This is a genomic window from Silvanigrella sp., from assembly GCF_044369315.1.
Taxonomy (GTDB): Bacteria; Bdellovibrionota_B; Oligoflexia; order Silvanigrellales; family Silvanigrellaceae; genus Silvanigrella.
Genome location: NZ_JBIPMD010000002.1, coordinates 1 through 44,937, shown reverse-complemented (window position 1 = coordinate 44,937; position 44,937 = coordinate 1). Strand labels below are relative to the sequence as shown.

Annotated in this window: 42 protein-coding genes, 3 tRNA genes and 1 pseudogene; 22 read left to right on the top strand and 24 right to left on the bottom strand. The window is 30.2% G+C overall.

All coding sequences use genetic code 11. The features are described 5' to 3' along the window. Window positions 1-239 precede the first annotated feature (239 nt). The 6 genes from ACIQ56_RS00440 to ACIQ56_RS00415 are packed head-to-tail and all read right to left on the bottom strand — an operon-like array spanning window position 240 to window position 5,965. Entirely contained in the window at window positions 240-1,748 is a 1,509-nt protein-coding gene (locus ACIQ56_RS00440; protein WP_397599108.1) for a hypothetical protein, read from the bottom strand. Window positions 1,749-1,760: 12 nt separating this feature from the next. Next, window positions 1,761-2,978, bottom strand: a complete 1,218-nt coding sequence (locus ACIQ56_RS00435) for a TonB C-terminal domain-containing protein (protein WP_397599107.1) — start codon at window positions 2,976-2,978, stop codon at window positions 1,761-1,763. Next, window positions 2,975-3,412, bottom strand: a complete 438-nt coding sequence (locus tag ACIQ56_RS00430) for an ExbD/TolR family protein (RefSeq protein ID WP_397599106.1) — start codon at window positions 3,410-3,412, stop codon at window positions 2,975-2,977. Before ACIQ56_RS00430 ends, ACIQ56_RS00435 begins: the two co-directional genes overlap by 4 nt. Window positions 3,413-3,426: 14 nt before the next feature. Next, entirely contained in the window at window positions 3,427-4,140 is a 714-nt protein-coding gene (locus tag ACIQ56_RS00425) for a MotA/TolQ/ExbB proton channel family protein (protein ID WP_397599105.1), read from the bottom strand. 23 nt (window positions 4,141-4,163) lie between these two features. After that, window positions 4,164-4,886 carry a (d)CMP kinase gene (cmk, locus tag ACIQ56_RS00420; RefSeq protein WP_397599104.1) on the bottom strand — a complete coding sequence of 241 codons (723 nt, stop codon included), beginning with the start codon at window positions 4,884-4,886 and terminating at the stop codon, window positions 4,164-4,166. 8 nt (window positions 4,887-4,894) lie between these two features. Next, window positions 4,895-5,965, bottom strand: a complete 1,071-nt coding sequence (locus tag ACIQ56_RS00415; protein ID WP_397599103.1) for an acetyl-CoA carboxylase carboxyltransferase subunit alpha — start codon at window positions 5,963-5,965, stop codon at window positions 4,895-4,897. Between the two features lie 124 nt (window positions 5,966-6,089). On the opposite strand from ACIQ56_RS00415, the gene ACIQ56_RS00410 reads away from it, so the two are divergent. The 8 genes from ACIQ56_RS00410 (at window position 6,090) to ACIQ56_RS00375 (ending at window position 14,078) form a co-directional block, all read left to right on the top strand. After that, a complete protein-coding gene (locus ACIQ56_RS00410; RefSeq protein ID WP_397599102.1) occupies window positions 6,090-7,253 on the top strand; it encodes a citrate/2-methylcitrate synthase in 1,164 nt (387 codons plus the stop codon). A gap of 22 nt (window positions 7,254-7,275) precedes the next feature. Then, the gene (locus tag ACIQ56_RS00405; protein WP_397599101.1) at window positions 7,276-8,781 is read left to right on the top strand and encodes a 3-deoxy-D-manno-octulosonic acid transferase; all 1,506 of its coding nucleotides are present in this window, start codon (window positions 7,276-7,278) and stop codon (window positions 8,779-8,781) included. A gap of 54 nt (window positions 8,782-8,835) precedes the next feature. Next, a complete protein-coding gene (locus ACIQ56_RS00400; RefSeq protein ID WP_397599100.1) occupies window positions 8,836-10,386 on the top strand; it encodes a ribonuclease E/G in 1,551 nt (516 codons plus the stop codon). A 335-nt stretch (window positions 10,387-10,721) separates the two neighbouring features. Next, on the top strand, window positions 10,722-11,768 hold the full coding sequence (locus tag ACIQ56_RS00395) for an ABC-three component system protein (protein WP_397599099.1): 1,047 nt from the start codon (window positions 10,722-10,724) through the stop codon (window positions 11,766-11,768). Next, on the top strand, window positions 11,753-12,226 hold the full coding sequence (locus tag ACIQ56_RS00390; RefSeq protein WP_397599098.1) for an ABC-three component system middle component 2: 474 nt from the start codon (window positions 11,753-11,755) through the stop codon (window positions 12,224-12,226). Before ACIQ56_RS00395 ends, ACIQ56_RS00390 begins: the two co-directional genes overlap by 16 nt. Window positions 12,227-12,261: 35 nt before the next feature. Further along, a complete protein-coding gene (locus tag ACIQ56_RS00385) occupies window positions 12,262-13,368 on the top strand; it encodes an AAA family ATPase (RefSeq protein WP_397599097.1) in 1,107 nt (368 codons plus the stop codon). A gap of 142 nt (window positions 13,369-13,510) precedes the next feature. After that, window positions 13,511-13,852 (top strand): hypothetical protein, encoded by a 342-nt coding sequence (locus ACIQ56_RS00380; protein ID WP_397599096.1) that lies wholly within the window; start codon window positions 13,511-13,513, stop codon window positions 13,850-13,852. Then, on the top strand, window positions 13,845-14,078 hold the full coding sequence (locus ACIQ56_RS00375) for a hypothetical protein (protein ID WP_397599095.1): 234 nt from the start codon (window positions 13,845-13,847) through the stop codon (window positions 14,076-14,078). Before ACIQ56_RS00380 ends, ACIQ56_RS00375 begins: the two co-directional genes overlap by 8 nt. 8 nt (window positions 14,079-14,086) lie before the next feature. On the opposite strand, the gene ACIQ56_RS00370 is transcribed toward ACIQ56_RS00375, so the two are convergent. The 5 genes from ACIQ56_RS00370 to ACIQ56_RS00350 all read right to left on the bottom strand — a co-directional run bounded on the left by ACIQ56_RS00370 (window position 14,087) and on the right by ACIQ56_RS00350 (window position 17,256). After that, window positions 14,087-14,398, bottom strand: a complete 312-nt coding sequence (locus ACIQ56_RS00370) for a BolA family protein (RefSeq protein WP_397599094.1) — start codon at window positions 14,396-14,398, stop codon at window positions 14,087-14,089. Window positions 14,399-14,431: 33 nt separating this feature from the next. After that, window positions 14,432-14,515, bottom strand: a tRNA-Leu gene (locus tag ACIQ56_RS00365). A 73-nt stretch (window positions 14,516-14,588) separates the two neighbouring features. Further along, on the bottom strand, window positions 14,589-15,563 hold the full coding sequence (locus tag ACIQ56_RS00360) for a hypothetical protein (RefSeq protein ID WP_397599093.1): 975 nt from the start codon (window positions 15,561-15,563) through the stop codon (window positions 14,589-14,591). 13 nt (window positions 15,564-15,576) lie between these two features. Next, the gene (locus ACIQ56_RS00355) at window positions 15,577-16,029 is read right to left on the bottom strand and encodes a hypothetical protein (RefSeq protein ID WP_397599092.1); all 453 of its coding nucleotides are present in this window, start codon (window positions 16,027-16,029) and stop codon (window positions 15,577-15,579) included. Window positions 16,030-16,062: 33 nt separating this feature from the next. Beyond that, window positions 16,063-17,256, bottom strand: a complete 1,194-nt coding sequence (locus ACIQ56_RS00350) for a hypothetical protein (RefSeq protein WP_397599091.1) — start codon at window positions 17,254-17,256, stop codon at window positions 16,063-16,065. A gap of 89 nt (window positions 17,257-17,345) precedes the next feature. Between ACIQ56_RS00350 and ACIQ56_RS00345 the strand changes: the two genes are divergently transcribed. Continuing rightward, the gene (locus ACIQ56_RS00345) at window positions 17,346-17,927 is read left to right on the top strand and encodes a hypothetical protein (RefSeq protein ID WP_397599090.1); all 582 of its coding nucleotides are present in this window, start codon (window positions 17,346-17,348) and stop codon (window positions 17,925-17,927) included. A 5-nt stretch (window positions 17,928-17,932) separates the two neighbouring features. Here ACIQ56_RS00345 and ACIQ56_RS00340 read toward each other — a convergent pair whose 3' ends face one another. Next, entirely contained in the window at window positions 17,933-20,113 is a 2,181-nt protein-coding gene (locus ACIQ56_RS00340; RefSeq protein ID WP_397599089.1) for a DEAD/DEAH box helicase, read from the bottom strand. Between the two features lie 217 nt (window positions 20,114-20,330). On the opposite strand from ACIQ56_RS00340, the gene ACIQ56_RS00335 reads away from it, so the two are divergent. Continuing rightward, window positions 20,331-20,954 (top strand): fumarylacetoacetate hydrolase family protein, encoded by a 624-nt coding sequence (locus ACIQ56_RS00335; protein ID WP_397599088.1) that lies wholly within the window; start codon window positions 20,331-20,333, stop codon window positions 20,952-20,954. Window positions 20,955-21,167: 213 nt separating this feature from the next. Then, the gene (locus tag ACIQ56_RS00330) at window positions 21,168-21,425 is read left to right on the top strand and encodes a hypothetical protein (protein WP_397599087.1); all 258 of its coding nucleotides are present in this window, start codon (window positions 21,168-21,170) and stop codon (window positions 21,423-21,425) included. Here the strand turns inward: ACIQ56_RS00330 and ACIQ56_RS00325 are convergent. After that, window positions 21,417-22,334 carry an alpha/beta hydrolase gene (locus ACIQ56_RS00325; protein ID WP_397599086.1) on the bottom strand — a complete coding sequence of 306 codons (918 nt, stop codon included), beginning with the start codon at window positions 22,332-22,334 and terminating at the stop codon, window positions 21,417-21,419. The genes ACIQ56_RS00330 and ACIQ56_RS00325 overlap by 9 nt on opposite strands. Before the next feature lie 114 nt (window positions 22,335-22,448). On the opposite strand from ACIQ56_RS00325, the gene ACIQ56_RS00320 reads away from it, so the two are divergent. The 3 genes from ACIQ56_RS00320 to ACIQ56_RS00310 all read left to right on the top strand — a co-directional run bounded on the left by ACIQ56_RS00320 (window position 22,449) and on the right by ACIQ56_RS00310 (window position 25,451). Further along, on the top strand, window positions 22,449-22,937 hold the full coding sequence (locus ACIQ56_RS00320) for a DUF3015 family protein (protein WP_397599085.1): 489 nt from the start codon (window positions 22,449-22,451) through the stop codon (window positions 22,935-22,937). A 121-nt stretch (window positions 22,938-23,058) separates the two neighbouring features. Next, entirely contained in the window at window positions 23,059-23,499 is a 441-nt protein-coding gene (locus ACIQ56_RS00315) for a DUF3015 family protein (RefSeq protein WP_397599084.1), read from the top strand. Between the two features lie 2 nt (window positions 23,500-23,501). Then, on the top strand, window positions 23,502-25,451 hold the full coding sequence (locus tag ACIQ56_RS00310) for a DUF4105 domain-containing protein (protein ID WP_397599083.1): 1,950 nt from the start codon (window positions 23,502-23,504) through the stop codon (window positions 25,449-25,451). A 6-nt stretch (window positions 25,452-25,457) separates the two neighbouring features. Here ACIQ56_RS00310 and ACIQ56_RS00305 read toward each other — a convergent pair whose 3' ends face one another. Genes ACIQ56_RS00305 through ACIQ56_RS00275 form a run of 7 tightly spaced genes read right to left on the bottom strand, consistent with a single transcriptional unit; the run spans window position 25,458 to window position 32,882 of the window. Then, a complete protein-coding gene (locus tag ACIQ56_RS00305; protein ID WP_397599082.1) occupies window positions 25,458-26,063 on the bottom strand; it encodes a cob(I)yrinic acid a,c-diamide adenosyltransferase in 606 nt (201 codons plus the stop codon). 38 nt (window positions 26,064-26,101) lie between these two features. Continuing rightward, on the bottom strand, window positions 26,102-27,028 hold the full coding sequence (locus tag ACIQ56_RS00300; RefSeq protein ID WP_397599081.1) for an ABC transporter permease: 927 nt from the start codon (window positions 27,026-27,028) through the stop codon (window positions 26,102-26,104). 2 nt (window positions 27,029-27,030) lie between these two features. After that, complete coding sequence (locus tag ACIQ56_RS00295) at window positions 27,031-28,056, bottom strand: ABC transporter permease (RefSeq protein WP_397599080.1); 1,026 nt, start codon at window positions 28,054-28,056, stop codon at window positions 27,031-27,033. Then, window positions 28,056-29,684 (bottom strand): ABC transporter ATP-binding protein, encoded by a 1,629-nt coding sequence (locus tag ACIQ56_RS00290; protein WP_397599079.1) that lies wholly within the window; start codon window positions 29,682-29,684, stop codon window positions 28,056-28,058. The genes ACIQ56_RS00295 and ACIQ56_RS00290 overlap by 1 nt, the downstream gene beginning before the upstream one ends. 47 nt (window positions 29,685-29,731) lie before the next feature. Next, window positions 29,732-30,778, bottom strand: coding sequence for a BMP family protein (locus ACIQ56_RS00285; protein ID WP_397599078.1), 1,047 nt, complete (start codon window positions 30,776-30,778; stop codon window positions 29,732-29,734). Between the two features lies 1 nt (window position 30,779). Continuing rightward, a complete protein-coding gene (locus tag ACIQ56_RS00280) occupies window positions 30,780-31,784 on the bottom strand; it encodes a BMP family protein (RefSeq protein ID WP_397599077.1) in 1,005 nt (334 codons plus the stop codon). A 30-nt stretch (window positions 31,785-31,814) separates the two neighbouring features. Next, complete coding sequence (locus ACIQ56_RS00275) at window positions 31,815-32,882, bottom strand: BMP family protein (protein ID WP_397599076.1); 1,068 nt, start codon at window positions 32,880-32,882, stop codon at window positions 31,815-31,817. Window positions 32,883-33,147: 265 nt separating this feature from the next. Here ACIQ56_RS00275 and ACIQ56_RS00270 point away from each other — a divergent pair. From ACIQ56_RS00270 to glmS, 5 genes are all read left to right on the top strand, one after another. Next, window positions 33,148-33,224: transfer RNA gene (locus ACIQ56_RS00270), tRNA-Arg, on the top strand. A 17-nt stretch (window positions 33,225-33,241) separates the two neighbouring features. Then, window positions 33,242-33,332: transfer RNA gene (locus ACIQ56_RS00265), tRNA-Ser, on the top strand. 73 nt (window positions 33,333-33,405) lie between these two features. Beyond that, window positions 33,406-33,843, top strand: coding sequence for a tRNA adenosine(34) deaminase TadA (tadA, locus tag ACIQ56_RS00260; protein ID WP_397599110.1), 438 nt, complete (start codon window positions 33,406-33,408; stop codon window positions 33,841-33,843). 108 nt (window positions 33,844-33,951) lie between these two features. After that, a complete protein-coding gene (locus ACIQ56_RS00255) occupies window positions 33,952-34,770 on the top strand; it encodes an NTP transferase domain-containing protein (protein ID WP_397599075.1) in 819 nt (272 codons plus the stop codon). A 28-nt stretch (window positions 34,771-34,798) separates the two neighbouring features. Next, window positions 34,799-36,649, top strand: a complete 1,851-nt coding sequence (gene glmS, locus ACIQ56_RS00250; protein WP_397599074.1) for a glutamine--fructose-6-phosphate transaminase (isomerizing) — start codon at window positions 34,799-34,801, stop codon at window positions 36,647-36,649. A gap of 17 nt (window positions 36,650-36,666) precedes the next feature. Here glmS and ACIQ56_RS00245 read toward each other — a convergent pair. Continuing rightward, a pseudogene (locus ACIQ56_RS00245) lies at window positions 36,667-37,055 on the bottom strand (tautomerase family protein). Window positions 37,056-37,268: 213 nt separating this feature from the next. On the opposite strand from ACIQ56_RS00245, the gene ACIQ56_RS00240 reads away from it, so the two are divergent. Next, window positions 37,269-37,649 (top strand): methylglyoxal synthase, encoded by a 381-nt coding sequence (locus ACIQ56_RS00240; protein ID WP_397599109.1) that lies wholly within the window; start codon window positions 37,269-37,271, stop codon window positions 37,647-37,649. Between the two features lie 46 nt (window positions 37,650-37,695). Here the strand turns inward: ACIQ56_RS00240 and ACIQ56_RS00235 are convergent, their stop codons facing one another. From ACIQ56_RS00235 to ACIQ56_RS00225, 3 genes are all read right to left on the bottom strand, one after another. After that, entirely contained in the window at window positions 37,696-39,666 is a 1,971-nt protein-coding gene (locus ACIQ56_RS00235; protein ID WP_397599073.1) for a S41 family peptidase, read from the bottom strand. 156 nt (window positions 39,667-39,822) lie between these two features. Next, window positions 39,823-40,587 (bottom strand): substrate-binding periplasmic protein, encoded by a 765-nt coding sequence (locus ACIQ56_RS00230; protein WP_397599072.1) that lies wholly within the window; start codon window positions 40,585-40,587, stop codon window positions 39,823-39,825. A gap of 24 nt (window positions 40,588-40,611) precedes the next feature. Further along, complete coding sequence (locus ACIQ56_RS00225; RefSeq protein WP_397599071.1) at window positions 40,612-42,879, bottom strand: hypothetical protein; 2,268 nt, start codon at window positions 42,877-42,879, stop codon at window positions 40,612-40,614. 148 nt (window positions 42,880-43,027) lie between these two features. On the opposite strand from ACIQ56_RS00225, the gene ACIQ56_RS00220 reads away from it, so the two are divergent. Continuing rightward, complete coding sequence (locus ACIQ56_RS00220) at window positions 43,028-44,359, top strand: PhoH family protein (RefSeq protein WP_153420259.1); 1,332 nt, start codon at window positions 43,028-43,030, stop codon at window positions 44,357-44,359. Between the two features lie 20 nt (window positions 44,360-44,379). Next, entirely contained in the window at window positions 44,380-44,832 is a 453-nt protein-coding gene (locus ACIQ56_RS00215) for a hypothetical protein (RefSeq protein ID WP_397599070.1), read from the top strand. Window positions 44,833-44,937 lie beyond the last annotated feature (105 nt).

The window sequence follows — 44,937 nt, the reverse complement described above, 5'->3', positions numbered from 1 at the left end:
TGTCCTCCCAATAAGTGATTTTTACAAAGCATAAATCCAGAATTAAATCTCCTCCTCAAAAGGAGATTTAATTCTGGATTTATGCTTTGTAAAAATCACTTATTGGGAGGACACATGGTGTGGGCAATCTGTGTGGAAAATTAAAAAAATTATACCTGCAAAAAAATTTATTTTTAATATTATGACTGAATATCAAGAAGAGATTGAAAAAATAAAAAAAATATAAATTGTTCTGTTGCCTAGTCATCTTCAAAGTCAGAAATTTGAGGGCCCCAGGTGGCTTGTTTCACTTCTACAAGAGGAATATCAAGAGGTTTTTGATAGGAACCATCTTTTGTCATGACAAATAATCTTTTTGGTCCATGTCTTGTTCCTTTAGCAGTTCTGTCAGATTGAAACAAAATAAATCTTCCATCTGGAGACCAAGTGGGTTTTTCGTTGTCACCTTGATTTAAGGTTAAACGTTCTATATTAGAACCATCTGCATTTATTTTAAATAAATCCCAACGATCGATATCTCTATCGTAACTTGCAAAAGCAATTGTCTTACTATCTGGAGTCCAATTTGCAGAAGCATTGTACCAGCCCGCGTATGTTATTCTCGTGCTAGACTCAGTTGCTAAGTTTTTTATAAAAATCATTGGCTTACCAAACTTTGTACTTGTATAGGCAAGTAATTTTCCATTAGGTGAGTAAGCGGGTTCTACCTCAATAGCGCTCGTATCGAGTAAGGTTTTTTTATTGCCACCAAACTTATTCATAGAAAATATATGTGTGGAGCCTTCTTTTGTACTTGAGGAAAAAGCTATGGTGTTTCCATCTGGAGTCCAAGAAGCGCCTGAGCTATTTGGCATATTATTTACAATTTTTGTTTCTTGTTTTGTGATTAAGTCGTAATTATAAATTTCAGGTCTACCTGATTTAAAAGAAGTGTAAGATATTTTATTCCCATCTTTTGTCCAAGTAGGACTTAAATTAACAGCATTATTATTTGTAATTTGTTTTATATTACCCCCATCAAAATCTGCAATATATATTTGACCATTACCATTAATTTGTTTTTTACCAACAAAGACAATTTGAGACATAAATGGACCTGTAGTACCTGTTAATGCACCAACCGTTACATCTCCAAATCTTCTTAAAGCGATATCTGCTGTTTTTAAGCTTAAATTTGTATATAATTTACCAACAATTTGATTTTGTGATTTAACATCAAACAATCTGATTTCAAAGTTAAATTTATTAGAAATACTAACAGAAGTAAATTTTCCAAGAATAACATATTCTGCTTTTAATGGTTTCCATTGAGCTGATTGAAAGGGTTGAAGAGCAATATTTGCCACTTTAGGAAAAGAATCTTGAGGTATAAACTCAAACCAATTTGTAAATCCTAAAATTGAGCTCATTCTTTTTGTTAATAAGTTTAGATCTTGAGAGCTTAAAGTAACGCTTTTGTCATTAATGACAAAACTTGGAATTGCCATTCTTATTTTTTTTACGCCAGGAGCAGCAACATCTATCGTATTATCTAATTTTCCTTCTGGAATTAAATCTTCAGTAACGGCAGAAGGTTTTTTTTCAATTGATTTAGCTTTAATATTTGTTTTTGAATTAGAATCAAAAGAACTAGAGGCACCAGTAGAAGAAAATGAAGAATTATTTTGTGCATGACTAAACAAAGAAAAATTTGTAGAACCTAAAATTGTTAGTAAAAAATATTTTTTAAACTTATTCGGAAATATCATAAAAATTCCTTATTATTGTACATTTTTAGCAGAGTATGATGCTTCAAATCTTTTTGGAGGATTGATATCTTTAGGCGGTGGTTCAGAAACAGGGAAAGTACTTTCAAGAGAATTAATAACAAGAGAATCAAACTCACTATTACCGCTTGATTTAATAATTTTTGGTTTGCCAATTAAATGGCCAAATGGATTAATTATAAATTCGACTTTTGCTTTTAAATTAGAAGGAAAATTATTTCCCTCCGATGTTCCCCAATTTAACTTTAATTGTCTACCAATGTAGGCTTTATAGCTATTATAGCTTTTGCTACTTATTTTTCCTTCTAGGACACCAGAAGGAGCTTCTGCAAAAGGACTATCAGGAAGATCGCTAGGAGAAGCAAAAGGAGAAGTTGGAATTTTATTTGGATTTGCTTTGTTACCATCTGGTTTAGCAAGATTTTTTTCACGAATACCATCTGTTTTTTTTGTGGCTTCTTTTCTAGTATCAAGCTCTTTTCGTTTTAAAAAATCATCTAATTTAATTTTTTGTTTATCTTTATCTGGTTCCGGACCAATTGGCTTATTTTCAACTTTCTCTTTATTTTCTTTTTTTTCAATAGGCAGTAGTTTTATTTTTTTTTCTTGTTCTTTATATGTAAGAGTGCTGGTTGGATTGTCAATTAAAGGAGTTTTTTCTTGAACTTTTTGAACTGTATCTGGAGTTACATTTTTTGTTAATTGAGGTAATTCACGTATTGTTTTTGTTGCTTCACTTTCTCCAATTTCTTCAGTAGTTGTCTTTTGTATTGTTTGAGCTGCTGTGTCATTTAATCCAAATGTGACTTCAACAATTTCTGCTTTATCTTGCGTGATAGATGAAATATAAGAAGTAACAATAAAAAATGAAGCAATACTTAAATGAACGATTAAAGCCACTAAAAAATGAAATGGTTTTGTATTATAATATTCACTTACTTCAGCAGGTGATAAAAAAGGAATTTTAAAGCTATTGTGCTTTATATCTATTAAAGGTTGTTTTACTTTTTTATTTAAAGGTAATTCGGAAATTTTTATGTATCTAGGACCAGTTAGAATTTTATCATCATGAATAGGATTATCAAATGAGCTTGAAAAATAAATATTATTTTTTGTAGTATAAGTCGGCTTGTTAAATTTTAACATGTTTTTTTCGTCGACTTCAGGATATCTATAAGATTTTATTTCAATAGGTATTTCGTTTTTATTCATTTCTTATCACGTTTATTTTCGCCAACCATGCCGATTCTTTCGATTCCAGCTTTCTGAGCAGCTGTCATGGCGGCCATTACTTTACCATAGGGAACACCATCATCTGCTCTAATAAAAATAGATGGATGTTCGCGATCTTTTATTGAATTTTTAATTACAGTTACAAGATTAGTATCTTTTATAAATTCTTTACCAATATAGAATTCGCCTTTTTTATTAATGGATAATATCAAAGAATCATTAGATAAGGAAAGAGATTTAGATTGAGATGTTTTTGGTAATTGAACATTGACTCCAGAAATTGCAAAAGGCGCTGTTACCATAAAAATGATTAAAAGCACAAGGCAAACATCAACAAATGGAGTCATGTTGATTTCTGCTATAAAATTTGCTTTGCGATTGCTATCATTTTCATTATCAATTTGAAAAGACATTTTAAGATATCCTTTTAATTACCTTCTTGATCTGGCTTAATTGTGTAATGACGTTCTAATATATTAATGAAATCAGAGGAAAATCCGTCTAATAAAACAAGATGTTTTTTTATTCTGTTTATTAAAACATTATAAAAAATAACAGCAGGAATAGCTACAAATAAACCTAAAGCTGTGGCAATAAGTGCTTCTGAAATACCAGGAGCAACAGAAGCTAAACTAGAAGTACCGCTAGAGCCAATGTCATGAAATGCGCGAATAATACCAACAACAGTACCAAAAAGTCCAATAAAAGGGCCGGCAGAAGAACAAACAGCAAGAATACTTAAATTGTTACCTAAGTTGGCCTCTTCTAGCATTTTTTGTCTAGATAATGTTCGTTTAACGGTATCAAATGGAATAGGGCCAGAAGCTCCTCTTTTTTCACGAGTTTGTAATACTCGAATCATTTCATTAAAGCCAGAACGAAAAACCTCGCGCGCTGGGCTGTAATCCATGTCTTTTACTTTAAGATTTAATTCAGAAAGGCTTTTTGCTTCCCAAAAATTTGTGAGAAATTTTTCCGAGAGATTTTGCATCGTTTTTAGAGAACGCATTTTGCCAACAATAACAACCCATGCCCAAATACTCATAAATAATAATAATACCATGACTGCCATGCCAACAGGGCCGCCATTTAATAGGATGGAAAACCAATCTATTTTTGTTGATTCTAATGCAGTATCCATTAAAAAAGCCTTCCAAAATTAAATTAAAATTCGCTTTGTGAAATAACTAAATCTTTTTGTACAGCTAATTGCAAGATTTTTTTTGCAATTTCTTCTTGAGATGATTTAGTGGAATCTAGTGAAATAGCATCAAGAGCTGGTTTTAATGGAGAAAAAGTTCGATTTAAATCTCTTTCGTCTCTCTCATGTATTTCACGAAGTAATTCCTTTATATCTGTTTTTTGACCACTTTGATTTAATTCTTTTAGCCTTCTTTCAGCTCTTTCTTTAACTGAGGCTGTTAAGAATATTTTAAGTGGGGCGTCAGGAAAAACAACTGTTCCCATATCTCTGCCGTCAACAACAGCACCATTGTTATTTAAAACAACTTTTCTTTGGATAGGAAGGAGCCTTTTTCTTACAAAATCTTCTTGAGCAAGAATACTGGCTAATTCCGAAACAAATGGAGCTTTTATTTCAATTGTAATATCACGTTCGCCAATAAAAACTTTTCCCGAATTGGATTCTTGCCTATATCTTTCTGTAATAAATGAAATAAATCTTTCGGTATTTTCTAAATCTGTAACTTTAATATTAGATTCATGAAATAAAAGAGCTAGGGTTCTGTAAATGGCACCTGTAGTTACGTATATCCAACCCAGATTTTGAGCTACAATTTTCGCAACCGTACTTTTTCCAGATCCTGCAGGCCCATCTATGGTAATTACCTTTAATTTTTCTTGCAAATTTAAATCAGGGTTTATCATAAATTCCTCTATTGCAGACCCAAGAAGGATTCAACATCTTCCCATGCTTCATTCCAATCAGGAATGTGGGATTTTTCAGTATGCATTGGCGAAATTGCAGGCATATTTTCAAATGAACCAATTTTAAAATATTTTTTAATTCTATCTAGTTTTAGTTCTTCTTTACTTAATTTTGACAATTGATTTACATTTTTTTCAATAACATCACCTATGGATTCAATTGCTTCTTTACTTTTCCAGTGAGCGCCACCAAGAGGTTCTTTGATAATTCCATCAATGATTTTATTTTTTAAAGCAATATCTGCAGTTAAGCCAAGAATATTAGCAGCTTTATCTGCTTGAGTGCCATCTTTCCATAAAATAGAAGCACAGCCTTCTGGGGATATTACACTATATGTCGAGTATTCCATCATAAAAGTTTTATTAGCAACACCTATAGCAAGCGCTCCACCACTTCCTCCTTCTCCAACAACAATAGAGACAATAGGAACGGATAACCTACTCATGACCATAATATTTTTAGCAATTGCTTCGCTTTGTCCACGTTCTTCCGCATCCATTCCAGGGTAAGCACCAGGAGTATCAATAAAAGTTACTATTGGTAAATTGAAACGCTCTGCTAAATTCATTATTCTTAAAGCTTTTCTGTAACCTTCTGGCCTTGGCATACCAAAATTTCTTTTCATGTTTTCTTTGGTGCCGCGTCCTTTTTGATGACCTATAATAACAACTCTTTTTTTACGAATTATCCCAATTCCTGTTACAATTGCTTGATCGTCAGCAAAATTTCGATCTCCATGCAATTCGATAAAATCTGAGCACAACTGATTAATAATATCTAAAGTGTAAGGTCTGTTTGGATGACGAGAAAGCTGAGTGATTTGATAAGGTGTTAAGTTAGAAAAAATTTCTTTTGCTAAAAGTTCAAATTTATTTTCTAGTATAGAAATTTCTTCATTAAGGCCTTTAGTATCTTCAGTTTTTGATAGTGAAATAGAGGATTGTTGAGCAGCAATTCGAAGTTCAGATATTCTATTATAAAGTTCAAGAAGGGGTTTTTCAAGCTGTAGAATGTCCATTTTGTTTTAATCCTCTTAAAGTGCTGGTATGTCACAATGAGTACAGCTCAAAACTAACTTCGAGCATTGTTAAAGTTGGTAGCAAAATTGAGCGTAATGGTCAAAAAAACCGAGGAAGTTTGAAATGAGTCAACAAGACCCATCAAAGCAAAATGATGAATTAAAATATAATATGCAAGACATGGTTGCTGATACAACGGGAATAAGTTGGGTTGATGGACTAAATGGACGCTTATTTTATAGAGGAATTAATATTGCAGAACTTGCTGCTCATGCCTCATTTGAGGAAACGGCGTGGTTACTTTTAACTGGAAAACTTCCTTCTAAAAGTAGGCTCGAAGGATTTCAATGGGGATTAAGTAATATGTCCCATTCACAAGAAAAAGTAATACGAATTATTGAAGAGTTTCCTCAGCATTCTAACCCATTACTCGTTTTGCAAACAGGATTATCTTCTTTGGCGTGTATAGATAGAGAAGATGAATATTTAGAAGAAGAAAATCATATTGAAAAAGTTATGCGTGTTATTGCACAAACTCCTGTAATATTATCTGCAGCATATCGCCATTATTTAGGTGTTCCATTACTAGAACCAAGATCGGATTTAACTTTTGTTGAAAACTTTATTTATATGCTTTTTGGAAAAATACCTTCAAAAAATCAAAGTAGATGTATGGAAATTGCATTAATAATTCAGATGGATCATGGTTTTACACCATCAACATTTACAGCCCGAGCAGTTGCATCAACATTCTCAAATTTTTATTCAGCGACAAGTGCTGCTGTGGGAGCCTTAAGTGGCGCTTTGCATGGCGGTGCAAGTGAATTAACTATTGATATGTTAAAAAAAGCAAAATTAAGTGGAAATCCTGTAAAATATACAAGAGAAATATTAAATTCTGGTGGCAAAATTATGGGAATGGGACATCGTGTTTATAAAACATTAGATCCTAGAGCTGTTATTTTTAAAGATTTATTAACTCAATTAACCCAAAAAGATGAGAAAGATAGTGATTTAAAAATTTTATCTGAAATAGAAGAAGAAGCTAGAAAATATTTTAAAGAAAAAATGTTACCCGTTCATGTAAATGTAGATTTTTGGAGTGGCGCTGTTTATAAAAAATTAGGTATTCACCCAGTGCTTTATTCAGCAATATTTGCAGCTGCGAGAATGGTGGGTTGGTGTGCCCATATTTTAGAGCTCAGACAAAATAATAAAGTGTATAGTCCTAATTCAAAATATATTGGTGATATAAATATTCCTTATATTCCCATTGAACAGAGATAAAATATAGACAGGAGTTTTTTTAGTGTTTTTTATATATGAAATTTTTCAAAAAATTGCTTATTTTTTATTAATAATATTATCTAAAATTATTGTAAATAAAAAATTTATACGATTTTGTGAATTAAGAAATTCATCCTTTTTTTTGAGTGAAATAAAAAACACAAAAGAAAAAATTAATAATCTATCTCAAAATAGTGGAAATTATCCTATTATTTATTGGTTTCACGTTGCTAGTGCAGGAGAAATGGAACAAGCTATTCCTGTTGCAAGGAAGTTAAATGAAAAATTAGGAGCTCAATTTTTTGTTACATATTATTCTCCAAGTGCAGAACCATTTTTAAAGAATTTTCCTGCAAAAATAGGCTGTGTCGGTCTGCCTATAGATATAAGAAAATTATATCATATTCTTTTTAGTGAAATAAAAATTGAGAAAATGTTCTTTGTTAGATATGATATTTGGCCTGGATTATTTGAAACATGCTTACAAAAAAATATTGAATTAAACTTAATTTCAGCATCATCTGAGAAAACAAAAAAAGGATTATTAGGCTTTTTAAGCAAAATATGGAATAAAAAATATTATATGAATTTTAAAAATATTTTTGCTGTTTCTAATGAAGATGTTTCTTATTTTTCTGAATTTATGAACGGTTCAAAAATATATTTATCTGGCGATGCAAAATGGGCTAGAGCAAATGAAAGAGCACAAAATGGTTCTGAAAAAAAAGTGGAAAGAGATTTTTCTCTTTTTTATTCATACTGCATCGCTCAAAAAAAATCTTTACACAAAAAATGCGTAGTATTTGGTTCGCCTCATAATGACGAGCATAAAATAGCAATTCAGTGTGCATCTTTAAAAGAAAAAATATTAATTATTTACGTACCACATGATGTTAATCCAAAAGTTTGTCAAAATATATTAGAAGATTTTTATAAATTAGGAACAAAAGCTGTTTTGTTTTCCGATCTAATAAATAATATTAAATATGAGTTTTCTGAAAATATAAACGAAAATATAGATAAAATATTATATCAAAAACATGATGATCATCATAATGAATTAAGGTTGCCAAATAATATTTATAATTATAAAAATGAAATAAAATTTTCACCTAATTTAATGTCTTTAAGTGAAATAATTATAGTAGATAAAATTGGTTATTTAGCAGAAATATATGAGCTAGCAGATGCTGCCGTTATTGGTGGTGGATTTGATGGCCAAATTCATAATGTTCTAGAGCCCGCAGCCCATGGCGTTCCTGTTTTAATCGGAAAAATGTTTTTGCGAGCTAGAGAGGCAGCACAGTTGATAAACTCGGGAGGAGCAATTTCTTTTCAAAATTCAAATGAGTTGTTCCAATTTCTTGCCCAGTGGGTTAGTTTGGTAGAGAAGGGGGCTGACTCAACCCATCCAGCGATTCAATTAGGCCAAGCAAGGTCAAAAGCGATAGAGCTGTTTAAAAGTATTCCTGATACAAGTGAAATTATCTTGCAAGCCTTTTTAGAAGGTAAAAATAGTAAAGACTAGGTAACTCCATTTGTGTTTGGATTTTTGAACCTTTTTAAAAAAAGAATATGAGTCATGGTCGCTAAGCAATTAGTTATAAACAGCACTTCTTATGAGACGCGTGTTGCTCTTATAGAAGGTGGTCAGGTTTCAGAGTATTACATTGAAAGAAGTCGAGATAGAGGAATCGTTGGTGGTATTTATAAAGGCAAAGTAATTCGTGTTCTTCCTGGAATGCAAAGTTGTTTTGTTGATATAGGTCTGGAACGAGCTGCTTTTCTATATGGGGGAGATATAAAACCTGAAGGTTCTTACGAACTACCCGAAGGTTTTGATGAAGAGGGTAAGCCCATTCATAATCATGTTGATGATGATGAAAATAGTGAAGGAAACCCGAATAAAAATTTTCAAAAAAATTATAAAATATCCGACCTCGTAAAAGAAGGTCAAGAAGTCCTTGTGCAAGTTGCTAAAGATGCAATTAGTACAAAAGGCGCTCGGGTTACGACTTATTTAAGTTTACCTGGAAGATACGTTGTATTAATGCCAAGTATTAATCATATTGGTGTTAGTAGAAGAATTCAAAGTGAAGACGAAAGAACAAGATTACGCACTATTGTTCAAAAAATAAAGCCAGATGGTGCTGGTATTATCGTAAGAACTGCTAGTGAAAATGTTCCAGATGAAAAAATAATTGCGGATATCGATTTTTTAGTTAAACTTTGGGAATCTTTAAGAACAAAAAGTTTAAAATCGAAATCACCTTGTTTAGTTCATGAAGATTTAGATCTTGTTTTCCGTGCTACCAGAGATCTTATTTCACGTGATTTAGATCGAATTGTGATAGACGACAAAAAACGTTACGAAGATCTTGTGCGTTTTTTAAATCGTTTTAGTGTTAAGTTAGGTGCTCAAGTTCAGCTTTATCAAGGTGATACTCAAATATTTGATGCTTTTGGAATTGAGCAAGAGGTTTCTCGTGCTTTAGGTTCTAAAGTGTGGCTTAAATCGGGTGGTTATTTAATTATTGAACAAACAGAAGCCTTAACTGCAATTGATGTTAATACAGGAAGGTTTGTTGGTAATAAATCCCTTGGAGACACTATTGTTAAAACGAATCTTGAAGCTGTAAAAGAAATTGTACAACAGCTTCGTTTACGTAACATAGGTGGTATTATTATTCTCGATTTTATTGACATGGATCGAAATGATGATCGTGATAAAGTTTTTCAAGCTCTTGTTGAAGAACTTAAAAAAGATAAAGCTAAAACAACCGTATTAAGAATTTCTGAAATGGGTCTAGTCCAAATGACTAGAAAACGTACTGAAGAAAGTTTAATGCAAAAAATGACTGTTGATTGTCCTTATTGCGATGGAAATGGTCATGTAAAAAGTCCTTCTACAGTTTCGTATGAAGTAATCAGAGAGTTATTAAGAGAATTTTCTCGATCAAATAATGAAGGATTTGTTGTTAAAGCTCATCCACATGTTGCAGATAGATTATTGGAAGAAGATAAAATTTTTATTGATGAGCTTAAAGCTAGACATGGAAAAAAAGTAGTCGTGAAATCTTTTGTGGATTATCATTTAGAGCACTTTGAAATTGCACCCATTCGATTTGAATAAATAAACAGAAAAAAATAAAATATTATTTTTTAGAACCACCTGCACACGTAGGTGAGTTTTCTGTTTTTCCATTCTTTTTTTCCCATTCATTTATCGTTAAAGTACGAAGGGAACAAGCACGAATTTTTGAAATTTCTTCGGAAAAATTTTATAAATAACTAAAAGTCTGATTAAATTTTAGCTTAAAACATATTGAAAAAAATTTAAAATTAAGATAAAAATAAATTTGATATTTATCTTTAAACTAGTTACCAAATAAAAGTAACAATATTATTTTTGCTGATTTCCTTATCACTTTTATATTCATTTTATTTGTGATTTACTAAGGTGGAGAAATGATTTTCAATTGCTATCCTGATACACTTCTAAAAGGTCAAATAATACTCCCTCTTCAAAGAATTCAGCTATTTAGTCCGAAAGAATGGGAAGATTTTATCACAGAGTGGGTTTATTGTATTAAAAAAATTAATGGATATGAGGAAATTGAAAGTGTTGGTGGTTCTGGTGATATGGGCATTGATGTAAAAGGTATAACAAAGGATCCTTCAATATGGGATAATTATCAATGTAAGCATTATAAAGATCCTTTAAAGCCATCTGATGTTTGGGTTGAATTTGGAAAAATTGTTTTTTATTCTTTTCAAAAGAAATATAAATTTCCTAGAAATTATTTTTTTGTATCACCAAAAGGAGTTGGTACAAAATTATCAAGCTTATTAAAAGATTCAATTAAACTAAAAGAAGAATTAAAATCTAATTGGAATCAATATTGTAAAAATCAAATAACAGATACTCATAAAATTGAAATGACAAATGATTTAGAAGAATATTTAAATTCGTTGGATTTTTCAATTTTCAAGTATATACCTCCACTTGAAATAATAGAACAACATAAAAAATCAACAAATCACATTAATCGTTTTGGAGGTGGGCTTCCTGATAGACCCAGAGTAGAAGAACCACCAAAAAACATACAAGAAAAAGAATTAAATTATACTAAAAAGTTAATTAAGGCATATGAAGATCATTTGAAAAGAAGTTTTAATTGCATTAATGAAATTCCTGATGATAATATTAAAGGACATTTTTTTGACTCAAGAAAAGAATTTTTTAGTGCAGAGGCTCTCAGAGCTTTTTCAAGAGACTCTCTTCCTTCAGGGGCTTTTGAAGAACTTCAAGAACAATTTTTAGATGGTATAAAAGATGAAGTTCGTAAAAAATATAATGATGGTTATGAAAAGGTTTTAGAAGTTATAAAAGCAGCAAGAAGATTAATTATTACAAATAATGGATTAATCAATCGAATGAATGTGAAAGATAGAGGTGGTATCTGCCATCAACTAGCGAATGAGAAGGAAGAAATTGTATGGGTGAGCCGCTGAAGAATAAGCATATTTCTCCTTTTAATAGTCATTTGGAAATTGGGTTAAGAGTATTGTCAATATTGACAGAAGCTTTTCCTAATAAATATTCAATTAGACAGCTAGCTGTTCTAGATTATTTACTTGTACATTCTGATGATACACTAGGTGGGCCAAATGGTTTACATCCTAAAATACCTCAAAGAAGTGGCGAATATTTTATTCGTAAAAATGAGCTTGATGGTGTTTTAAAACTATTAAAAAGCAAATATTTAATAAATGAATATTATTATAAAGATATTGGTATATTATTTTCAGCAACTGAGTCTTCAATTGTTTTTCTTGATTGTCTTAAGTCAAATTATTCTAAAGAATTAAGAAGTTATATAAATAATTGGCTTATAAAAAATTTTGGTAAAATGAATGAAAATCAATTAAATAATATAATGTTAGAGAATATAAAAAACAGAATGGAATAAATAATCAAGACTCTTTGGGATTGAGGAAATTTTAAATGTATAAATTTGGTTTTCAATTAGTTGAACTAAGATTGATTGGTTCAAATATTAAAGATTCTTATGTTGAATTTAAACCAGGTTTAAATGTAATAACAGGGCCATCTGAAACTGGAAAATCTTTTATTTTGGATTGTATTGACTACGTATTAGGCAAAGCAAAAACTCCAAAAAAAATTGCAGAAATTAAAGGGTATGATGAGGTTATTTTAAAAATCAGAGTAAATGTTGATCGTAAAAATTTAATTTTTAAGCGAGATTTAAAGAATAATAAATCTAATATTGAATTAAATAATAATGGAGTTACTACGAGTTTAAAATACAAATTGGATAAAAATAATAATAATATTTCAACATATCTTTTGGATTTGATTGGTTTAAGTAATAAAAAATTGAAAAAAAATAATTCAAATAAAGTAGAAAATTTATCATATAGGGATATTAATTGTTTAGTTTTAATAGATGAAAAAAGAATAATACAAGAAAAGTCTCCATTTTATTCGGATGATATAATAAATAATACTAAATACTCTTCTTTAATAAAACTTCTTCTTTCTGGTTGTGATGACTCAAATATTGTAGAAGTTGATAAAAAAAGAAAAGAAAAAATAATTGCTAAAAATGAGCTTATTTTAAATCTTATTAAAAGTTTTGAGAGTGAAATTCCTAAATTATGTAATAAAAAGAATATAGAAATGTTAGATGAAGAAATCAAAGCATTAGACTTGAAATTCGATGAAACTGAAAGTAGAATAAGTGCTTTTAAAGCTGAGTTTATACTTAAAGAAAATATATTTAAAGCTTTAAGAGAAGATATTTTAAAAAACGAAAACAGAAAATCTAATATTGAAGATTTTTCCTTAAGGCTTGATTTATTAGAGCAACATTATAAAAGCGATCTTGAAAGAGTTGAGGCGGTAGCAGAAGTTTCTGAAGTTTTTTTTAAAATAGATAATAGATTTTGTCCGAAATGTGGATTAAATTTAGATGAAAAATTAGATGAAAATTATAATTTTCATGAAATTATTGAAGCTTGTAATACTGAAAAAATTAAAATAAGTAATTTAAATTATAATTTAATGTTAACAAAAAAAAAGCATATTTGAAGAAAAATCTAATCTTGACATTGAAATTGAAAAAAATAAATTAGAATATAAAAATATTGAAGAAGAAATAGAAAATTTGTTAAAACCAATTATGATTAAGTCAATAGAAGAGCTAATTATAATTAAGGAATCTATTTTTAAATTGAAAGAGATTAATTATAAAAAAGAAAAAATTATAGAATTAGAAAAAATGATTTGCCCTACAAATTTTAATAAAATTGAAAAAAGTGAAATTAAAATAGATGAAGATATATATTTTGATGAGCTTTCTGATTTATTAATTAAAAACTTGAATTTGCTAAATATAGATAAGTCAAATAAAGTAATCTTTAATAAAAAAAATTTTGATTTCGTTATAAATGGCAAAGATCGTAATGTTTTTGGTAAAGGAGTTCGGGCTATATTATTTTCGATAATTATAGTTTCATTATTTGAATATTGTAAGAAAAAAAAACACTCCTCATCCTGGATTTATTGTGCTTGATTCGCCTTTGGTCGCTTATGAAGAACCTGAAAAAAACAATAATGATTTATTTAATTTTGATCAGAATTTTAAAGATTATTTTTATTCTATTTTATCAAAAGAATTTAGTGATGATCAACTCATTATAATTGAAAATACGACTCCACCTTCAGATATTAAAGCTAATATTATAAAATTTTCTAAGAATAGTTCTGGAAGATATGGATTTATAGAAAATCTAAATTAAATAAAATATTATTTTTTAGAACCACCTGCACATGTAGGTGAGTTTTCTGTTTTTCCATTCTTTTTTTCCCATTCATTTATCGTTAAAGTATGAAGGGAACAAGCACGAATTTTTGAAATTTCTTCGGAAAGAATTTCGTTTATAAAACGATGTCTCGTTAATAGACTTTTATTTTCAAATTGATTGGAAACAATTTCAATTCGAAAATGAGATTCTGAGCCTTTTGGAACACTGTGCAAATGACTTTCATTTTCGACTTTTAAAAAATGAGGATTTAAATTTTCTTTTAATTTTAATTCGATTGAAGACTGAATGCTCATAGGCACACCTAGGTAGTTCTTTAGACTTTAAGATGGTGCGGACGGAGAGACTCGAACTCTCACACCAAAGGCACTGGCTTCTAAGACCAGCGTGTCTACCAATTTCACCACATCCGCTCGATGTCCTTCTGTATATGAGATTTTTAGATAGTTCAACCCTAATCGGTAATTAAATTAAAAAAAAATGACTTTATATGCTAAAGAACTGAAATGAGCGCTGTTTTCTAGTAAAAGCTTTAGGGCTGGTGGTTAAGTTTAAAATTGCTATTACTTCCGTCGTTTTATTTGGAGAAACAGTAATAATCAATGAACTTAGTCTTTCAAGCACCATAAAAAGCCCTAAACCCGCGCCTGCTGCTTCTTGTTGAAGGCGGATCATCGCTTTTCTATCACTGGCAAATAAAAACTTTAAGTACTTATAAACAGTATGTTTGCTAAAAGACCCAAAAGAGTCTCTTACCCCAACGGCTAAATAGGTCCCATCAAAACTCCATTCAATTTGGACAGTTTCTTGAGGCAGTAAAGCGATTGGAACTCTTCTATCGACATCTTGTAATTTAGGATTGGCATCCCATATAGCGTTCATAAGGAGCTCTTCTTGGACTTCAACGCCAAATTGAGCATATGCATCTGTTGGTCTGCCTAAAACTTGAGATAATCCTTTAATAAATTCAAATAAAGCATCTCTAAACCATTGTCTTTGATCGGAATGAGATAAGACATATCTGTGAACATAAGCTCCATATGAAACACATTTATCAACACCAAAGTATTTTTTTTCACGTATTTTTCTTATTGTGCTCATTAATTGTAAATGTGGTACATGCTCTTGATTACAAGATAATACATGCCCAAATAGCATTAAGCCTTCGCTGTCTACTATTTTATCTTTAGTTTCTTCATCTACTAGAAGCAAATTTTCAATTCGAATAGATGGAATTAATTCATGTTCCTTTAATTTTTTTTCATCTACTTTGTCAGTAATATACATGGTTTGTTTGCAACCACTTTGTGCCAGCTTTTTTATTTCTATGATTGTTTTGTCCATTGATGCTATAATAGTAGATATTGCACAACTTTTAAATAAAGCGACTAATTCATTTCTATAATGTTCGCTTTGTACATCAATAATTGCATCCAGATTTATGTTGTCACTATCTATCATAGAAATCCTTAATTTATTTTAAATTTTCTATAAAATAAAAATATGATTCAAAATCGACATCGGATTCAATACTACAACCTTCTTTATCACATTTAGGAAGCTCATATTCTAATTTTTTTCCCATTGTAAATTCTTTTCCAGAATTCATTAAAAATACTTTTTGTTCGCCACAGTTTTCACAATAAGCAGGTATTTGAAAGCTTTCTACCTTGGCATTATTAGATAAAAACTCTTTAACCATATTAAATTGCATAACGACGGATTGAGGACAATTATAATAAATAGGAGTTATTTTTAGTTTTGTAATCCATAAAATCCATTCACGAACACCGCAGCTGTTGATAGTTCTTATGTTACCTAAATCGAATTTTACCACTCCGGAAGGAAGACCAAAGTCCCCTAAATTACAAGTTTCGGTGATGTCTCCAGAGACAAGGTATATGCCATCCTTTAACTGAACATCCACGTAAACCTCCCGAAACAAAATGCATTAAAATCTTTAATTTAAAAGATCGACAGTGAGCTTCGTAATATATCTTCTGTCGATAACATAACCATTGTTAATTGGAACGCTTTCGCCATAAGTTGCGATCTCTAAATTAGCAAAAAGAATATATATTGACATTCCAGCGCTAAAAGTCTGCATTCCATAACCTAGTCTTGCAGAGAATGGGGCGTTAGCTCCAGTTTTTTCACCAAAGCTGAATTCACATCCTGCACGTAACTTATTTCGGTCATCAACTCTGGGATCATTAATTCTTTCTTCTTCGATAGAGAAAATGGTGCCAACGTTTTTGCTAATTTCAGGGCTTATACTTAACCCTCCTTTAATATTCATTTTTTCAACTTCGTTATTTGATGTTGAACTTGCAGCTTTATAAGTAGTATCTCCAACATCAAGAAATGAAAAAGCTATTTTTGTATTTATACTATCTTGAATTGGTAAAATGATGCCAGTATCAAAAGCAAAACCATAAGTAAAATTCACATTTTTATCAGATGCTTTGTTGGAAGCGTCTATAGCTCCATATTGATTGGCTTCAATTGTATTCATTTTTGTTGATCTTTGCATAAATCTTGAGCCTAATCCTAATATAATACGCCTAGAAAAGGGATAACTAAATCCAATTACAGGCCCATATTGATCTCGACTAATTAAAGTGAATGTTCTATCGTAAGTTAATGGAGTTATACTAGTTGAATAAGCACTTGTTTGGGTTGAATTTAATATTGTAGTATATCCATTAACATAAGAATCTACTAAAACTCCTAATTGTAAACGTCCTATAACTACATTTGGAAATAAGCTTAATCTTGTAAATACAATATTACTACTATCTCGGTTTGTAACGGCTTTATTTATTATACTAGAAGGATATTCATATGAATTAAAATAATTTACTAATAAATCTGATGTAAAAGAATTGCTTGAAAATGAAATATTTGGAAAAGAAGCACTTTTTAAAATGGATTTCGATTTTAAATTATTCGAACCAATTCCAGCAGGATTATGGAAAATGGCATTTTCATCATCTGCAACAGCAACAAAAGCGTCCCCCATGCCTAATGGTCTAGCACCTAAATAGATTGGGAGAGGTGGAATTAAAATGGAGCTATCACTATAAACTCTATAATTAATTAATATTATAAATAAAATAAATATTAACTTCATTATTGATAAAAATTTTAGCAACTTTATCTCCACATTTACAAAATAATTTGTTATATGTTCTCGGTGTTTTTTTCTATGTTTTTAGAGTACTTAGTAAAACTGAGGGATTTGTGGTTCCTAATATCGATTTTTTGGCTTCTATCCCTGAAGGCCAAGCAATTCAGTATGTTTCAAAAAAAAGAGATATTCCTTGTCATGTGCTTTTTTTAGCAGCGGCAGGTAAAGCCTCATCAAATAAACTCCCCGCAGATGAGCGTTTGCTTATGTTAAATTTTGCAAAAGCAGCTTGTGACACTCAAAATCCTGATATTTTGTGGCAAATTGCCCATGTTGAATCAATGTTTAAAATAAGAATAGTAAATATTGAAGGAAAACAGGTTCTTACTGGAAATGATGCTAAAAAGTTTTTATTAAAAGGGTTACCTAAAAATAAAAACGTTGATATTGGTCCGTTGCAAATTAATTGGAAAGCAAATGGCTCAAAATGGGAATATGAGCCCATAAATTATTTAAACGGTGAATTTTCTGTTGATTTTTTATCTAATAAAATTTTAAAAACATATGTTAAAACATGTGGTGATAAATGGATAAACTGTTACCATTCCTATAATAAAGATAGAGGTTTGGGATACAGAAATAAAATAGAATTATCAGGAAGAAAATTAAGAAACATTCTTGTTACTTATTTATAATCATTTTATAAAATATTTAATATTTCTTCTTTAGATAAAGTAAACTTTTCACCTTTAATTTGGTTTAATTGTTCTTGTGAAGCATTATCCAAAATTTGTGAAGCGGTTTGAATTTTATCAATTAAGGATTTTTTAATATATTCATCTACTGTCTCTAAGCTAACTAAATGGATTACTAAACATTTTTCTGAATTTTGGCCAATACGGTGGAAACGAGCTTGTGACTGAACGTAACTTCCTCCATCAAAATTTAAATCCATATAAATCATTGTATCAGCTTTCATTTTACCATCTCTAGGTAACAAAGTTAAACCTTCTTTAGCAGATTGAGGTGTGGCAATAAATAAACGGCATTCAGGATTATTTTGAAATTGTTCTACGCTATTCGCTCTATCTTGAGTATTCATTTCACCTGTGTGTGCAACTGCTCCGTAACTTTCAGCATATGTCTCTGCTAAATAATTTACGTTTCCAACAAAGTGGCTCCATAAAATTACCTTTTTTGTATCATCTGAAAATATATCCGTTAAAATATCTTCAAGTTCTGTTAATTTAGCATTAGGACCATTATAATTAGGATCAATAAGCATTGGATTTGAACAAATTTGAGATAAACGAAGCAATCTAACTACAATATTATTTGCTTGCATGGAATATTCTTCAGGACTCATATTTTCTATTTCACTTCTTACAGAGTCTCTCATTTTAGCATAAATTGTTTTTTGTTCTGCTTTAAGCTCAATACTATAATCTTTATAAATTATTGGAGGCAAGTCTAAAACTTCATTTTTCAAACGGCGTAAACTTGTTGCTTGAATTCTTTTTCTAAGTTCTTCACCATTTCGAACGCCAATAAATTTTTCTATTTTTACTTTTCTTCTACCTTGGTTAATTTCAAGAATATCTATATAACAAAAGGTATTTTTAAATGCAGGGAAACTCGTTCCAAACGTATTTCCATTATCCATAACAAAATATTGAGCAAAAAGGTCAATTGGTCTATTTGCAATCGGAGTACCCGTTGCAATAACACAACGCTTAGCTCCGTTTCGAATAAATTTTGCACTAATTGTTGTTTGAGCCATTAGGTTTTTAATTCTTTGGCTTTCATCAAAAACAATCATTCCATCCCCATTTTGAATCCATTGAGCTAAAGCTTCTTTTTCTAGTCGAATTCCTTCATAGTGAATTATAAATATTGGGGAATCACTTTGCATTAATTTTGCTCTTTGCGCTGGTGAACCTTCAATTACTGTAAAGGGAGTTGAAGTGGCTAAAGATAATTCTTCTTGCCACGTTCTAACAAGAGATTTTGGAGCAACTATTAAACAACGATTGATAGATTTATTTTGTAAAAGCATTGCAACAGAGGAAGCAATTTGAAAACTTTTACCACAACCCATTTCATCTAATAATGCACATGCAGAGTTTTGCAATAAAAATTCAATACCTGTAATTTGGTGTGAATAAGGTTTTCTTTTAAATGGAAATAAAGCTAATTGTTCTCTCGTTTTGTTTAATATTTTGAGTTGATCTACGGATATTTTTTGTTCTTTTGAGGTAGATCCAATCATAGCTTCACTACCAATACTTGCTTGAACTTCTGTGTTTAAATCAAATTCTTCAAACCAACTCTCACGTAGAATTAATTTACCCAATTTGTTTGGAGCAATATTTGCATAATATTTTCCTTTTACAAATTCTGTTATTTCTTTATATGCTTCATCCGTTATTCTAAAACCTTTTCCAATAATATCAAAAAGGTCATCAAATGCACCGATAAATACTTTCCATGCCCTATTATCAGGATCCCATTGTCTTTCATTTCGATCAAGACCTTTAATTCTATCAATTGTATTTTGATTATAGTTAAATGTAACTTTAAAATTACCTTCTTCTATATCAATTATTGTATTTGTATTTAAGTACCGGCCTTCTTCATAAATTTTAGAAATATTTTTTAATATTCGATCTAAATGTTTTGATTGAAGAGGAGGAGCAAGGTGAATTTTAATTTTTTTTAAGTTTAAAGTACCAATTATTTCTTGTTTTTCAAATTTAGGTTGTTCAACTATTATTGGTTTAATATCATTTTTTTTATCATCGATGATTCCAAATGTGAGTCGAATCGGCCCTTTTGGGGGTTTTGGACGATATGTATTCTTGTTATTCCCTTTAAATCCCATACTTTCATTCTCCAAAACTAATGTTGCAATAGGCCAAACTAAATGCAAATATTTATTTCAAGCTCAATGTACGCTATTTATGAAAGAGTATAAAACTCTTTTTTAATGCTAGTAGACATTGTTAACAGCTTTCTTTAAATTACAAATTAGCACATGCCAATAAAAATATTGATGTGCCTATTTGTAAAAGGGCATCTTGTCCCTTGGAGACTTAGTTATGGATAAAATTGTTTGTGTTGGCAAGAATTACATGGAACATGCAAAAGAGTTGGGTGATGCTATTCCGGAAAAACCCGTCCTTTTTATTAAACCCAAAAGTATTTTAAGGGCTGCAATCGATCATGAAGAGCTTTCCTTGGTTATTCCTCAAGTATCTAGCTCTTTGCATTTTGAAGCAGAAATTGTTTTACGCTTAGATAAAGGTGGATTTCAGCTCGATTTAAAAGAAGCAGAAAAAGCAATTGGAGCCGTTTCAATTGGACTAGATATGACCCTAAGAGAACTTCAAGCAAAACAAAAAAAAGAAGGACATCCTTGGACGACTAGCAAAGTTTTTGTAGACAGTGCTGTTGTTGGTCCTTGGTTAAGAGTATCTGAATTTCCAAATTATTTAGAAGAAAAATTCACATTTTCTCTTGACGATAAAGTCAAACAAGAAAGTTTTGGAAAAAATATGACCATGTCTCCTGTCGAATGTGTTTCTTACATTAGTAAGTTTTTTCCACTTGTTGCTGGAGATCTTATATTTACAGGAACACCAGCCGGGGTAGGACCTGTGACTTCAGGCCAAAGAGGAGTTCTTAGTTTTGGCTCCATTCGTTATTCTGTTCTTTGGTCATAATAGCTGTTATTTTAATAAAAAATCTACTTTAAATAAGATCATAAAAGTAAACAAAAATAATAAATAATAAATAATTTTTAAAGATAACCAAATATTTTAAATAAATAATTAATATATAAAATTGACTAAAAAAAATTATTTAATTAAAATTTTTTAGATACTATTGTATTGAATTATAATTTTATCAAATTTTTTAGATATTGAGGATGAATTATGATTAAAAAGTTTTTATCATTATCTATTTTATTATTTTCTAGCTTACCCGTTAGTGCAAAAATGAATAAATATTTTTCAAATAATATAGAACTTTTAAATTCTGATATATCTAATTCTAGAAATTTCTTAGATAAAAATTTGATAGAATGTTCAAAGGCTTGTTTTACTGATAAAAAGAATATTGAAGATATTTTAGGAAATCAAAATTATGATGAAATTTATGAAAATGAAATGATTTTTAAAGAATTATTTTGAATCATAAAAAGATTTAGGAAATAATTCTACATATGTTGTCAAATTATCATTTAAATTTTTTTCACATTTATCTTTCGCTTGAGTTAAATGCATGCATAAATAATTTAATAACTTTCTTCTATAAATGTCATCTTTTATTACCAATGCAGAGCAATGTCCTTTTTCATTTAATTCCCAAAACTCTTTAGGATTCTCAGCTTCTTTAAATAAAGATGATCCTGATTCAAAAGGAACAACGGGGTCTTCTGTACTATGAATAAATAATGTAGGTATTTTAACTTGTTTTATATAGTCGATAGGACTTAAATTATCTGAAACTAAAAAACTAAGAGGCCATTGCAAAGGCCAGGTAAGCCAAATACTAGCTAATTTTTGGCGCGAAATTGTTCTGTACGAAGCAAATGTGCTATCTAAAATAATTGCTTGCACTTCTTGAATTGGGTTTTCAACGTAAGCAGGAACAGCAACTGCTCCTCCAAGACTTTGAGCAAAAATAAATATATCTTTTGTTCTTGAATTTTCTTTAAGCCAATTTAATACAGACTTACTATCTATAAATAAGCCATCTCTCGTTGATTTACCTGTAGATTTACCGTATCCACGATAATCAAATGAAATAATATCGTAGCCATAACTTGCTAACCAAGAAAGATACATAAAATGAGTCGTTATATTTTCTGCATTTCCATGAAAATGTAAAATAGTTGCATATGGTTCTTTGTTTTTAGAATAAATAAACCATCCATTTAAGTTCTCATTATCTTCTGTTTTAATAGAAATCTCATCATATTTTAAGCTTAATTTATCTGGTGTTACTCTGACTTCTGAATCAGGATAATAAAAAAGGTGGTTACAACCTGAAACGAAATTTATAATAATAAATAAATAAAAATAAATACTTTTAGTCAATTTTCAGACTCCTTAAAAATCATGTTAAATAGATTTAATATTGACTAATATATAAATCCTTAATAAACATATACATATACAATTATTCGTAACATTGTAAGGAGTCTTATCAAGATGTTTCGGAAAAAATATTTGTCCTTAGGTGTCATCATTTTTTCTGTTCCTTTTTGTGTTTATGGAAAAACACCTTTTGGAATGGCTGGATGTGGACTCGGATCGCAAATAATATGGCCTGAAGGAAATCAAGTTTCTGCATCCACTACAAACGAAACTTTAGGAAGTCAAGTATTCGGAATTACATCTGGCACTTCTAATTGTTTGGAGCCTTCTAAAGAAGCGGCACTTAATGCGCAACAAAGATTTATGGCAGATAATTATTCTATTTTATCAAAAGAAATGGCTCAAGGAGATGGAGAAACATTAAAAGCTTTTTCCAATACATTTGGTTTTAAAAAAGAAGTATTTAATGATTTTGTAGCAAAAATGCAAAGCTCATATTCTCGAATTTTTGTTGCTCTAGGTATCATGGCAGCGCTTGATGTCGTTCAATCCGAGATTAAAAATAAACCTCAATTGGCCAGTGGTTGTTCTCTTGTCATTTAATTCATCATAAGTCAATTTGGAGAATTATTTAATGAAAAACTATAAACTGATAAGTTCTTCTTAGTTTGTTTTAATTTCATCTATTCATATTAATTCATGGGCTCAAAACCAAATAGCAAAAGTGGGGAAATATAAAGATGTAGATCCGTGGGGAATGGGTGGGTGTGGCCTTGTTTCTTTATTTATTAAAGAAAAAGACATGTTAGCACAAATTGGAGCTTCGGTTGTAAATATATATTCTGGTTCAACTCAATCTTTTACGATATCGTCCGGAACATCGAATTGTGTTGCTTCTAGAAGTAATTTAGCATTAAAGAAACAAGAAGTTTTTATTACTGTTAACTTGTCTAGTTTATCTAAAGAAGCTGCACAAGGAAATGGTGAGCATATTTCTGCTTTAGCAGAAGTATTTGGTTGTCCAAATGAGTACTTTGCAAAGTTAAGTCAATGTCATTATGAAAAAATATATAGCATTAATGAACCTAAAGTTGTTTTAAAAAATTATATTACTGAAGTTAAGTCCAATGAAAACTTAGCAAAAAACTTTACTAGAACTATATAATAATGATGTCAAAAAATAGGGTACTATATTTTCTCTATTTTACATTATTTGTTTTTTGTATTTTAATTTTACAAACAAATAAAGTTTATGGAGAGTCGTTAAGTTATATAGATAAATTAATTGCTGACGCTCAATATAAAAAACTTTGGAATAAGAGAGCTTGGAGTAAGTTATTGCTTATTCCAGATCATTTTCTCTATAAAAGTAAACGAAGTTTGATTAGCGATAAGTCTTATTTTTTGGCGTCAGATGGAAAATATAATCCTGAAAATGAACTTATTTCAACTCTTAAAGCATTCAATGAACCTTTAATTATGAATAGTTCTGTCAAAGAGTATATGCACCCCCAATGTAAATATGCTGCTCGTTTTCATTGGCTTGTTAAAGAACTCGATATTGATCCAAATAAAATGACATTTCAGTCCTGTCCTGAATTGCATAAATTTATTGATTATTTAGATTATAAAGGTGTTTCCCTTGTTTTTTCTAATTATGTTGCCGATGGTCCTGGTTCTTTATTTGGACATACCTTTTTAAGACTTCATCGAAATTCTGATGCAAATAGTGATTTTGCACTCCTAGATGATATTGCAAATTTTTCGGCTTTTGTTCCTCAAGAAAAAGGATTACTTTATCCAATTAAAGGATTAGCAGGAGGGTATAAAGGTCGATTTGCTGTTGTTCCATATTATCAAAAAATACAAGAATATAATAATTATGAAAGTAGAGATTTATGGGAATACAGATTAAATTTATCTAAAGATGAAATACGTTTACTTGAAAAATTATTATGGGAAGTTGGTTGGTCATATATTGATTATTATTATATAGATGATAATTGTGCTTTTGTTATGCTCTCTGTTCTTGAAGCTGTTAAACCTGAATTAGAATTAACAGGAAAGCTTTGGTTATATGCCATTCCTTCTGATACCATTCGAATTGTAAATCGTGTCCCCAATTTTGTAAAAAGTATTCATTATAGACCATCTGTTTTGTCACGTTATGTAACAAGAATGTCTGTTTTGAATCAAAATGAAACAAAGATTGTAAGTAAAATAATTTCTAATGATGAAAATCTATCAGTTAATTCTTTATCAAATGAATGTGATAAATTTTGTAAAGCACGAACAATTGATTCTGCTCTTGAATATATAGACTATAAAGAAAAACTTGTTGGTTCAAATGATCCTATTCAGTTTCAAAACTTACGAAATAATTTATTAATTGCAAGAGCACAAGACGGAGTTAAAGCGGATCCCTTATTATATTCTCCACAATCAAGCACCCCTCATTTAGGACATGATTCTGGTCTTGTTTCTTTAAGTCTTGGTACCTCATTTAATGGAGATATTTTTTCAGATTTAAGATGGCGACCCGCATTACATGATATCGAAGCAAATGAACAAGGATATAGCAATGGATTGGGTGTGGGTTTTTTAGATACAATTGTTCGAGTAGATTATAAAAATAAACAGATTAATTTAAAAAATTTTCATTTATTAGAAATTACTTCTTTGCCAGAACAAGTTCCGAATATTCAATTTCTCGCATGGCATTTTGATACAGGATATGAGTATGGATTTGGATTTGGAGATGCAGCAACGCAAGGAAGAGAATATTTAAAAATGGGCATTGGTTCCGCTCTTTTTGGTTTTGAAAATGAAGCTTTATTGTTTGCTATCATTCATGGTGATATCGGGTATTCTTCAGGATTTGGAGCTCATATAGGACCGACGCTTTCCCTTGGTGGCTTAGCAAAACTATCACCCTATTTTAAATTAATTTTACAATCTGATATTGCGAAAAGATTTAATAAAGAAAGAGATATTGATTCAATTGAAAATTCTTTAATTCTAACTTCTTTTATTACTCAAAACTTTGAAACTCAATTAGGGTATGTATATAAAAATGGAATTAATGAAATTTCTTTAGGATTGCGTATTTATTTTTAATTATATTTAATCTTTTAAATTATTCAGAGCCCTAACACCCATGTTTTTATCCCAAGTAACTTCTTTTATATTTACAAGTTTTTGGACCCAGCGAGAAAGAACAAATAAAAGGTCAGAAAGTCTATTTATATAGGGAATTATATGAGGATTGATTTCTTTTTCTTTTGATAACGAAACAATCAATCGTTCCGATCTTCTGCAAATTGTTCTTGCTAAATGCAAATATGAGTTTAATAAAGTTCCACCAGGTAAAACAAATTCGTGAAGAGGTTCAAGTAAATTTTGACAATGATCAATTATTTTTTCTAGCTGTTTAATATCAAATTCATTAATTACAATCATTTTTTCCCAGCGAGAAGATAATGGTGTCGCTAAATCTGCTCCTAAATTAAATAAATCATTTTGAATAGCAAAAAGCCAAGTATCAAAAAGTTCTTGTTCTTTATTAGGAATATTAAGTATATTTTGTCTACAAATTCCAATAATGCTATTTAGTTCATCAACAGTCCCATAAGCTTCTATTCTTAAATCATCTTTAGATATTCTGCTGCCGTCTGCTAAACCTGTAGTTCCTTTATCTCCTGTTTTAGTATAAACTTTAACAATTCTCATAAAATATATCCTTGTTTTAATAAAACGATTTATAAAAATTATCTGTTTCTTAAATAAGGCTGACCTAAAGCTTTTGGAGGCCTACTTTTTCCAACAAAACCAGCAACAATAATTATAGTTAGTAAATAAGGAATAATTTGAATAAATTGTGGTGAAACCACAAAATTCCATATTTGAGATAATATAGGAATATCAAAGTTTGGTTTTGGAATTTGTATTCCTTGTAGTGTAATTCCAAGAGCATCAAAAAAGCCAAAAGCAAGACAAGCAAGAGCAACGGCTATTGGTCTCCATCCACCTACAATTAAAGCTGCTAATGCCATATATCCACGTCCTGCGGTCATATTTCTTGTATAACTGCTTGAAAGACAAATTGATAAAGTAGCACCACCCAAACCTGCTAAAAATCCGGAAAGTAACACTCCACTCCAGCGTGTATTAATAACATCGATTCCTGAAGTTTGTAGTGCATCGGGGTGTTCTCCAGCAAATTTATGCCAAAGACCATAGGGAGAGTATTTAAACCAAAGCCAAACAAGAGCCATAATTATCCAAACAGCAATGATTGGTTCATAAATAAATCGGTTATTCATTGCAATTTCAGGTGTTGATCCTGTGTTTTGAAATAAAATTTGTGAAGCAAATGGCACACAACCTGCAGCCAAAATTGTAATAGCTGTTCCTGTTACAATCTGATTTGATTTGAAATTAATAACAAATAAACCATATATTGCAGCCATTACCATTCCAGCAATTCCACCAGAAAGAAATCCTAATAAGGGAGAATGCGTTAATGTAGTTACAGCTGCAGCGGTAAATGCACCTGCAAGCATTTTACCTTCTAAGGCAATATTAATAATTCCACTTCGTTCACTAAATAAACCACCAAGAGCAGCAAATATAAGTGGAGCAGACATACGAATGGTAGCGCCGCTAATTGAAGATAAGAGGTTGATCCATTCCATAACTATTTAGCCTTTTTTTTAGATAATATTTTTTCCCAAAGTCCATCAGCTGAAACCGCGAGAATAATTAATGCTTGAAGAACAAGTGCAAGATCAGAAGTTACATTGTGTGTAAAAATTTCTAAATCGCTAGCACCTTTTTGAAGAGCTCCAAAAAGAAGTCCAGAGAAAATGATTGCTAATGGATTTCCTCTTGCTAAAAATGCAACAGCAATACCTGTAAAACCGTATCCCGGAGAAAAATCAAGCTTAAAACATTCCGATCTACCTAAAATTTCGCCAACGCCAACGAGACCTGCAAGAGCTCCAGCTATAAACATAGTTAAAATTTGTGTTCTAGAGATGCTTATTCCAGCTGTTGAAGATGCGGATTCATTTTCACCCACACTTCTAATTTCATAGCCCATAGGAGTTCTGTATAAAAATATCCATGATAAAATGGCAACAACAACAGATAAAAATATGGCAGAAGTAACAGGTGCACCTTGGAAAAAGTGATAAGCTTCAATGACATAATTTTTAGAAATAGGAAGTGTTTGTGGATTTTGGGTATTTGGGTCTTTTAATAAATAAACTGTAACATAACTAGCAATTCCTGCAGCAATAAAATTGAGCATAATTGTAATAATGACTTCGTGAGCTCCTCGTTTTGCTTTAAGGTAACCAGCAATTCCACCCCAAAGACCACCAGCAAATGCAGCACAAAGTCCTGCAAAAATAGCAGCAAAAATAGTGGGAACATTTGGAAATAGAGCTCCAACAGATGCAGCAGCTAAAGCACCCATTGTAAGTTGTCCTTCAGCGCCAATATTAAACATTTTAGCTTTAAAAGCCATTGCTACAGATAAACCTGTTAGAATTAATGGCATGCTGTATGTTAAAGTCATGCCAAAATCATATGGTGTTCCAAAACCTGATTTTGCAAATATAATAAAAACATTAATTGGATTTTCACCAGCAATACATGTAACTAATAAACCTAAAATTAAAGCAATAATTGTTGCTATTATGGGACGGAGGATTTTCATTATGAATTTCCTCCATTTTCTTTAGATAATCCACCACACATAGCTAATCCTAATAAATGCTCATCGGCTTCGTTTCTTTTAAATTCGGCTACAACGCTTCCGCCATACATAACTAAGATTCTATCTGATAAAGTAATAATTTCGTCTAGCTCAGATGAAACGAGTAAAACCCCAACACCTTTATCACGTTCTAATACAATTTGTTGATGAATATATTCAATTGCACCAATATCAACACCACGAGTAGGGTTTGCAGCCACAATAAATTCGGGTTCTTTTCCAAATTCTCTTGCAATAATTATTTTTTGTTGATTTCCTCCAGAAAATCCAGATGCATTTAATTTGGAGTTTTTTGGTCTAACATCATATTTTTCCATTTCACTTTTTACAGTTCTTTGGATTTCTTTAATTTTTTGTAATATTCCAAATCTGAATTTTTTCTCCCAATGCCTTCCTAAAATATAATTTTCTTCAGCAGACATATTTAAAAGCAAGCCATTTTTGTGACGATCTTCTGGTATAAATCCAACAATTAAGTCTTGCATTTGAGAGCTTTTTTTATAAGTAACATCTGTTCCTAATAAATGTATTTTACCAGAAGCAGGATTATTTTCAGATGGTTTTTTACCAAAGTATTTTTGGGGATGAAAAATTAAATCGAGAAGTTCAGATTGGCCATTGCCTTCAACTCCAGCTATGCCAACAATTTCTCCACCTTTAATATTAATTGAAATATTATTTAGTAAATTTCTTTTAGAATCCTTGGTTAAATAATCCTTCAAGGTAACATTTGTTAATTCAAGAACAGTTCTTTTAATATTTTTTCCACTAGGAATATCTGGTCTTAAGTTTACATTTCTTCCAACCATCATGGAAGCAATTTTTTCTTCAGTGGCTTCTGAAGTTTTTATTTCACCAACAACTTTTCCAGTTCTAAATACAACAATATTATCTGTTAAATTTAATACTTCTCTTAATTTATGAGTAACTATAATTATAGTTTTACCCTCATTTTTTAATTTTTTTAAATTTTCAAATAGTTCATCTACTTCTAATGGAGTTAATACAGCTGTAGGTTCATCGAGAATTAAAATATCAGCATTTCTATATAGTAATTTTAATATTTCAATTCGTTGTTGCATACCAACGGGAAGTTTTGATATTTTGACATTCAGAGGAACATTTAAACCATATTTTTTAGCAAGAGCTTCAATTTCTTTTTTAGCTTTTTTTCTATCAATTATATTAAAAGGAGTTGGAATAAAAGGGAGTTTTAAAGTATGTTCTTCATCACCTAAGATAATATTATCAAGACCTGTGGCTGTTTCTGCTAACATAAAGTGTTGATGAACCATACCAATTCCATTTTTAATGGCATCTTTTGGAGAAACCCAATGTTGGGGTTTTCCATTTACTAAAATTTCACCGCTATCTTCTTTATATAATCCAAATAAAATTTTCATAGCAGTTGATTTACCGGCACCATTTTCGCCTACAAGAGCTTGAATTGTACCTTTTTCGACAGAAAAAGTTATTTGATTATTAGCAATAACATTTCCAAATGATTTTGTAACATTTCGAAATTCTATAGCGTGTGATTGTTCCTTTAATTGATTTATTGTTTTCATTTTCTACTTATCTTGATTAGGTTAAAAATAAAAAAAGATTTTAAGATTCAATTTTTACTGGTTTTATAAAAATCAGGAACAATAATTTTATTATCATTGATATCTTTTTTAATTCGATTTATTTCTTTTATTTCTGAGTCTTTAAATAATTTTTTATTAAAATTATCATATGACCAATCAATTCCACCATCTGCAAATCCATATTTAATAACTCCAGTAGTGAATTTATTATCCACAAAATCTTTTATAGCAGTAAATACTTTTAAATTTACTTTCTTTTCCATGCTTGTTAATACAAGACCTGGGGCTATATAATTTTGATTTGAATCAACTCCAATAATAAATTTATTAGAAAATTTTCTATTGGCCTCTTCTACAGCATCAAATGCACCTTGTGATGAAGCACCTGCAGCGACAAAAATAACATCTGTGCCTTGCGTGTACATTGAAAGAGCAATTTCTTTTGCTTTTGTAGGATTATTCCATGCGGCAGAAGTTATGCCAACAAAGGTTTCAGTTACTTTAATTTTAGGATTTATATATTTAGCACCAGCTTCAAAACCTAAACCAAAGCGTTTAATTAATGGAATTTCCATTCCACCTATAAATCCGACATTTCCGCTTTTAGATTTCATAGCAGCAATGGCACCAACTAGAAAACTTCCTTCGTGTTCTTGAAAAGAAATAGATCTAATATTTGGTTCATCAATTGTAGAGTCAACTAAAGCGTATTTTTGATTTGGGTATTTTTTTGCAACTTTCCCAACAGAATCAGCATTATTAAATCCAACAGCTATGACAAGTCCACATTCACCATTAGAAAAAGAACGGATGAAATTTTGAGATTGAGCATCATTGGTAACAGTAACATATTTGCTTTCTTTAGATATTTTTAGTTCTTTTTGTGCTCTAATAAAGCCATCATAAGCGGATTGATTAAATGATTTATCATCTTTGCCGCCTTTATCTAATACAAGACAAATCTTAGGTAGTTCTGTTTTTGTAGAAGCATTGGAATTTAAAGATAAAATATTTAAAATACCAAATGTTGGTAAAAGAAAAAAACTTTTTTTAAATATTCTTGTGGACTTCATTTCAATTTTTCGCCTCTTTGCTTAATGTTTGAATTTTATTTAATGCAATTTCATTTTTAATATGATTGATTTTTATAATTTCAGCTTCAGTAAATAATTCTTTATTATATTTATCTAATGCCCAGTTAATGCCGCCATTAGAAATATCATATGTGTAAAGACCTGTTGTAAATTTATTATCAATTATATTTTGAATTGTATCTAAAACCGATTTTTCTATATCTTTTGTCATACTTGTTAATATCATGCCGGGTTTAATCCAATTTTGATTTGAATCGCATCCAATGGCATATTTTTTAGTATTTTTTTTATTTGCTTTTTCAGCTGCATTAAATACACCGAGCCCCGAACCTCCTGCTGCGTGAAATATAATATCAGCCCCCTGATCAAATTGGCTTAAAGCTATTTCTTGAGCTTTTGTGGGATTATTCCAAGCCTCAACTGATATACCAACGTATCCAATTAAAACATTGATTTTGGGATTAACATATTTTGCACCAGCAGTATATGCGGTCTCAAATTTTTGAATTAATGGAATATTCATTCCACCAATAATACCTATAGATCCTGTTTTAGATTTAATGGCAGCAATTGCTCCCATTAAAAAAGCTCCTTGTTCATCTCTAAAAACAATGGAGCGTACATTTTTTTTATCTACATTTGAGTCTATAACTACAAATTTCTGTTCTGGAAATTGAGGCGAAATAAGTTTAATGGTGTCAGCATTATTTATGCCAACAGCAAAAATAATAGAGCATTTTCCTTTAACAAAAGATCTTACTGTTTGATTTAAATGATTTTCATCCTTTGCTTCTATTACTTTACTTTCTCTAGAAATTGGTAAACTTTTAAATGCTTTTTGAAATCCGTTATAAGCTTCTTGATTAAAAGAGTGATCGTCTTTACCCGCTTTATCAAGAACCATGCAAATTTTAGGTTCCGTATTTGAAAAGGCGGATAAAGGGAATAAAGATAAAAAATAGAATGGAGAAAGAAAATTTTTCATAAAAGCAATATCCTTAATTAGAAGGAAAATTTATTTCTTTTCCTGTTCATAATAATCTGGAACCGTAATTTTGCCGTTTATTATCTTTTCTTTAATACTGTTTATTTCTTTAATTTGCGAACTTGTATAGAATTTTTTGTTGTGTTCGTCATAAGCCCAATCTACACCACGATCTTTAAGGCCGAATGCGGTATGTCCTGACGTAAATTTATTTTCAACAAAATCTTTAATTGTAAAATACACAGCGTTATCAACTCTTTTAACCATGCTAGTGATGATAATGTCAGGTTTAATCCAATTTTGGTTGGAGTCTACTCCAATAGCATAATGTTGTTTTTTATGGTTTGTTTTTTTGTTCATTTGTTCAGCAGAATCGAACACGCCTTGTCCAGAGTTAGCGGCAACTTGAAAAATAACATCCGTTCCTTCATTATATTGGGCTAAAGCAAGCTCTTTTGCTTTTGATGGATTATTCCAAGCATCAGGAGTAATACCAACATAAGATGTCGTTATTTTTATCTTTGGATTGATGTATTTAGCGCCGGCAGTATAGCCCGTTTCAAATCTGTGAATGAGTGGAATATCCATACCACCAATAAATCCAACTTTTCCAGAAGTCGATTTCATGGCAGCAATTGCGCCAACTAAGAAAGATCCATCATGTTCTTGAAAAGTAATAGAGCGGATATTTTTTGCTTTGTTTTTTTCTTCAAGGTTTGTGTCAACAACTAAGAATTTTTTATTTGGATATTTTAAAGCAAGCTCAGGGATAGAGTCTGATGGATTAAAACCAATAGCGATAATTAAATCGCAATTCATAGAAGTGGCAAAATTTCTAAAGAAATTAGAAATTTGATTGTCATTTTTGGGTTCAACAAATTTACTATCTTTGCTAATTGCAAGTTCTTTTAAAGATTTATTAAAGCCGTTTACAGCAGACTCATTGAAAGAGTGGTCATCTTTTCCACCTTTATCAAGAACCATACAAATTTTAGGAGGGGCTTGCTTTATGGAATTCGCTAAGGAAGTAAGAGAATAAGTGCTTAGAAGTGTTATAATTATCATTCTTGCTTTTTTGATCATGCGGGTAGAGGGCACGTGGATTCCTTTCGGAGAAAAGTTTCTTGGTAAAATGAATTACTTAGCCATATAGGCAAGAATCTGACAAGGCATAACACAAAAGAATCAAATGTTTCTAGGACTTTTTTTGAATCTATAATGCAATAAAGTAATAGAAGTTTTTCTTCCAATAATTTCTGTACAAGAAAAAAGTGAGATTGTATGTTGACTAATGTGAGTTGATTTTGTACACCACAGAACACTCTGGCAATCGAGGATTTTTTCTCGAAGGTTAGAATGCATAGCGCGGTTAGCTCAGCTGGATAGAGCACCAGACTACGAATCTGGCGGTCAGGCGTTCGAATCGCTTACCGCGCGCCATTTATATTTTTCCCTTGGGAGCGATGGGTGAGTTGGCTTAAACCACGCCCTTGCTAAGGGCGCGAAGGGGAGACTCTTCCGAGGGTTCGAATCCCTCTCGCTCCGCCACCTTTTTAAAACAGGTGTGTTATTGTCCACTGAAGCAATCCAACCTAAAACCAAAAATCTTGATATTTTATACATGAATAAGTGCATTGAATTGGCAAATTTAGCAGCTGCTAAAGGTGAAGTTCCAGTAGGAGCCCTTATTGTCAATTCTCAAGATCAAATTATATCTGAATCTTATAATTTACGTGAAACAGAAAAAATGGCCACAGCCCATGCAGAGCTTCTTGCTATTGAGCAAGCATGCAAAAAACTTTCACGTTGGAGACTTCAAGATTGTACTTTGTACGTTACATTAGAACCTTGTTTTATGTGTGCTGGTGCTATTATTCTGGCAAGAATTCCAAGAGTTGTTTTTGCTACCCAAGATCCAAAAGCAGGTGCTGTAGGAAGTTTAACAAACATACTAAATGATGATCGATTAAATCATAAATGTGAAATTGTTTCAGGCATATGCGCAGAAGAATCTTCTTATATTTTAAAATCTTTTTTTAAAAACCGCAGAAAAAAATAAATCCTCTTTTTGGCTATTGTGTAAAACTCAGAGTCTCTGTATTTTGCATTTTTATGATCCGTCATTTGAGATCTAAATTTATTTATATTTATTTTGGAGAATTCATTTGTGTCGCATCAAAATTTATCTAAAGAAAAATATACAATTGGAATTGTTTTAGCGGCTGGAATGGGCAAAAGAATGAACTCTAAGATTCCCAAAGTTGCCCATATTTTATTAGGAAAGCCACTCGTTATTTGGGCAATAGAATCTCTTATTCAAGCTGGTGTATCAAAAATTGTGATAGTTATTTCACCAACCCAAACCATGGTTGAAGAAATCATTTCTAATTATAAATTTTCTGAAGAAACTCAAATTCATTTTGCTTATCAAGATGTACCACTGGGTACTGGACATGCGGCTCGCTGTGGTGTTGATTCTGTTGCAAAATATTTTGACAAAGAAGTGAGTCAAAATTTAAATTCTTTGAATATACTTATTGCTTATGGTGATACTCCTGCTGTTAAAGGATCTACATTTATAGAATTTTTAAATTATCATTCTGAAAATAAGAATGCTTTTTCTGTTCTTGTATTTAAAGCAAAAAATCCTTTTGGATACGGAAGAATTATTACAGATAAAAAGGGTGAATTTCTTGCTATTTGTGAGGAAAAAGATTGTAGTGAAGACCAGAAAAAAATTAATTTATGCAATTCAGGTTTTTTATGTGCAAATTATTTAGAAATGCAAAAAATGTTTCCATTGTTAAAAAATGAAAATGCAGCAAAAGAATATTATTTAACAGATTTACCTGTTTTATCTAAAAGTTCAGGAAAAAAAGTTGGTTATTTAATTGGAAAAGATGAATTAGAATTTCTTGGGATAAATTCTCAGGAACAGTTAGCAGAAATGGAAATAAAATTTAAAGAAAAATTTTCAAATAAATAAAAAATATAATTATGGAACGAGGTATTATATGTGTGGAGTTATAGGTTATATTGGTGAAGGCGCAACACCTGAATTTTTTTATAATGGCCTCAAAAGACTAGAATATAGAGGATACGACTCAGCGGGTATCGCAATGATGAATTCTGATGGAGTTTTTATACAAAGAGCAGAAGGCAAGCTAGTTAATTTGCAAAAAAAACTAGAATTGTTACCTAAATCAACAAAAATTGGAATTGGCCATACGCGTTGGGCTACACATGGAAAACCAACAGAATTAAATGCTCATCCTCATCGCTCTGAAAATATGATTTTATTGCATAATGGAATTATAGAGAATTACAAACCGTTAAAAGAATTTTTAATGAATAAAGGTTATAAATTTCATAGCGAGACTGATACTGAAGTAGCTGCTCATTTATTAAATTATGAATTTAAGCAAAATCTAAATATACAAAACCCTCTTGAAAGAATGAAAAAATCAATTTTTTCATTAGTATCTCAAATTAGAGGGGCCTTTGCATTTGGTATTTTATGCACCGATGTTCCAGATACTTTATTTGTCGTAAAATATGGGTCTCCAGTTGTTTTAGGTATTGGAGAAAATGAAAATTATATGGCTTCTGGAATTACTGCTTTAGTTGATCATACACGCCAAATTATTATTATGGAAGATAAAGAAATTGCTTATCTTACTTCAAAAGATATTTCTATTGTAGATTTCGAAGGAAAGTCTGTAAAAAGAGATCCTATTTCTGTTTCTTGGTCAACAAGTATGTTGGATAAAAATGGCTTTGATCATTATATGCTAAAAGAAATTCATGAACAGCCACAAGCCGTAGCGCAAACTATTAATGGTAGATATGATCTTGATACTGGTAAAATAAATTTAAAAGCTTATGGTATAAATCATATTAATTTAAAAGAAATGAATCGAATTCAAATTATTGCTTGTGGAACAAGTTATTATGCAGGATGTTTAGCACGTTACTTTATTGAAAAATTTACTAGTATTCCCGTTGAAACAGAATTAGCAAGTGAATCTCGTTATAGATCACCTACAGTGAACTCACATACTTTGAGTATTGCTGTTTCTCAGAGTGGCGAAACAATTGACACTCTTCAGGCAATAAAGTTTGCAAAAGAAAATAAAGCAAAGACTTTAGCCATTATAAATGCTCCTGGAAGTAGTATTGCTCATGTTTGTGATGATCAAAGTCTTATTTATGCGGGTCCTGAAGTCGGAGTTGCTAGTACAAAAGCATTTTCGGCTCAATTGGCGTCATTAATTCTTTTAGGATTAGCTATTGCTCAGGAGCAAAAAAAATTAAATAGCCATAAAATCTCCGAATATATCGATGAATTGATTAAGGTACCAAGTTTTCTTGAAAAAGTATTAATGTTATCAAATGGAATAAAAGAAATTTCAATTAAATATTATAACCTTAATAGTTTATTATTTATTGGACGAGGACATCAATGGCCAGTTGCATTAGAAGGAGCTTTAAAATTAAAAGAGCTTTCTTATATACATGCAGAAGGCTATGCGGCGGGCGAGTTAAAACATGGTCCAATTGCATTGATTGATGAAGATATGAGTGTCGTTTGTCTGGCACCAAAAGATTCATATTATGAAAAAACAATAAGTAATATAGAAGAAATTAGAGCTCGTGGAGGGCGTATTCTTTCCGTTGGTACAGAAGGGGATAAAGAACTTCAGAATATTTCAGACGATTTTATTGCAATTCCTGAATGCTCAGAAATTATTTTACCTTTTCTAACAGCAGTGCCTATGCATTTATTAGCTTATTGGGTTGCTGTAAGAAAAGGAACTGATGTAGATCAACCAAGAAATTTAGCAAAAAGTGTCACTGTTGAATAATAATATAGTATATCTATTTATTTATTGTAGTATCTAAATTCTTGTGTTTTTCCGCCGTATCCATAGCATGCGGCACGAACATCGTGAATATAAATATAGCTCTCCTCATGTAAATTGCCTAAGATTTCTTCAAACCCTTCAAAATCTTCTTTAATATATTGCATTTTTTCTACTTTTGTATTTGTTTTATCTGTGATTTTTATGTCAAAATAAATTGAATTTTTGCTTTGGTTACTTAGTAAATCTCCACCAACAAACCAAATATCATGATCAATATATTCTATAATAATTGCTGTAACATCAGATTTTTTCTTTAATATTTTTGTGGTAATATTAATTAATAAAATATTGATATCATTATTTAACTTTTTGTTTTTTCACTTACTTTTACATTGAGTATTGGCATTTTTTCTCCTGTAATATATTTTAATAATATTTTTTTGATAGTAATATATTTTTTATTCATTATAATGTAAATAGAATATTGTAATTTGAGTAGTAGTATTTTTTAACATTTTTTATTATATTTTGAAAAATGGCTTTTAATTTTAAACTAATTTATGGGATTATAAAATGGGAATTAAATATAAAGAAGTAATATTACCAGAAAGAAAAAAAAATAGTTTTAATTGCACATGACAACAAAAAAAAAGAGTTACTAGACTGGGCTGTATTGCACAGCAATAAGCTAGCTGATCATGAACTTTATGCAACAGGTACAACAGGTAAACTATTAGAAAGAGAAACAGGCTTTAAAGTTACATGTTTTGAAAGTGGACCATTAGGTGGAGATATGCAGGCTGGTGCTCATATAGCAGAAGGAAAATTAGATCTTGTTCTTTTTTTCTGGGATCCTTTAGCTGCTCAGCCTCATGACCCCGATGTTAGAGCTTTATTAAGAGTTGCTGTTGTATGGAATGTTCCTTTAGCTTGTAATCGAGCTTCAGCTGATTTCTTAATTAGTTCACCATATTTTTCATGTGAATATAAAAAAAAATAACTGATTTTAGTGTTTATAAAGGAAGAAAAACAGAGTAAAATAAAACTTATCTATTTAAATAGAATTTCTTAGGATTTTTATAATTACTCATATCATCCATTATTTTATTAAATATTTTTTCATCATTATTTAAAATATCATAGCTTGTAGGTTTGTAAATATAATCCGAGATAACACCATTACCTTCTATGTATTGCTCATCTTTACTATTATTAACTCTTTTAATTTTATTCCAGGCAAAACGTATTTCACTGCCTTTAGGAAGTGGGTTTCCATTTGGAATAATGGATGATTTTGTTCCTCTTTCGTCAATAACAACAGGAATTAAAAAATCTTTCCATTCTATTACGTTTGCTCCTCCTCCGCCAGTGTGTTTTGTTTCTCCAAATATTCTTGCAATTTTATAATCTTTAAATAGAGACGTGAAAACATCGCAGGCAGAATAACAATTGCTATTTGTTAATACTGCTATAGGTTTAACTGTTAAAATTGGTTTTAATATTTCTGTATTTTCTTTTGTGTAATTTGGAGGAAGAGCATCATTTTCATCTCCGTCGAATCTGTCTGCAGCTTCAAGTAAAACTTCCCTTTTATTAACAAGATTTCTTGCAAACTTATCGTTTATTAATTTTTCCATTTCATTAACAGTATCTAAAATTGGGGCTGTTAATTCGTCTTTAGTTCCTTTTCTAGAATAATATCTGGACATTTCTAGATTATAAAAAGTATCACTGTTTGTTTGAGAAACAAGAGGTCTTACATCCATATTTTTTACAAATTGATTTGTAAATAAATTAGCAATAAGTTGAGGAAAACTGCCATATCCCCCTCCATTTCCTCTTACATCAAATATAATTCCCGAAATTTTATCTTTATTTTCTAAAACAAAGCTTCGAATTATATTTACTTCATTAATTATTTTTTCTCTTGCAACTAAATAATCATTTAAATCATAATCTCCACTTGGCATAAACATATTTAATCTGATAATTCCAAATTTTTTATCTCCTCTTTCAGATATTCTAGTTGTAATATTTGCATTTGAATTTGAATTTGCTGATTGGTAAAAGTTTTCTATGGATTCGTCTTGGTTTGTTTTATTTAATTTATAAAATAAAGAATTATTCATTATATTGTTAAAATTATTAAATTTTTCTTTAGTTGTTTTATTTGTGTTACAAATATCTGCCGCAGATTTATAGTTTTGCCAAGGAAAAGAATATTCTTTAATTGATCCATCCGAAGTTTTTTTAACTTTTATAGTAAATCTTCCTTCAGGTGTTTTTAAATAGGCTCCATTTCTTGAAAAGAAATTTTGAACTGACCGGGTTTTATAGGCATCTTCATTAGCACCGCGGGTATATTTACCTAATTCATTTATAGCAACTTTTGCTGGCATTTCTTCAGTTGAAAGTCCTTCAATTCCAATATTTGATATAGACAAAATTTCATCATTTAATTGAAGATCATTATAATTTAAATTATCATTTTGATTCTCAAAATTAGTGGTTACAGCTAATTTTTTTGATATGATTAATTTCTCATTTTTTCCATTTATATCATAAGATAAATCTACTTTTAATGGAAATCCTCCAATGACACATCTAGCTGGTAAAGGATATTTAAAACCGGTATGTAGATCTCGTATATTCATAAATATAGACATTGTTTTTCTGAGCAATTCTTCAGAGCTCATATTTATATTTAATTTATTTGCTTCTCTTAGAGCATCATAATGATAATCCGTAATTTTTTGCAATCTATTAACATAATAATCATTAAAAACAGTTTTTACAGAAGAAATAAGATTTTCTTTTTCTTCTAGTGTTAATTCTGGTAATTCCCATTTTAACTTATCATTACTTGTTATGCTTAAAGAATAATAATTTTTATATTCCGAATTTAAACTATTATTATCTAAATTATTATTTTTTTTTCCACATGAAGAAAATAAAATCAAAGAGCATAAAATTGAGGATGTATATCTTAAATTGGGAATAGATTTTTTTAAAATCACGATTTCTCCATTTTTTAATTAATTGTTAATTTGTACTTCTAATATTATAAAAGTAATTTTAGTGAATGAAAAAATGTATAATTAATTATTTTTAAAGTCAATTTATTTATTTATTTAAAATTAAATTTTGTTATGTTATAATTTGTTTAATAAAATTTATTTATTTTTATAATATCCGTATTTTTTTTGTATATTTATAATTTTTTCATTATTCTTAATTTTATTAAAAGAATCTTTTAATTTTTTGATTAAATTTTCATTCGTATCTTTACTAAATGCTAAATATAGTTGAGTTTCTTTTATTGTAAATATTGGATTGAATTTTGTATTTAATAATTTAGCATTATATAGACCAACTAATAACCCCGTAGCCCATAAATCAATTCGACCTTTTTCAAGCTTTGTGGGATTAAATTTTTCTTCATTTGATATATCTAAGTTTTCATTTGACTTAAATCCGTTTTGTAATAAATAATTCGCTAATGCGCTTTGATTATAAACTCCAATTTGGTATTTTTTGGCTCCTTCTAAATCTTTTATATTAATTTTAGATTCCTTTTTATAAAAAAAGACCCAGTCATTTTTTATAAGTGGGCCAATCCAATGAAATAATTTTTCTCTATCTTGTGTTCTTGCTAATGAATAGAGTCCAATTTCTTTATTTTTAAGAGCAGTGTCATATGCTCTTGCCCATGGCATAATTTCTATTTTGTATTTAATTTTTGCATTATTAAATATTTCTTCTACAATTTCAGTAGATATTCCTGTAATTTTTTTATTTGAATTTTCAAAGTTATTAGGAGGCTTTTCTTCGGTTAATATTGTTATTACCTCTTTTGCATAACAAATATTTTGGAAAAATATAAAATTGATAATAAAAAATATTGAATATTTTTGTAAAAATAAATATTTTAGTATCATTATAAACTCTTTTAATAAAAAAAATTATGAGTTTTTATAGTTATTTTTTAAAGAATTAATAAATATTAAACTTTCCCATGCATTTTTCCTTGTATAATGATAAATTTTTTCTAGATTTTCAAAAGTATTTTCACAAAGATGAAAAATTTCTTTTGGTAAATTATTATAATCTTCGCTACCAAGCATCATCATAGAAGTTTTAATTTTTTTAATTTCATCTTCTTTACTCTCATATATTCTTCTAGCAATTATCGATAACTCTGCTTCAAATACTTTAGCAAAATTAAGTTCATCATTTGGTCTTTCAACTCTCCAAGAAGCCAGTTTGGCAACGAGTCTTTCTCTGATATCTCTTTTATTGCCAGTAGCACCCATTAAAGTTTCCATTTCATCCATTGTGCTTTCATTTGCTTCTTCATTTCTTCCTGTAATATCGTTTTGTATTTTCTCTTTTTTAATAAATGCAGAAACATTTCTCATGTATCTTTGTAAGGCTTTTATATATTGTTCTTCGTCATATAAATTTAAGGCAGACAAAAACTCTTTATGAAATTGTAACGAGTATTGTGTTTTAATATACTTAATAAACTCTCTATAATCATGATAACCACCTCGTGGTTCAAATTGTAGATAGTCATAAATTGTTCTATCACGGGTTAATTTTTCAATTTCATCAAATAAAGCTATGGCTGATAAAGAATCATGTCTTTCATTTTGTGCTGCAAAATAAAGTAACATCTTCATTTCTCTTGGACTTGCTCCAAATCTTCCTTCATATGCTACAGAGCTTTGGCTTTCTTTTAAAATTTCTTCTACGTTCTTTTTTAATAGACCTTTTTCAATTTCAGTAAAGGTATTTGATGGTTCATTTCCATCATAAAGAGCTTGTTTATCATATGGATCAAGTCTTGCAATTAAATTTCTTAAACCAGGATCATAATAATCTGGATCAGGTTGACGTAAGCGTGTTAAAACTGCCCATTTTGCTAATAATATAAGAGAATGTGGGCCAATTTTTTTTGTTTTTTCTATTATTTTAATATCTTCTTCATATATTTTTTGTTCTAGTTTTGCTGATAATAAGTATGGAACTCTTACTAATTCAAATCTTCCTTTAAATGAAGGCCAATCAGGAGAATTTTTAAAAGCATCAAGATGTTTTTCATTTGTGCTTGCCATCATGATCAAATCAAGATCAGCTATTCCACTTGGTAAATTAATATTCATTTTTTCAATTGTAGTTAATAAGTATTTAAAAGCTTCAAGCGGGCGTTTTAATAAATCGGCAAATTCAATAAATCCTCTGTTCGCATCTATGAGTTCTCCCTGGGGTTCAAAAATTCGAATATTTTGAAGGGCAGGGGGAATATTTTGAATATTTCTTTCCATAGTGATTTGTCTGTCTTGAGCATCTATTGCCATTTGTGGTTCTACGGAAGCAATTCCTACACGATATCTGCTACTATAGAAAAATCTTTCTACTTGAACATGGCGAAGAACTTTTTCAAGATCTCCTTTATAGGCAACTATAAGTGAATCAAAAATTTTCTTACTTTTAGCGCCTAATGCACCTTCTTCTAGATACATGGGAATATCATCATTATACATAGCATTAGAAGTAATTTTTTTATAAAATTCAACACGCTCTTTTTTCGGTAAAATAAAAATAGGATTTTCTTTCATTTCACTTACTATTTTACACATTATCTCATCATCTTCTAAATGAGCGAATGATTTACTTCCATTTCGAGTTGGAGCTTCATCTCCAAAGCCAATATGTTTATTAAAATTGTCTCCTAATCCTTCATAGCCAATTTTATCTGATGGAAAAATCCAATTAAATTTATATACAACTCCATGTTCTGTTTTTGAATATTCTTCAAGGGCATTAGCTAAAGACTCAGCAGTCGAAGACTTACTTGAACCATTTGGACCATGTAATAAAATAAGTTTGTCAACTTTGCCTTGTCTAACAAATTGTTCGAGCACCCTATATATACTTTCGTGTGCTTCTTCTTGGCCAGTAATGGCTGGTTTATTTTTTCCTCGAATTCTTTCAAATAATTTAAAATGTCTTTTGGTAATATTATAACTATGTTTAACTTCACTAACTCCAAAATATTTGAACATATCTAACATATATTCTGCAGAGTTTCTTATTAGTTTTCTAGGGTCTTTACTAAAAATATCTAAAAATTCATCGAATGACAAAATATATTTTTGCTCTTTGAATTCACGTTTCACACTTTCTGAAACACTATTAAGCAGATCTTTGGATTGCAATTGTGCCATTTCTTTTTTCTCCAACTTTCGTACTAAAAAAAAATGCCTGTATCTGTTAACCTCAAACCATTCTCATGGAATGATAGAGTAAGAATTGATTTCTTGTAAGAGCGCGATCCCTCTTTGGATCGAATTATTTGTCGAAAGGGGTATAGGGTTGAAAAAGAAATTTGTAATAGACACAAATGTGTTGTTATCCAATCCAAGTGCCATTTTCTCTTTTGAAGATAATGATGTGTATATTCCAATTTCCGTAATTGAAGAATTAGACACATTTAAGAAGGGCCTTAGTGAAACAGGAAGAAATGCACGTCATTTTTCAAGAATTTTGGATGATTTACGTGAAAGAGGATCTTTAAGTAACGGAATCCCCCTTTTTAATGACAAAAGAGACAGTGGAAAAGTTTATGTCGTTTTAGAATCTGATATGGCCTTATTACCTGCTCATTTTGAAAGGAAACCAGATAATTTAATACTTAGCGTAGCTCTTATACTAAAGAAACAGGTTGGTAATATGCCTGTTATCTTAATTACAAAAGATTCAAACTTGCGTATTAAAGCGGATGCTTTGGGAGTAAGCGTCTCTGACTTTGAAGCAGATAAAGTAAATATCGAAGAACTATATACAGGTATTGTAGAATTTGAAGTAGAATCTGAAATTCTTAAAAAATATTTATCATCAGGTTCTGTTTCTTTAGAAGAATATGACTTGATGCCTAATCAATATGTTATTTTAAGAGATTCAAAAGATCCTCTTCAGTTTGTTTATGGAAAATATGATCATGTAACAGGAAATTTAAAGAATTTAAACTTAGGGGGCAAAGATTTTGTTTGGGGAATTTATCCAAGAAATCTGGAACAAAGTTTTGCTTTAGATTTATTACTTGATGATGATGTGAAGCTTGTTACATTGGTAGGAACAGCAGGTACTGGTAAAACATTATTAGCCATTGCAGCAGGATTAGAAAAAACCACAGATGAGTCTAAATATCAAAAACTTCTTGTGAGTAGGCCTATTTTTCCCTTAGGGAGAGATGTTGGTTACTTACCTGGTACCTTAGAAGAAAAATTGAATCCTTGGATGCAGCCTATTTTTGATAACTTAGAATTATTATTAGGTGGTGTTTCTCAAGGAAGACAAAAACGATTGTCTCAAAGTTATCATGAGCTTATAAATCAAGGAATATTGGAAGTTGAGCCTCTGACATATATAAGAGGTCGTTCTATTCCGAATCAATTTTTTATTGTTGATGAAGCTCAAAACTTAACACCACATGAAATTAAAACAATATTAACGCGTGCAGGTGAAAATACAAAAATTATATTAACGGGAGATCCTTATCAAATTGATAATCCTTATGTAGATGCTGCTTCAAATGGTCTTACCTATGTGGTGGAGAGAATGAAACAAGAAGCCATTGCGGGACATGTTTCTTTAGTAAAAGGAGAGCGTTCAGCTCTTGCTACAATAGCAGCAACGTTACTTTAAATATTTTTGGTGTTTCGTTTATGAAAAATTTAATTGATAAATGTGAAGAGACGATTCGGGCTAAATTTTTTTGCATTCCTAATTTACTTGAAAACTGTAAAGTGGAAGAATTTGACGGTTTTCAAGTTACTAAGTCCCCTTATTTAACTTCCATGTTTAATATTTCTTGGTTGAATAAAGTAAATCCTATTTATCTTGAGTCCTCACTTAAAAAACTTATAAATTACTTTTCTCCAAATCCATTTTCACTTTGGCTTGGTCCAAATTCTTTTCCATTAGATTGCAATGATATTTTAACGACGTTGGGATTTACGCAAGAAGCAAATGAAACAGGAATGATAATTGATTTAAATTATAGCAATATTAGGGAGTGTTTTGGAGATGTAAATAAAGTAACAGATATTAGTGAAGTCATTTATTTTATTGAAGTTCTTGAAAGTTATGATTCCTTTGTCCGTGTGTCCTCCCAATAAGTGATTTTTACAAAGCATAAATCCAGAATTAAATCTCCTTTTGAGGAGGAGATTTAAATGGAGATGGAAAATAGACTTTTAAAATTGTCAGAGCAAGTTGCTTTT

What these genes read in the sequence shown, in the direction of transcription:
- tadA (WP_397599110.1), top strand. Translation starts at nt 33,406, where the DNA reads ATGAATAAGTGCATTGAATTGGCAAATTTAGCAGCTGCTAAAGGTGAA.
- ACIQ56_RS00320 (WP_397599085.1), top strand. Translation starts at nt 22,449, where the DNA reads ATGTTTCGGAAAAAATATTTGTCCTTAGGTGTCATCATTTTTTCTGTT.
- ACIQ56_RS00390 (WP_397599098.1), top strand. Translation starts at nt 11,753, where the DNA reads ATGGGTGAGCCGCTGAAGAATAAGCATATTTCTCCTTTTAATAGTCAT.
- glmS (WP_397599074.1), top strand. Translation starts at nt 34,799, where the DNA reads ATGTGTGGAGTTATAGGTTATATTGGTGAAGGCGCAACACCTGAATTT.
- ACIQ56_RS00330 (WP_397599087.1), top strand. Translation starts at nt 21,168, where the DNA reads ATGATTAAAAAGTTTTTATCATTATCTATTTTATTATTTTCTAGCTTA.
- ACIQ56_RS00395 (WP_397599099.1), top strand. Translation starts at nt 10,722, where the DNA reads ATGATTTTCAATTGCTATCCTGATACACTTCTAAAAGGTCAAATAATA.
- ACIQ56_RS00290 (WP_397599079.1), bottom strand. Translation starts at nt 29,684, where the DNA reads ATGAAAACAATAAATCAATTAAAGGAACAATCACACGCTATAGAATTT.
- cmk (WP_397599104.1), bottom strand. Translation starts at nt 4,886, where the DNA reads ATGATAAACCCTGATTTAAATTTGCAAGAAAAATTAAAGGTAATTACC.
- ACIQ56_RS00340 (WP_397599089.1), bottom strand. Translation starts at nt 20,113, where the DNA reads ATGGGATTTAAAGGGAATAACAAGAATACATATCGTCCAAAACCCCCA.
- ACIQ56_RS00310 (WP_397599083.1), top strand. Translation starts at nt 23,502, where the DNA reads ATGATGTCAAAAAATAGGGTACTATATTTTCTCTATTTTACATTATTT.
- ACIQ56_RS00300 (WP_397599081.1), bottom strand. Translation starts at nt 27,028, where the DNA reads ATGGAATGGATCAACCTCTTATCTTCAATTAGCGGCGCTACCATTCGT.
- ACIQ56_RS00230 (WP_397599072.1), bottom strand. Translation starts at nt 40,587, where the DNA reads ATGATACTAAAATATTTATTTTTACAAAAATATTCAATATTTTTTATT.
- ACIQ56_RS00430 (WP_397599106.1), bottom strand. Translation starts at nt 3,412, where the DNA reads ATGTCTTTTCAAATTGATAATGAAAATGATAGCAATCGCAAAGCAAAT.
- ACIQ56_RS00215 (WP_397599070.1), top strand. Translation starts at nt 44,380, where the DNA reads ATGAAAAATTTAATTGATAAATGTGAAGAGACGATTCGGGCTAAATTT.
- ACIQ56_RS00360 (WP_397599093.1), bottom strand. Translation starts at nt 15,563, where the DNA reads ATGATAGATAGTGACAACATAAATCTGGATGCAATTATTGATGTACAA.
- ACIQ56_RS00295 (WP_397599080.1), bottom strand. Translation starts at nt 28,056, where the DNA reads ATGAAAATCCTCCGTCCCATAATAGCAACAATTATTGCTTTAATTTTA.
- ACIQ56_RS00305 (WP_397599082.1), bottom strand. Translation starts at nt 26,063, where the DNA reads ATGAGAATTGTTAAAGTTTATACTAAAACAGGAGATAAAGGAACTACA.
- ACIQ56_RS00385 (WP_397599097.1), top strand. Translation starts at nt 12,262, where the DNA reads ATGTATAAATTTGGTTTTCAATTAGTTGAACTAAGATTGATTGGTTCA.
- ACIQ56_RS00410 (WP_397599102.1), top strand. Translation starts at nt 6,090, where the DNA reads ATGAGTCAACAAGACCCATCAAAGCAAAATGATGAATTAAAATATAAT.
- ACIQ56_RS00280 (WP_397599077.1), bottom strand. Translation starts at nt 31,784, where the DNA reads ATGAAAAATTTTCTTTCTCCATTCTATTTTTTATCTTTATTCCCTTTA.
- ACIQ56_RS00440 (WP_397599108.1), bottom strand. Translation starts at nt 1,748, where the DNA reads ATGATATTTCCGAATAAGTTTAAAAAATATTTTTTACTAACAATTTTA.
- ACIQ56_RS00435 (WP_397599107.1), bottom strand. Translation starts at nt 2,978, where the DNA reads ATGAATAAAAACGAAATACCTATTGAAATAAAATCTTATAGATATCCT.
- ACIQ56_RS00225 (WP_397599071.1), bottom strand. Translation starts at nt 42,879, where the DNA reads ATGGCACAATTGCAATCCAAAGATCTGCTTAATAGTGTTTCAGAAAGT.
- ACIQ56_RS00425 (WP_397599105.1), bottom strand. Translation starts at nt 4,140, where the DNA reads ATGGATACTGCATTAGAATCAACAAAAATAGATTGGTTTTCCATCCTA.
- ACIQ56_RS00370 (WP_397599094.1), bottom strand. Translation starts at nt 14,398, where the DNA reads ATGAGCATTCAGTCTTCAATCGAATTAAAATTAAAAGAAAATTTAAAT.
- ACIQ56_RS00285 (WP_397599078.1), bottom strand. Translation starts at nt 30,778, where the DNA reads ATGAAGTCCACAAGAATATTTAAAAAAAGTTTTTTTCTTTTACCAACA.
- ACIQ56_RS00400 (WP_397599100.1), top strand. Translation starts at nt 8,836, where the DNA reads ATGGTCGCTAAGCAATTAGTTATAAACAGCACTTCTTATGAGACGCGT.
- ACIQ56_RS00335 (WP_397599088.1), top strand. Translation starts at nt 20,331, where the DNA reads ATGGATAAAATTGTTTGTGTTGGCAAGAATTACATGGAACATGCAAAA.
- ACIQ56_RS00415 (WP_397599103.1), bottom strand. Translation starts at nt 5,965, where the DNA reads ATGGACATTCTACAGCTTGAAAAACCCCTTCTTGAACTTTATAATAGA.